We start from the raw sequence: 56948 nt of genomic DNA, 5'->3' as shown, positions 1-56948 counted from the left end.
CGCACGCCGCCCGCCGCCAGGCGCTCGTGGGCGTCCCGCGCCGCCGCGAGGGGGAGAGTGGCCGCGACCCGTGGGGTCAGGGTGCCGGCCTCGGCGAGGGCGGCCAGCGCCGCCAGGGCCCGGCCGTCGGCGCGGATCCAGATCTGGTGGACCCGGGTGCCCCGCAGCGGGACCGGGGCCCCGCCCGCGACGAGCGCCGCGAAGGCTCCGCCGGAGCGCACGCCGTCGAGGGCTGTCGCTCCCAGGACCGCGGCGTCCACCGCCCCGGCCACGCCCCCGGGTACCAGCGCGCGGACCGCCTCCCCGAGGCGGTCGGCCGTGTCCGGCACGAAGCGCTCCGCCCCCAGGCCGCGGACGAGCGCCTCGTCGTTCTCCCGGGCGGACGCCACGACCCGCAGCCCGCGCGCGACGGCGAGCTGCACGGTGTGGCCGCCCACCGCTCCCGCCGCTCCGGTGACCAGCAGCGTCTCGCCCCGGGAGAGCCCGAGCGCGTCGAGGGCCTGGAGGGCGGTGAGACCGCTCAGCGGCAGCGTGGCGGCCGCGGCGGCGGAGACGCCCGCGGGGGCCGGGGCGAGGGCGCGGGCGTCGAGCACGACCTGCTCGGCCTGGGTGCCGAGCGGCACGTCCAGGCGGTCGTGCAGGCCGATGACCCGGTCGCCGGGGCGCGGCTCGGCGACCCCGGGTCCCGTCTCCTCGACCACGCCCGCCACGTCCCAGCCGAGGCCGGTCCGTGCCCGTGCGGGCATCAGCCCGGCGGCCGCGAGCGCACCGGAGCGTGTGGCCAGGTCCACGGGGTTGACCGTTGCCGCCTCGACGCGGACCCGGACCTGTCCGGGGCCCGGGGGCGTGGGGGCGGGTACGTCGGCGATCCGCAGGACCTCCGGTCCGCCGAAGGAGTCGATGACGAGGGCGCGCACGGCGGCCGCCTTTCCATGGAAGGACTGTTGCCGCGAACCTAGGGAGAGCTACTCTCCGTGGGGAAGTACGTACCCGGGAGTGCGTACCGCACGGGGAGGGGCGCCCATGGCCACGCGTACCGCCGCGCAGCAGCGTGAGGAGGCGCGTCGCGCCTATGACGCCTACCTCGCCGAGTGCCCCGCCCGGCAGCTGCTCGACCGGATCGCCGACAAGTGGGTCACCCTGGTCCTGAGCGCCCTCGCCGACGGCCCGCGGCGCTACAGCGACCTGGGCCGCACGATCGCCGGCGTCAGCCAGAAGATGCTCACGCAGACACTGCGGGCGCTGGAGCGGGACGGCCTCGTGGCCCGGTCGGTGACGCCGTCCGTGCCCGTGCGGGTGGACTACGAGCTGACCGCGCTCGGGGTGAGCCTGCTGCCGGTGGTCCGGGCCGTGAAGGACTGGGCGGACGGGCACATCGAGGAGGTCCTCGCCTCGCGGGAGGCCTACGACGGGGCGCCGCGGGACGGGCGGGTGCGCTGAGCCGGGACGAGCGGGTGCGGTGGGCCGGGACGAGCTCGCGCGGTGCGCCGGGACGAGCGGGCGCGGTGGGCCGGGCAGGGCGGAGGCGTTTTGACCCGTCCGGGGTGGCGCGGGTACTGTTGCGGTTTGTTATGCGTATTGGCTTCGTCGTTCTCACGCGAAGGGCCCTTACGCAGGTTCCCTGGAGCAGTTACCAGTGGCTCGCATACGGGCGGTGTTCCCGGCAGTGCAGGCCCCAGCTGCATGATCGCTTCAGGTGTGTCTGGACTCCATCCACTGAAGAAGCGAAGGCTACGAAGTGCGTACGTACAGCCCCAAGCCCGGCGATGTGACTCGCCAGTGGCACATCATCGACGCGCAGGACGTTGTCCTGGGCCGTCTGGCGACGACGGCTGCGAACCTCCTCCGGGGTAAGCACAAGCCCGTCTACGCGCCCCACATGGACATGGGCGACTTTGTCATCATCATCAACGCCGACAAGGTCCACCTCTCCGGCAACAAGAAGACCCAGAAGCTGGCGTACCGCCACTCCGGCTTCCCGGGTGGTCTGCGCTCCGTCCGCTACGACGAGCTGCTGGACAAGAACCCCGAGAAGGCCGTCGAGAAGGCCATCAAGGGCATGATCCCCAAGAACACCCTGGGCCGTCAGATGCTCTCGAAGCTGAAGGTCTACGCGGGCGAGAACCACCCGCACGCTGCCCAGCAGCCGGTCCCGTTCGAGATCACCCAGGTCGCGCAGTAGTTCCGGCCACACCCCTAAGAACGAAAGAAATCTGAGGAGAATCGTGGCCGAGACCACTGTTGAGAACCCCATCGAGGGCGAGGAGACCTACGCCGAGGTCACCACCTTCGAGTCCGAGGTCCCCGTCGAGGGTGAGTACACCTCGGAGTCCCTGGCGTCGCGCTTCGGTGACCCGCAGCCGGCCGCCGGCCTGGGTCGTCGCAAGAACGCCATCGCCCGCGTCCGGATCGTCCCGGGCACCGGCAAGTGGAAGATCAACGGGCGTACGCTCGAGGACTACTTCCCGAACAAGGTCCACCAGCAGGAAGTCAACGAGCCCTTCAAGGTGCTCGAGCTCGACAACCGCTACGACGTCATCGCCCGCATCTCGGGTGGCGGCGTCTCCGGTCAGGCCGGCGCCCTGCGCCTCGGTGTGGCCCGCGCCCTGAACGAGGCGGACGTGGAGAACAACCGCGGTCCGCTGAAGAAGGCCGGCTTCCTCTCCCGCGACGACCGTGCGGTCGAGCGCAAGAAGGCCGGTCTCAAGAAGGCCCGTAAGGCCCCGCAGTACAGCAAGCGTTAATCGCCTGCTCGGTCTGCTTTGCACGTACGCCCCGGCGGCACTGCCCGTGCTGCCGGGGCGTACGTCTTTTCCTCCCCCTGGGCCCTTTCGGGCAGCTTTGACGCGAAAACGGGCATCACGCGTTCAGGGGATCGCATTTTTCGGAGCAGTTTCGGAGGACAGCTGTGGGACGACTCTTCGGCACGGACGGTGTGCGCGGTGTGGCGAACGCGGATCTGACGGCGGAGCTCGCGCTCGGCCTGTCGGTCGCGGCGGCGCACGTGCTCGCCGAGGCGGGGACCTTCGAGGGCCATCGGCCGACCGCGGTGGTCGGGCGTGACCCCCGTGCGTCGGGAGAGTTCCTGGAGGCTGCCGTCGTGGCGGGCCTCGCGAGCGCGGGCGTCGACGTCCTGCGCGTCGGTGTCCTGCCCACCCCCGCTGTGGCGTACCTCACCGGAGCGCTCGGCGCCGACCTCGGCGTGATGCTCTCCGCCAGCCACAACGCGATGCCCGACAACGGCATCAAGTTCTTCGCCCGCGGCGGGCACAAGCTCGCCGACGAGCTGGAGGACCGGATCGAGTCCGTCTACGAGGAGCACCGCACCGGCGCCCCGTGGGAGCGGCCGACCGGCGCCGGCGTCGGCCGGGTCCGTGACTACGACGAGGGCTTCGACAGGTACGTCGCCCACCTCATCGCCGTCCTGCCGAACCGCCTCGACGGGCTCAAGGTCGTCCTCGACGAGGCGCACGGCGCGGCCGCGCGCGTGTCGCCCGAGGCGTTCGCCCGGGCCGGTGCCGAGGTCGTCACCATCGGCGCGGAGCCCGACGGCCTCAACATCAACGACGGCTGCGGCTCCACCCACCTCGGCCTGCTCAAGGAAGCCGTCGTCGAGCACGGCGCCCACTTCGGCATCGCCCACGACGGTGACGCGGACCGCTGCCTGGCCGTCGACGCGGCGGGCAACGAGATCGACGGCGACCAGATCCTCGCCGTGCTCGCGCTCGCCATGCGCGAGGCCGGGACGCTGCGCGGCGACACCGTCGTCGCGACCGTGATGTCCAACCTCGGCTTCAAGCTGGCCATGGAGCGCGAGGGCCTCCAGCTGGTGCAGACGGCGGTCGGCGACCGTTACGTCCTGGAGTCGATGAAGGAGCACGGCTACGCACTGGGCGGCGAGCAGTCCGGGCACGTCATCGTCCTCGACCACGCCACCACCGGCGACGGCACCCTCACCGGTCTGATGCTGGCGGCGCGGGTCGCGGCCACCGGCAAGTCCCTCGCGGAGCTGGCCGGTGTCATGGAGCGGCTGCCGCAGGTCCTCATCAACGTGCCCGACGTGGACAAGTCCCGGGTGAAGACCTCCGGCGAACTGGCCGCCGCCGTCGGCGACGCCGAGCGGGAGCTGGGCACCACCGGTCGTGTACTGCTTCGCCCCTCGGGCACCGAGCCGCTCGTACGCGTGATGGTCGAGGCCGCCGACATCGAGCAGGCGCGGTCCGTCGCAGGCCGGCTGGCCGATGCCGTGAAGTCGGCGCTCGGCTAGGCCGTCTGACGGTCACTTGCCTCGTGGCGCACCCGGCGGCCGGGTCATCCGGCCCCGCTGGGTGCGCCACAGCAGTTTCCAGCCGATGAGCGTGAGCACCCCGGCGACGATGATGCCGGTGAGGTTCAGCAGCAACTGCTCGGCGGAGCCCCACATCTGGGCCAGATCGCCGTAGCTGAGGGCGACTGCGGCGTTCGCGGCGGCCGGGACGGTCGTCACCGAGATCGCCACGCCGACCAGCACCCCGGCCTTGGACGAGGTCAGCGAGACCACTCCGGCCACGCCCGCCAGCAGCGCGACGACGAACGAGAACGGGTCGGGCTGGAAGATGAAGCCGGTGTTCGGGCGCGCCGCGTCGAGCATGCCCTCGTCGAACTGACCGAGGCCGTCCATCACCAGGCTGAACACGGTCGTCGCGACGATCGCCGCGGCGAAGCCGACCACCAGGGCGACCGTCGAGCGCCAGACGGCCCTCGGCGCGCGCCTCACCAGGCCCGTACTGATCCCGGCGAGCGGGCCGAACTCCGGACCGACCGCCATGGCCCCCACGATCAGGATCGCGTTGTCCAGGACCACGCCGCAGGCCGCGATCATCGTCGCCACGATCATCAGGGCCGCGTAGGTGATGGTGAGGGTGGACTCCTCCTGCGAGGTGTCCGTCAGCTGCTCCCAGATCACCGCGTCCGCCGCCTCGCCCGGCGCCTCCTCCTCCGCCTTGTCGGCCCGGTCGGAGAGCGACAGGTCGATGTTGCCGACGGCGATCGACCCCACCTTGTCGATGCCCAGCTCCCGCAGGCCGTGCAGGAGTTCATCGCCGGCCTCGCGGGCCACGTCGCAGAGCACGATGTCGCCCGAGGGATCGCGAGCCACGTCCTCGAGCACCGCGACATGGGTGGTGCCCACGGTCGTGTCGATCAGTTCGAGGACCGCTGCCGTGCGGGCGGACGGGGTGATGATCCGAAGGTGCAGCATGGTCAGAGCTTACGGAGGCTCAGACGCTGCACCTTGTGATCCGGTCCCTTGCGTACGACGAGAGTGGCCCGGCCGCGCGTCGGCGCCACGTTCTCCAGCAGGTTCACCTTGTTGATGGTCCGCCACATCGTGCGGGCGTACTCCATGGCCTCGTCCTCGGAGACCTGGGTGTACTTCTGGAAGTACGAGAAGGGGTTCTGGAACGCGGTCTCCCGGAGCCGGCGGAAGCGGTTGAGGTACCAGCGTTCGATGTCCTCGGGCCGGGCGTCCACGTAGACCGAGAAGTCGAAGTAGTCGGCGAGACCGACCCGTGTCCGGCCGTCCTTGCCGGGCAGCGCCGGCTGGAGGACGTTGAGCCCCTCGACGATCAGGATGTCGGGGCGGCGGACCACGAGCCGCTCGCCGGGCACGATGTCGTAGATGAGGTGGGAGTAGACGGGGGCGGTGACCTCCGCCTTCCCCGCCTTGATGTCGGCGACGAAGCGGGTCAGGGCGCGGCGGTCGTACGACTCGGGGAACCCCTTGCGGGACATCAGCCCGCGCTCCTTCAGCTCCTCCATCGGATAGAGGAAGCCGTCGGTGGTGACCAGCTCCACGCGCGGGTGCTCGGGCCAGCGGGCGAGCAGCGCCTGGAGGAGCCGGGCGACGGTGGACTTGCCGACGGCCACGGAGCCGGCGACCCCTATGACGAACGGGGTGCCGCGCTGCTCGGCACGCTCGCCGAGGAACGTGTTGAGCGCGCCGCGCAGCCCGCTGGTGGCCTGGACGTACAGATTGAGCAGCCGGGAGAGCGGCAGATAGATGTCCCGGACCTCGTCGAGGTCGATGACGTCGCCGAGCCCCCGCAGCCGCTCGACCTCGTCGGCGGAGAGCGGCAGCGGCGTCTTGTCGCGCAGCGCGCTCCACTCGTCCCTGGTCAGGTCGACGTAGGGCGTGGCCTCGGGCCGGCGCTGGCTTCGTGGCGGCGAAGTGATCACGGGTCCCATTGTCGTGGGTGACGGGCGGATGTGGGCCGTGGGCTCGGTCACGCGGAAAACCTGTTGTCCGACCCCCGCTCTACCGTGATCATGCTGGTTGCCGCGTGGGGTGGACCCGCGCGGGGGGACGCCGTCTCATGGGGCGGCACGAGGGAACAGAAGGTCGCATCCAGATGCGTACGTCCGTGAGAACCGCCGCCGCTGTCGCTTCCGCCGCCTCGCTGGTGCTGGTGCTTGCCGCCTGTGCCGGGGACAAGAGCGAGGACAAGGGGAAGGACGCGCCCAAGGGGTCCGCGTCCGCTTCCGCCGCGCCCGACGCGAAGGCGCTGTCGGCGGCCGAGCTGGAGAAGCTGATCGTCGAGCAGGCCGACCTCAAGGGCTACCAGGTCCAGAAGGCCGAGCCCGCGGACGTCGTGAAGCCCGGGGACGTCAGCGCGGACAAGCCCGCCTGCACGCCGCTCGCCGAGGCGATGTCCTTCGTCGCGACCGGCAAGCCGGGCGCCAGCGTGCAGCGCAAGGCCATCGAGATGCCGAAGACGGAAGGGGCGACGGCCTCGCCCGAGGAGGCCCTGGGCATCCTCAGCGCCCCGGTGACGTCCGTGACGCTCGGCTCGTACGACGGCGGCGGCGCCCAGGAGGCGCTGGCCTCGCTGAAGGCGGCGGGCACGGAGTGCGCGGGCGGCTTCACGCTCATCGGCGGCGGCGAGAAGACGAAGATCACCAAGGTCGCCCCGGACACCGTGACCGCCGGCGAGGAGGCGCTCGCCTTCACCGTCACCACGGACGTGGAGGGGGAGGAGTGGACGAGCAAGCTGGTGGCCTTCCGTAAGGGCAACACGCTGGCGTCGTTCTCGGTCATCAGCCTCGGCGGCAAGGTCAAGGAGCAGCCGAAGACCCTCATCGACGCGCAGGCGGCCAAGCTCGGCTGACTCCGGGTCTCCGGGCGGGTTCGGTCGTAGGCTGCCGACATGTGCGGAATCGTGGGTTACGTCGGCGGGCAGTCGGCGCTTGATGTGGTGATCGCGGGCCTCAGGCGGCTCGAGTACCGGGGCTACGACTCGGCCGGTGTCGCGGTGCTCTCCGACGGGGGACTGGCCGCGGCGAAGAAGGCGGGCAAGCTCGTCAATCTGGACAAGGAGCTGGTGGACCGGCCGCTGCCGAGCGGGTCCACCGGCATCGGACACACCCGCTGGGCCACCCACGGCGGGCCGACCGATGCCAACGCGCACCCGCATCTGGACAACGCGGGCCGTGTGGCCGTCGTCCACAACGGGATCATCGAGAACTTCGCCGCCCTGCGCGCGGAGCTGGAGGAGCGCGGCCACGCACTCGCGTCCGAGACGGACACCGAGGTCGTGGCGCATCTCCTCGCCGAGGAGTTCTCCTCCTGCGGCGACCTGGCGGAGGCGATGCGGCTCGTGTGCCGGCGGCTCGACGGGGCGTTCACCCTGGTCGCCGTGCACGCGGACGAGCCCGACGTGGTCGTCGGGGCGCGCCGCAACTCGCCCCTGGTGGTGGGGGTCGGCGAGGGGGAGTACTTCCTCGCCTCCGACGTCGCGGCGTTCATCGCGCACACCCGCGCCGCGATCGAGCTCGGCCAGGACCAGGTCGTGAAGCTGTCCCGCGAGGGCGTCGAGGTCACCGACTTCGCCGGCGCCCCCGCCGACGTCCGGTCGTACCACGTGGACTGGGACGCCTCGGCTGCCGAGAAGGGCGGCTACGACTACTTCATGCTCAAGGAGATCGCCGAGCAGCCGAAGGCCGTCGCGGACACCCTGCTCGGCCGGATCGACGGCGACGGCCGGCTCCGGCTCGACGAGGTGCGCATCCCCGACGCGGTCCTGCGCGAGGCCGACAAGATCGTGATCATCGCGTGCGGCACCGCCTTCCACGCGGGCATGATCGCGAAGTACGCCATCGAGCACTGGACCAGGATCCCCTGCGAGGTGGAGCTCGCCAGCGAGTTCCGCTACCGCGATCCGATCCTCGGCCAGCGCACGCTCGTCATCGCGATCTCGCAGTCGGGCGAGACGATGGACACGCTCATGGCGCTGCGTCACGCGCGTGAGCAGGGTGCCAAGGTGCTGGCGGTGTGCAACACGAACGGGTCGACCATCCCGCGCGAGTCCGACGCCGTTCTCTACACGCACGCCGGTCCCGAAGTCGCCGTCGCGTCCACCAAGGCCTTCCTGACGCAGTTGGTGGCCTGCTACCTGCTCGCGCTCTACCTCGGGCAGGTGCGCGGCACGAAGTGGGGCGACGAGATCCACGCCGTCGTGCGCGAGCTCGCCCGGATCGCCGACGAGGTGGAGCGCGTCCTGGAGACCATGGAGCCGGTACGGGCCCTGGCCCGCTCCCTCGCCCACAAGGACACCGTCCTCTTCCTCGGCCGGCACGTCGGCTACCCGGTCGCCCTGGAGGGCGCGCTGAAGCTGAAGGAGCTGGCGTACATGCACGCCGAGGGCTTCGCCGCCGGTGAGCTGAAGCACGGCCCGATCGCGCTCATCGAGGAGGACCTGCCGGTGGTGGTGGTCGTGCCGTCGCCCCGCGGGCGCTCCGTCCTGCACGACAAGATCGTCTCCAACATCCAGGAGATCCGGGCGCGCGGGGCACGGACGATCGTGATCGCGGAGGAGGGCGACGAGACCGTCGTCCCGTACGCCGACCATCTGATCAGCATCCCGGCAACGCCTACGCTGCTACAGCCGCTGGTCTCCACCGTGCCGCTGCAGGTCTTCGCCTGCGAACTGGCGACGGCACGGGGCAACGAGGTGGACCAGCCGCGGAACCTGGCGAAATCTGTGACCGTGGAGTGAGCGAATGATCATCGGGGTGGGGATCGACGTGGCGGAGATCGACCGCTTCGCCGTGTCGATCGAACGGACGCCGGGGCTGCTGCAGCGCCTCTTCGTCGACGGCGAGCTGCTGCTGCCGAGCGGCGAGCGCCGGGGCCCCGCGTCCCTGGCCGTCCGCTTCGCCGCCAAGGAGGCGCTGGCCAAGGCCCTGGGCGCGCCCGCGGGGCTGCACTGGACGGACGCGGAGGTCTATCTGGAGGCCAGCGGTCAGCCCCGGCTGCGGGTGCGCGGCACGGTGGCGGCGCGGGCGGCGGAACTGGGCGTCCGGCACTGGCACGTCTCGCTGAGCCATGACGCGGGGGTGGCGTCGGCGGTGGTGATCGCGGAGGGGTAGGGCCGTTCGTGGACGAGCCCCGGGGGCCGGCCGATGCCGGCCGGACCCCGGGGCTCCGCGCGCGGCCCGGGGCCGGCGGGAGGTGTCGCGCGCGTGTCGGTGGGGCACCCACGCGATGCGTGGTGCGATTGATTAGGTGAGCCTAACCTAAGTTAATCGCCGAGGGGGCGTCAACCCCTGCTTCCGGGCGGGCGCTTGGGAGGTGCGGCAGACTGCGGACCATGCGTACCGCTTACCGCGTGGAGACCGTACGGGCCGCCGAGGCCGAGCTGATGGCGACGCTGCCCGAGGGGGCGCTGATGCAACGGGCGGCGGCGGGGCTCGCCGCCGCGTGCTTCTCGCTGCTCGGCCGGGGCCATGTGTACGGGGCGAGGGTCGTCCTGCTCGTCGGCAGCGGGGACAACGGGGGTGACGCCCTGTACGCGGGCGTGCGGCTCGCCCGGCGCGGGGCGGGAGTGACGGCCGTCCTGCTCGGCTCGCGGGCCCACGAGGGCGGCCTCGCCGCCCTGCTCGCGGCCGGGGGACGGGTGGCGGAGGACCCGTTCGAGGCGCTCGCCGTGGCCGACCTCGTCCTCGACGGGATCACCGGGATCGGCGGGCAGGGCGGCCTGCGGCCGGCCGCGGTCCCGGTCGCCCGGGCGGCGCGCGGCTCGGACGCGGCCGTGGTCGCCGTCGACCTGCCGAGCGGGGTGGACGCGGACTCCGGGCAGGTCGCGGGGGAGGCGCTGCGGGCGGACGCGACGGTGACGTTCGGGGCGTACAAGCCGGGGCTCCTGATCGACCCGGCGCGTGCGTACGCGGGCGCGCTGCGGCTCGTGGACATCGGCCTCGCGGACCGTCTGCCGTCCGTGCCGGACGTGGAGGCGCTGCAACACGAGGACGTGGCCGGGCTGTTGCCGGTGCCGGGTGCGGAGAGCGACAAGTACCGGCGGGGTGTGGTGGGCGTCGTCGCGGGCTCCGCCCGCTACCCGGGCGCCGCGGTGCTCGCCGTGACCGGCGCGCTGCGGGGCGGTGCGGGCGCGGTGCGCTACGTGGGGCCGGCCGGTGACGCGGTGATCGCCCGCCACCCGGAGACGCTGGTGCACGAGGGGTCGCCGGGGAAGGCGGGGCGGGTGCAGGCGTGGGTCGTCGGGCCGGGCCTCGGCGACGGGCCGGGAGTCGCGGACGCCCTGGCCTCGGACGTGCCGGTCCTGGTCGACGCGGACGGACTGCGCGAGCTGGACGAGGAGGCGGTACGGGCGCGCACGGCGCCGACCCTGCTCACCCCGCACGCGGGGGAGGCGGCGGCGCTGCTCGGCGCCTCGCGGGAGTCGGTGGAGGCGGAACGGCTCGGGGCGGTACGGGAGCTGGCGGCCCGCTTCGGCGCGACGGTGCTGCTGAAGGGCTCGACGACGCTGGTGGCGGAGGGTTCCGGTCCGGTACGCGTGAACCCGACCGGTACGTCGTGGCTGGCGACGGCGGGCAGCGGGGACGTGCTGTCCGGGCTCGCCGGGTCGCTGCTCGCGGCCGGCCTGCGCGCCCGGGACGCCGCTTCGGTGGCCGCGTACCTCCACGGCCTGGCGGCCCGCCGCGCCTCGGGCGGCGCCCCGATCGCGGCGGGCGACGTGGCCGAAGCCCTGCCGGCCGCGTGGCGGGACGTGGTGTCGTAGGCCGGTCAGGCCGGTGGGCCGGTGGGCTTGTAGTGGGCCGTGAGCCCGTGAGCCCGTCGGTCGGTCGGCCGGTCGGCTTGTAGTGGGCCGTGGGCCCGTCAGCCCGTCAGCCGGTCGGCAGGTCGGCAGGTCGGCCCGTCAGCCGGTCGGCCGGTCGGCTTGTAGTGGGCCGTGGGCCCGTCAGCCCGTCAGCCCGTCAGCCCGCCAGCCGGTCGGCAGGTCGGCCGGTCAGTAGGTCGATCGGTCGGCAGGTCAGCCGGTCGGCAGGTCGGCCGGTCAGTAGGTCGATCGGTCGGCAGGTCGATCGGTGGGCTGGTCGGCCGGTCAGCCGGTCAGCCGGTCGGCAGGTCGGCAGGTGGGGCAGTCGGGCCTCCCCGCCGGGGGTCGCCGCGGCCCGCGTCGCCCCCGTACGGGCCCCGCCGGGGCTCCGGGCGTACGGCCCGACGCGTGAGGGTGATCGGGCCGACAGCCCGGGAAAGCGGTGCGGGGGCCGACACCTGAGAGACTGGGCGCGATGACTGAGACACCGCCGCCCCGCAGAGCCCGCGCCGAGATCGACCTCGGTGCGCTGCGTGCGAACGTCCGCACGCTGCGTGCCCGTGTCGCGCCCCACGCCCAGGTCATGGCCGTGGTCAAGGCCGACGCGTACGGACACGGCGCCGTCCGCTGTGCCCGCGCCGCGCTCGACGCCGGTGCCGCCTGGCTCGGTACCGCCACCCCGCACGAGGCGCTCGCGCTGCGCGCCGCCGGGATCACGGACGTCCCGGTCCTGTGCTGGCTCTGGACCCCCGGCGACCCCTGGGCCGAGGGCATCGAGGCCGGTCTCGACATGACCGTCAGCGGGCTGTGGGCCCTGCGCGAGGTCGTCGAGGCGGCGCGGGAGACCGGGCGGCGGGCCCGTATCCAGCTCAAGGCCGACACCGGCCTGGGGCGCAACGGCTGCCAGCCCGCCGACTGGCCCGAACTCGTCGGCGAGGCGCTCAAGGCGGAGAAGGACGGGCGCGTCACGGTCACCGGACTCTGGTCGCACTTCGCGTGCGCCGACGAGCCGGGCCACCCCTCCATCGCCTCCCAGCTCGACGTCTTCCGCACGATGCTCGACTACGCCGAGAAGGCCGGAGTCCGGCCCGAGGTCCGGCACATCGCCAACTCCCCGGCCACCCTCACCCTCCCCGAGACCCACTTCGACCTGGTCCGGCCCGGCATCGCCATGTACGGCGTCTCGCCCAGTCCCGAACTCGGCGCCCCCGCCGACTTCGGGCTGCGGCCCGTGATGACGTTCAAGGCGAGCGTCGCGCTCGTGAAGCAGGTCCCGGCCGGCCACGGCGTCAGCTACGGACACCACTACGTCACCGAGCGCGAGACCCGGCTCGGGCTCGTGCCGGTCGGGTACGCCGACGGCGTCCCCCGGCACGCCTCCGGCCGCGGTCCCGTCCTGGTCGGCGACCGGGTGCGCCGGGTCGCCGGGAGGGTCGCCATGGACCAGTTCGTCGTGGACCTCGACGGCGACACCGTCGAGCCCGGCACCGAGGCCGTGCTCTTCGGCCCCGGCGACCGGGGCGAGCCGACGGCCCAGGACTGGGCCGAGGCCGCCGACACCATCGCGTACGAGATCGTCACCCGCATCGGCGCGCGCGTCCCGCGCGTCTATGTCAACGGCTGAGCGAACGGGCAAGTACCGACCGAACAGGGAGCGGCAGTGAGCGAGTCCAGCACCGACAACTGGCGGCGTGCCGGTCTCGCCGGCGCCGCGATAGGCGTCCTCGCCGCCGGCGCGGCGGCCGGGGTCGCCGTGGAGCGGCTCACCGTCGGGCGCGGCATGCGGCAGAAGGCGCGGCTCGCCCTCGACACCTCCGCGCCCTACGGCGCCCTGCGCGGCACTCCCGGCAAGGCGGTCGCCGACGACGGCACCGAGCTCTACTACGAGACCGATGCCGTCGAGTCGGACGCGCCGGCGCCGCGCCGCCGCAGACTCTTCGGCCGCAAGGCGCCCGCGCCCGTCACCGTGGTCTTCAGCCACGGCTACTGCCTCGGCCAGGACTCCTGGCACTTCCAGCGGGACGCGCTGCGCGGACTCGTCCGTACCGTCTACTGGGACCAGCGCAGCCACGGCCGCTCGGGCCGGGGCGTCTCCCAGTCCGGGCCGGACGGGGTGCCGGTCTCCATCGACCAGCTCGGCCGCGACCTCAAGGCCGTCATCGACGCCGCCGCGCCCGAGGGGCCGCTGGTCCTGGTCGGGCACTCCATGGGCGGCATGACGATCATGGCCCTTGCCGACCGCCACCCCGACCTCGTCCGCGAACGGGTCGTCGGCGTCGCCTTCGTCGGTACGTCGGCGGGGAGGCTGGGCGAGGTGAACTACGGTCTGCCCACGGCCGGGGTCAACGCGGTGCGGCGGGTCCTGCCGGGCGTCCTGAAGGCGCTCGGCGCGCAGGCCGAACTCGTCGAACGGGGCCGCAGGGCCACGGCCGACCTGTTCGCCGGGCTGATCAAGAAGTACTCCTTCTCGTCCAGGGACGTGGACCCGGCCGTCGCCCGATTCGCCGAGCGGATGATCGAGTCCACCCCGATCGACGTGGTGGCGGAGTTCTACCCGGCCTTCGCCGAGCACGACAAGGCGGCGGCGCTCACGGCCTTCCTCGACGTGCCCGTGCTCGCGCTCGCCGGCGACCGCGACCTGGTCACCCCCAGCTCGCACACGGAGGCGATCGCCGATCTGCTGCCCGACGCCGAGCTGGTCATCGTGCCCGACGCCGGGCACCTGGTGATGCTGGAGCACCCCGAAGCGGTGACGGACCGGCTCGCGGACCTGCTGGCGAAGGTCGGAGCGGTGCCGGCGACCGCGGCCAGGGCGGGCGCCGGCAGCAGTTAGGTTGGGCCGTATGGAAGAACCGCACTCCGCTGCCACCCTCGACATCGACTCCCCGGAGGAGATGCAGGAGATCGGCCGTCGTCTGGCGAAGCTGCTGCGCCCGGGCGACCTCGTGATGCTCACCGGCGAGCTCGGCGCCGGCAAGACGACGCTGACCCGCGGCCTGGGCGAGGGCCTCGGCGTGCGCGGCGCCGTCACCTCCCCGACCTTCGTCATCGCCCGCGTCCATCCGTCGCTGGTCGGCGGTCCGGCCCTGGTCCACGTCGACGCGTACCGCCTCGGCGGCGGACTCGACGAGATGGAGGACCTCGACCTGGACGTCTCGCTGCCCGAGTCGGTGGTCGTCGTGGAGTGGGGCGACGGCAAGGTCGAGGACCTCACGGACGACCGGCTCCACATCCTGATCCACCGCGTGGTGGGTGACACGGACGACGACCGGCGCACGGTCGCGCTGCACGGGATCGGCGCGCGCTGGGCGGACGAGAACCTCGCGCTGAGCTGAACGTACGTAGGTTCCGACAAGGTGTCGGGAAGATGTTGCGGCGAGCGCACGAGCCGTGGTGACATGGATGCACGAGCTGGTTAGGTGTACCTAACCTACGGGAGGCATGCATGGCGACGCCAGAGCGCGAGCGCGCGGAGGCGCGGATCTCGATGAGTGAGCTGCTGGCGTCCTGTGCCGCGGCGAACGTGGTGTCGACCCCGCCGAGAGAGTCCGACAGCCCGGAGAACGTCCGCCCGGAGAACGTCCGTCCGGACACCGTCGAGCGGGACGTCGAGCGCGAGGCGGCGTAGCCCGTACGGGTGAAGGCGCGGTGCTGCGGGGCGGGTACGCCACGGCGCGTGGGCCGCGCGCGCCAGGCGCGCGTGCACGGGAGCGCCGCGGAGGAGCCGAACCGCCGGCCGCCTGGCGTGGCGGCTCCGACTGCGTCCGGTCGTCGCGTCCTACGCGACGACCACGACCTTCGCGCCGATCGACGCGAACGTCCACATCGCGTTGCCGTCCGCGCGCTTCATGCGGATGCCGCCCGTCTTCCGCGTCGCGTCGGGCGTCGGGAGCGAACCGTCGACCGCGGCGCTGAAGCCGACCGACACGTCCTGCACGCTCGCGAACCGCACCACGTGCTCGATCTGCACGCCGTCCGAGCCGGTCACCGCACCCGAGCGCGAGGTCACCTTGTACGACCCGGGCGCCGGGTGGACCGTGCTCGGCATGACCGAGAAGGTCTGCGTGGCCTGGCCCTTCGCGTCCACCAGCCACACCCGCCGCTCGCCCAGCGCGTAGACGACACGCGTCCCGGTGCCCGAGTTCGCCGGCACGGCGAGCGGGTCCTTGACGGGCTTCGGCGGGCCACCGGTCGCGGCGGAGGAAGGGGCCGCGGTGGTCCTCGGCCTGGCCGAGACGTCCGCGGGCGCGTTCGCCGACGCCTGGTAGGCGAGGAAGGCGACCGCGGCGACCGCCGCCGCCGTGAGCCCGGCCACGAATCCCGAGCTGCTCCGTGCCACCCTGCCGCCCACCTTTCTTTCGTACGTACGTATCGGTCGTGACGGTAGCAGTCGCGGGCGACCGGGACGGGGCGCCGTGCGGGCCTGCCGGGAGCCGTAGGCTGTTTGCGTGCTCTTGCTCGCCATGGATACCGCCACGCCCGCCGTCACCGTCGCCCTCCACGACGGCGAATCCGTCGTCGCCGAGTTGCGGCAGGTCGACGCCCGCCGCCACGGGGAGCTGCTGCTGCCCGCCGTCGACCGGGTCCTGAACGAGGCCGGGCTGAAGCTCGACGCGGTCACCGGCCTCGTGGTCGGCGTCGGACCGGGGCCGTACACCGGTCTGCGCGTCGGTCTCGTCACCGCCTCGACCTTCGCCTCCGTCCTCGGCGTGCCCGTGCACGGGCTCTGCACCCTGGACGGGCTCGCGTACGCCTCCGGGATCGAGGAGCCGTTCGTCGTCGCGACGGACGCGCGCCGCAAGGAGGTCTACTGGGCGCGGTACGAGAACTCCCGTACGCGCGTCACCGACGCGGCCGTCGACCGGCCCGCCGAGATCGCCGAGCAGGTCGCCGGGCTGCCGGTCGTCGGCGCGGGGGCACGGCTGTACCCCGAGGCCTTCCCGGACGCCCGCGACCCCGAGCACCAGTCGGCGGGCGCGCTGGCCGCGCTGGCGGCGGAGCGGCTCGCGGCGGGCGCCGACTTCCTCGATCCGCTGCCGATGTACCTGCGGCGTCCCGACGCCCAGGTGCCGAAGAACTACAAGGTGGTCACGCCCAAGTGACCGCCGGACAGCCCGCCGCCGGACAGCCCGCCGCCGAGCCCGTGGGGTCCGGACAGCCCGCCGGACCGTCCGTGTCCGGCGCCGCGGCGCTGCGCGAGATGCGCTGGTGGGACCTCGAGCCCGTGCTCGTGCTCGAACACGAGCTGTTCCCCGAGGACGCCTGGTCCGAGGGGATGTTCTGGTCCGAGCTGGCCCACGCCCGTGGCCCGCGTGCCACCCGCCGCTATGTCGTGGCGGAGGCCGGGGGGCGGATCGTCGGGTACGCGGGGCTGGCGGCCGCCGGCGGCCTCGGCGACGTCCAGACGATCGCCGTCGCCCGCGAGCAGTGGGGCACCGGACTCGGCGCGCGGCTGCTCACCGACCTGCTCCACCACGCCACCGCGTTCGAGTGCGAAGAGGTGCTCCTGGAGGTGCGGGTGGACAACACCCGGGCCCAGAAGCTGTACGAGCGCTTCGGCTTCGAGCCGATCGGCTTCCGGCGCGGCTACTACCAGCCGGGCAACGTCGACGCGCTGGTGATGCGACTGACCGTTCAAGCAACTGAGACCGAAACTGGAACTGATTCCGATGGCTGCTGACGAACCGCTCGTACTCGGTATCGAGACCTCCTGCGACGAGACCGGGGTCGGCATCGTCCGGGGCACGACGCTGCTCGCCGACGCCGTCGCCTCCAGCGTCGACACCCACGCCCGCTTCGGCGGCGTCGTGCCCGAGATCGCCTCCCGCGCCCACCTGGAGGCGATGGTCCCGACCATCGAGCGCGCCCTGAAGGACGCCGGGGTCTCGGCCCGCGACCTCGACGGCATCGCCGTGACGGCGGGCCCGGGTCTCGCGGGAGCGCTGCTGGTCGGCGTCTCGGCGGCCAAGGCGTACGCGTACGCGCTGGGGAAGCCGCTGTACGGCGTGAACCACCTGGCCTCGCACATCTGCGTCGACCAGCTGGAGCACGGCCCGCTGCCCGAGCCGACGATGGCGCTCCTCGTCTCCGGCGGCCACTCCTCGCTGCTGCTCGCCCCCGACATCACCGCCGACGTCCGGCCGATGGGCGCGACCATCGACGACGCGGCCGGCGAGGCCTTCGACAAGATCGCGCGCGTCCTGGACCTCGGCTTCCCCGGCGGCCCGGTCATCGACCGGCTCGCGCGGGAGGGCGACCCGAACGCGATCGCCTTCCCGCGCGGACTGACCGGCTCGAAGGACCCCGTGTACGACTTCTCCTTCTCCGGTCTCAAGACGGCGGTCGCCCGCTGGATCGAGGCCAGGCGCGCGGCGGGCGAGGAGGTGCCGGTACGGGACGTGGCCGCGTCCTTCCAGGAGGCCGTCGTCGACGTGCTCACCCGCAAGGCCGTACGTGCCTGCAAGGACGAGGGCGTCGACCACCTGATGATCGGCGGCGGCGTCGCGGCCAACTCGCGGCTGCGGGCGCTGGCCCAGGAGCGGTGCGAGCGGGCCGGTATCCGGCTGCGGGTGCCGCGCCCCGGGCTGTGCACGGACAACGGCGCGATGGTGGCGGCCCTGGGCGCCGAGATGGTGGCCCGGAACCGGCCGGCCTCCGACCTGGAGCTGTCGGCGGACTCCTCGCTGCCGGTGACGGACCCGCACGTGCCGGGCGCGGACGGCCATGGTCACGGCCACGCTCACGGACACACCCACGACCACGACCACGTGCACGAGATGAGCAAGGAGAATTTGTACCCGTGATCCTCACGCTCATGTGGGAGGCCCGGGCCGTCCAGGGCCGGGGCGCCGAACTCCTGGAGTGGGCGCGGTCGCGGGAGCTTCCGCACGAGCCGCTCCGGCGCGAGACCTTCCGGGCCCCGCAGGACCGGGTGCTCGTGCTGACCTGGTGGGACGCCCCGGCGCCGGACGCCGAGCTGCCCGAACTCCCGGAGCCCGCGGCGGACCTCATCACCAGGCCGGTGCACCGCTGGCGCTTCGAGTCCGTCGACTGAGGCAACCTCCCGGCCGCGTTCGCCATCATCCACGGCGTGAGACTCGGCGTGGACAAGAAGATCGTGACCTGGGCGGCGCTGACCGCCGCCGCGCTCCTCGTGACGGGCTGCGGCGGTCCGGCGGGGGCGGAGACCCCCGGCACCGCACCGTCCGCGCCGGCGACGGCCTCCGCCCGGACCGGGGCTCCGGCTCCCGACCGGGCCGCCGAGACCTCGGCGGCGTACCGCAAGTGGGGGCTGAAGCCCTTCGCCGCCCCGCCCGCGCCGCCCCGGGTGAAGCCGGTCAAGCGGAGCCCGGGCGGTCCCGTCCCCGTCATCAGCGAGATACCGACGAAGGACAAGATCGTCTTCATCACGATCGACGACGGGGCCGAGAAGGACCCGGAGTTCGTGAAGATGATGGAGGAGCTCGAGGTCCCGGTGACGATGTTCCTCACCGACTCCGCGATACGCGCCGACTACGCGTACTTCGCCCGCCTGGGCGACCTCGGCAACGGCGTCGCCAACCACACCCTGACCCACCCGAACCTGCCCACCCTCGGCCGGGCCGCCCAGAGCCGGGAGATATGCGGCCAGCAGACGAAGCTGGCGAAGGAGTACGGCGCGAAGCCGCGGCTCTTCCGCCCGCCGTACGGCAACTGGAACGAGGACACCCGCGCGGCCGCGGGCTCGTGCGGTGTCGACGCGATCGTGCTGTGGCGCGAGGCGATGCAGATCAAGAACATGCAGTACCAGCGCGCGGACGGGAAACTGCACCCGGGCGACATCATCCTGGCCCACTTCCGGGGCCCGGCCGAGCTCAAGGGCACGTCGATGACGCGTATGACGGCCAACATGCTCCGCCACATCCAGGAGCAGGGCTTCACGGTCGCCCGCCTGGAGGACTACGTCTAGAAAGTCTTCTCCTCCTCGTGTCGATGCGGGGCGGGCCCGTTCGACGTATGAGTGAGAGGCGGGGATCGGCCCCGCCCGCCACGCAAGGAGAACGACCATGCCCCGCTATCTGACGATGGTCCGCATCGAAGAGGGCGCCTTCGAGATGGAGGACGCCGACCCGGGCTTCGACGAGCGCATGGGCGCGCTCTTCGAGGAGATCACCAAGGCCGGGGTGATGCTGGAGACCGCCGGGCTCAGGCCGACCAAGGAGGGCAAGCGCGTCGTGTGGGAGGGCGGGAAGATCTCCTACACCGACGGACCGTTCACCGAGACCAAGGAGGTCGTCGGCGGCTACTCGATCAGCCAGTGCCGGGACCTGGCCGAGGCCGTCGAATGGTCGAAGCGCTTCCTGGAGGTCCACCCGCCGCAGTGGAAGGTGACGTGCGAGGTGCGCGAGATCGAGGAGATGTGACGCGGCCGGGGCGGGTGGTGCCATGGTTGACCCATGACCGCACCCGCCCCCGGCGCCGTCGAGACCGTCTTCCGGATGGAGTCGCCGCGGATCATCGCCGCCGTCGCGCGGATCGTCCGTGACGTCGGCATCGCCGAGGAGATCGCCCAGGACGCCTTCGTGGCCGCACTCGAGCAGTGGCCGCGGACGGGCGTCCCCGACCGGCCCGCGGCCTGGCTGACGGCCGCGGCCAAGAACCGCGCCGTCGACCTCGTACGGCGCCGGGAGACGTACGCGCGCAAGCTGGCCGAGGTCGGGCGGGAGCTGACCGAGGAGTCCCACGACCCCGAGCCGTCCGGGCCCGGCGACATCGACGACGACCTGCTGCGGCTGATCTTCACCGCCTGCCACCCGGTGCTCTCCGCCGAGGCGCGGACCGCGCTGACCCTGCGGCTGGTCGGCGGGCTGCGCACCGACGAGATCGCACGCGCCTTCCTCGTACCGGAGGCGACGGTCGCGCAGCGGATCGTCCGGGCGAAGCGGACGCTGGCGACGGCGGGTGTGGAGTTCGAAGTGCCGTACGGGCAGGAGCGGGCGGCCCGGCTGGGCTCCGTCCTGGACGTCATCTACCTCGTCTTCAACGAGGGGTACGCGGCCACCGCCGGCGACGACCTCCTGCGGCCGGCGCTGTGCGAGGACGCGCTGCGGCTGGCCAGGGTGCTCGCGGGGCTGATGCCGAAGGAGGGCGAAGTCCACGGCCTGGCGGCCCTGCTGGAGATCCAGGCCTCGCGGACCGCGGCCAGGACCGGTCCGGACGGGCGGCCGGTCCTCCTCGCCGACCAGAACCGGAGCCGCTGGGACCGGCGGCTGATCCTGCGCGGCTTCGAGGCGCTCGGGCGGGCGGGCGAGTGCGGGGCGTACGGTCCGTACGCCCTCCAGGCCACGATCGCCGCCTGCCACGCGAAGGCGCCGGCCTACGAGGAGACCGACTGGCGGACGATCGCCGCGCTGTACGAACGCCTCGCTGCCGTCGCGCCCTCGCCGGTCGTCGAGTTGAACCGCGCCGTCGCCGTCTCGATGGCCGAGAGCCCGGAGGCCGGTCTCGCCCTCGTCGACGAGCTGGCGGAGGAACGCGCCCTGGCGGGGTACCACTTGCTGCCGAGCGTCCGCGGTGACCTGCTGGAACGGCTCGGGCGGCCGGACGAGGCGCGCGCGGAGTTCGAGCGGGCGGCCTCGCTGACCCGTAACGAACGGGAGCGGGAGCTGCTGCGGGAACGGGCGGCGAGGGCGGCGCGGCCGGAGCGGACGGCACCGACGGAGCCCGGTGACCGGGCGGAACGGGCGGACGGGCGGGGCGCGTCGGAGGCTCGGTAGTCTCGGCGCATGTCCCCACGCGCACCCCTGCCTCCGCCTCCGCCGCCCGCCGAGATACGGAGCTGGCCCGACCGTGCGGCCCGACTGGCCGACCGGGCGCGGGCGATGGCCGAGCTCAACCGCCAACTGCTGGGCGGGGCACGGCTGTCGGTCTTTCTGCTGTGGGTGGCGGCCCTCCAGCTCGGCTGGGGGATCTGCGGCGCCGGGTTCATCATGCTGGACGAGTCCCTCGACCCGTTCTCGGGCCTGTTCGCCTGCTTCTTCGTGGCCCTCGGGCTCGGCGCCGTGGTTCCCGCCGTCTTCTTCCTCGCCCGGGGTGTCCGCCGCGACCGCCGGGCGCGGGAACGGCTGGTCCAGTGGGCCGCCCTGGACGGCGACCGGGCGGCCGACGCGCGGCTGCGGGAGCCCGTCCTGAGCGTGGTCTGGCTGCTGCTCTCCGTCGCGCTGTGCGCCCTCGGCCTCTGGATCTCGCTGGCCGTGCCCGCGGAGGCGACCGGGCCGGGAAGGGGCGGCCACGGCGCGCTCGTGTACTTCGTGGGTGCGGGGCTCGGCCTCTGGATCAGCGGCCTGACCGGTGTCGTGAAGGCGGTCGGGCACTACCGGCTGGCGGTCCGGCTCGCGGCGTAGCGCGCTACGCCGCCGGGTGGCCGATCAGCATCGTCGGGGCTCCCGCGACCCGGGTCAGGACCACGGTGGCGGCGTTCGGGCCCTTCGGCTTGACCCGGCGGCGGATCTCCTCGGGCTCGACCGCCGAGCCGCGCTTCTTCACCGTCAGCGTGCCGACCTCCCGCTCCCTCAGCAGCGCCTTGAGCTTCTTGAGGTTGAAGGGCAGTTCGTCGGTGATCTCGTACGCCGTGGCGTACGGGGTGGGGGTGAGGGCGTCCGCCGTGATGTACGCGATCGTCTCGTCGATCAGGCCCCCGCCCAGCTCCTCGGCCACCTCGGCGACCAGGTGCGCGCGGATGACCGCGCCGTCCGGCTCGTAGAGGTAGCGGCCGACCGGGCGGACCGCCGGATCGGGCAGGCCGCGGCCGGTCAGGCTCGCGCCGGAGGGCAGGAGGGTGGCGCGCCGGGTGCCCGGGGAGGTACCGAACCACAGCACGGCCTCCTTCACGTCCCCGCCGTCCGAGATCCACTCGGCCTCGGCCTCCTCCGGGACCGCCTCGTGCGGGATGCCGGGGGCGATCTTCAACGCCGCGTGCGGGGCCGTACGGGCGGCCTCGACGGCCCAGGAGAGCGGCGGCGAGTACGCCTCGGGGTCGAAGATCCTGCCCCGTCCGCCGCGCCGGGCGGGGTCCACGAAGACGGCGTCGTAGGGGCTCGTGTCGATCTCGGTCACGTCCGCGCACCGCACCTCGATCAGGTCGGCGAGCCCGAGCGCGTCGGCGTTGGCGCGGGCGACCTCGGCCGTCAGCGGGTCGCGGTCCACGGCGAGGACCGCGATCCCGGCGCGGGCGAAGGCGAGGGCGTCCCCGCCGATCCCGCCGCACAGATCGGCCACGCCGCGCACCCCGAGGCCGCGGAGCCGCTCGGCGCGGTACGCCCCGACCGTCGCCCGCGTCGACTGCTCGACGCCGTTGGGGGTGAAGTACATCCGGTACGCGTCCTCGGCGCCGAACTTCGCCACCGCGCGCTGACGCAGCCGGGCCTGCCCGAGCGCCGCGGAGACCAGCTCGGCGGGGTGCTCACGGCGCAGCCGGGAGGCGACGGCCAGTTCCCGGGCCGGGTCGTAGTCGCGCAGGGCGGTGAGCAGCGTCTGGCCCTCGGGGGAGAGCAGGGCGGTGAAGGCGGCGAGGTCGGTCACCCGTCCCATTGTGGGCCAGCCGGGGGACGGTGGGCGCCGGGGCGGCGGTGTCGGCGGCCCCGGGGGTCTCGGCGCTGACAGGATGCGGCGCCATGCAGCTAGTACGACAAAAAGAACAGATGCGAATGAAGCGGGCGCTGCGCCTGCGCCGGTCGGTGGGTGCGGCGCTGGTCGTCGCCGCGCTCGGATCCGCCTGTGCGGGCCCCTCGGGAGGGGAAGCGGGAGGGGAAGGGGGCGCCGAGAGCGGACGCAAGGCGCCCGCGCCTCCCGCCGCCGGCCAGCAGCAGGGCCAGGGTGCGGCCGCCGCACTCGACTCGTACGTCGAGAAGGTCCGCGAGCGGCGCGCCGCCCGGGTGCTCGCCGCCAAGAAGTGGGGCCTCGAACGCCCGCCCCTGGAGGCCCCGGCCCCGCCCGCGGTGAAGCCGAAGATCACCACCCGCAAGGGCTTCGAGACCGACGGCGAGGGACTGCCGCCCGTCTTCACCACCGTGCCGACCAAGCAGAAGGTCGTCTTCCTGACGATCGACGACGGCGCGGAGAAGGACCCCGAGCTGCTGCGGATGATGAGCGAGCTGCAGATCCCCTACAGCGCCTTCCTCAGCGACTACGTCGTCAAGGACGACTACGGGTACTTCCGGAAGATGCGGGACTCCGGTGTCTCCCTGCACAACCACACCCTCAACCACCGCTACCTGCCCGGACTTTCGTACACGGCGCAGAAGCGGGAGATCTGCGGGATGCAGGACGTCATCGAGAAGCAGTTCGGCAAGCGGCCCCCGCTCTTCCGCCCGCCGTACGGCAACTACAACGAGGACACGCTGCGCGCGGCGAAGACGTGCGGGGTGAAGGCGGTCCCGCTCTGGGCCTCCGAGGCCTTCCCGGACCGGATGGAGTGGCGCGAGTGGGACCGGGACCTGCACCCCGGTGACATCGTGCTCACGCACTTCAGGGGCAAGGAGGACTGGAAGGGCTCGATGGCCGACATGGTCCGCCGTGTGATGAAGACGATCACGGCCAAGGGGTACGCGGTCGCGAAGCTCGAGGACTACGTGTGAGACGCGCGCGCCGGCTGGCGGCGGGTCTGGTGCTGGCCGGCGCGCTCACCGGGATGACGGGGTGCGCCTCGTCCGTGGACCCGATCGAGCGCCTGGGCCGGAAGGCGGCCGTACGGGTCGGGGAGGCGAGAGCGGGGGACGGAGCGGTCTCGAGGACGGCGGTCCGCGTGCTGCACCGGCTCGCCCGGCTCGACGACGGAGGCCGTCCGGCCGGCCGAGGAGGGCTCCGGCCTTGAGGGGCTCCGGCCTTGAGGGGCTCCGGCCTTGAGGGGCTCGGCGCCGCCCTGTCGCACCTGTGTGCGGAACCAACCGGGCCGTCGCGCCGTTTCCCGTACCGGGACCGAAGCGCCACGCGACGCTGAATTGGCACTCCGCTTGACCGAGTGCTAATCCCGGTCATAGTCTCGGCTCTGGCACTCCCCACTGGAGAGTGCCAACACAGCGACGGGCAGGTCCGGCACCCGCGACGACGGATCCACCTGGTCGCCACCCCAGACAGTTAGCCCCGTGAGATCTCCGAAGGGGGAGGTCGGATCGTGACGACCACCAGCTCCAAGGTTGCCATCAAGCCGCTCGAGGACCGCATTGTGGTCCAGCCGCTCGACGCCGAGCAGACCACCGCCTCTGGCCTGGTCATCCCGGACACCGCGAAGGAGAAGCCCCAGGAGGGTGCTGTCCTCGCCGTCGGTCCGGGCCGCTTCGAGAACGGCGAGCGCCTGCCGCTCGACGTCAAGGTCGGCGATGTCGTGCTGTACAGCAAGTACGGCGGCACCGAGGTGAAGTACAACGGCGAGGAGTTCCTCGTCCTCTCGGCTCGCGACGTGCTCGCGATCATCGAGAAGTAATTCACCGAAGTACCTGAAGCACATGCTTTGAGCTGCGCCCCTGACCCCGCACCGGGCGTCCGGGGCGCAGTTCGGTTTCACCAGTTTTTCGACATCCGAGAGGGCTGAATCGCTCCCATGGCGAAGATCCTGAAGTTCGACGAGGACGCCCGTCGCGCCCTTGAGCGCGGCGTCAACAAGCTTGCCGACACGGTGAAGGTGACGATCGGCCCGAAGGGTCGCAACGTCGTCATCGACAAGAAGTTCGGTGCCCCCACCATCACCAACGACGGTGTCACGATCGCCCGCGAGGTCGAGATCGAGGACCCGTACGAGAACCTCGGCGCCCAGCTCGTGAAGGAGGTGGCGACCAAGACCAACGACATCGCGGGTGACGGCACCACCACCGCCACCGTGCTCGCCCAGGCGCTGGTCCGCGAGGGCCTGAAGAACGTCGCCGCCGGTGCCTCCCCGGCCGCCCTGAAGAAGGGCATCGACGCCGCGGTCAAGGCCGTCTCCGACGAGCTGCTCGCGACCGCCCGTCCGATCGAGGACAAGTCCGACATCGCCGCCGTGGCCGCGCTCTCCGCGCAGGACCAGCAGGTCGGCGAGCTCATCGCCGAGGCGATGGACAAGGTCGGCAAGGACGGTGTCATCACCGTCGAGGAGTCCAACACCTTCGGTCTGGAGCTCGACTTCACCGAGGGCATGGCCTTCGACAAGGGTTACCTGTCCCCGTACATGGTGACCGACCAGGAGCGTATGGAGGCCGTCCTCGACGACCCGTACATCCTGATCCACCAGGGCAAGATCTCCTCGATCCAGGACCTCCTGCCGCTCCTCGAGAAGGTCATCCAGGCCGGCTCCTCCAAGCCGCTGCTGATCATCGCCGAGGACGTCGAGGGCGAGGCCCTGTCGACCCTGGTCGTCAACAAGATCCGTGGCACCTTCAACGCCGTGGCCGTCAAGGCCCCGGGCTTCGGCGACCGCCGCAAGGCGATGCTCGGCGACATGGCCACCCTCACCGGTGCCACCGTCATCGCCGAGGAGGTCGGCCTCAAGCTCGACCAGGCCGGTCTGGACGTGCTGGGCACCGCCCGCCGCGTGACCATCACCAAGGACGACACCACCATCGTCGACGGTGGCGGCAACTCCGAGGACGTCGCGGGCCGCGTCAACCAGATCAAGGCCGAGATCGAGTCCACCGACTCCGACTGGGACCGCGAGAAGCTCCAGGAGCGCCTCGCGAAGCTGGCCGGCGGCGTGTGCGTGATCAAGGTCGGCGCCGCCACCGAGGTGGAGCTGAAGGAGAAGAAGCACCGTCTGGAGGACGCCATCTCCGCGACCCGCGCCGCGGTCGAGGAGGGCATCGTCTCCGGTGGTGGCTCCGCTCTGGTCCACGCCGTCAAGGTCCTCGAGGGCAACCTCGACAAGACCGGCGACGAGGCCACGGGTGTCGCGGTCGTCCGCCGCGCCGCCGTCGAGCCGCTGCGCTGGATCGCCGAGAACGCCGGCCTCGAGGGCTACGTCATCACCTCGAAGGTGGCGGAGCTGGAGAAGGGCAACGGCTTCAACGCCGCGACCGGCGAGTACGGCGACCTGGTCAAGGCCGGCGTCATCGACCCGGTGAAGGTGACGCGCTCCGCGCTGGAGAACGCCGCCTCGATCGCCTCCCTCCTCCTCACCACCGAGACCCTCGTGGTGGAGAAGAAGGAAGAGGAGCCGGCGGACGCGGGCCACGGCCACGGTCACGGCCACTCGCACTGACGCACGCGCAACCCGTCACCGAGGTCCGGTGCCACCCTTCGCGGGGGCGCCGGGCCTCGGTGCTTTCCGGGGCCGGCGTGCTCTCCGGGCCTGGCGTGCTCTCCGGGGCCGGCGTGCTTGCCGGGCCTGGCGCCCGGCCGCCCGGGGATCCTGCCGCGGGGCCCTACGCCTCCGAGGCGTTCACGGCGCCCAGCTGCTCCATGAGGCCGAGCAGGTCGTACTGCCACCAACCCTCCGCGATCTTGCCGTCCTTCCTGAACTGGTGGATCGTCGTGCCGGTCATCGAGACCTTCGTGCGGGGCGTGGTGGGCATGAGCCCCATGAAGTCGCCCTTGTGCGTCGCCACCCAGGTCCACCGCGTGCACACCCGGTCGCCCTCGGCGATCTGGTCGTTGATGGTGAAGTCGAAGTCGAACCCGCCCCGCCACATCTCCACCTGACGCCGGATCGCGTCCATGCCGATGGTGTCCTGCTCGTTGGTCGGATCGTGGTCGTGATAGCCCTCCGTGAGGACCTCGTCGAGCGGCGGAAGCTCGCCGTCGGCGGCGAGGAGCTCGAAGAACCGCTGGGCGTTGCCCTTGTACAGCTGGATGTCCCGCACGATGTCCAGGTCGGTGAAGGTCGGCATCTCGTCACAGAGCGCGACCATCTCCCGGAAGATGCGGTCCGTCTCGGGGAGTTGGGAGTTGGTCATCGCCACCTCGTAGGAGGGGAACTCCACGATCTCCACGAGATGCTCCGAATCGGAGCGGTCCTTGCCGATGACGCTGTGACTGGCTGTCCGCTTGCCCTGGGTCTGCTCGACCCACTTGTCCATGAGCCGGTTCAGATCTTCGAACCGGCTGGTCTTGCAATCGATGATCTGTACGAAAGTCATGACACCTCCCGGACCGGGTGGGACCCTTCCAGTCTAGGTCCGCGGCCGTTCGGGCCCCCGCGCCGGATTGATCGAAAAAAGTTCGAATCGATCACTCGAATCGATCATGCGGGGTGGACGCCTCCGGGGGCCCCGCAGGACGACCGCACCCGCAGCCGCGGCAGCAGGCTCAGATGCCTCCGGGCCGACTCCTGACCGCCGGTCTCCGTCAGCCGTTCCACCAGCAGTTCCGTGGCGTGCCTGCCCACCTGGCGCTTGGGCGGGGCGACCGCCGTGAGCGGGGTGTCGGCGAGCGCCGCGACCTCGTCGTCGTACGCGATGAGGGCCAGGTCCTCCGGCACCTTCACGCCCAGCTCCGCCAGCCGCCGGACGATCTCGATCGCGTCCACGTCGTTGTGGACCACCGCCGCGCGGGCCCGGCCCGAGGTCACCGCCACGTGCAGCGCCCGCACCGCGGCCTCGAACCCCGCGGGATCCTGGTCGGCGGGTACGGAGTCGATCACCGGTCCGGGCGCCGTCAGGTCCAGGGCGACCAGCGCCTCCGCGTATCCGGCGCGCACCGCGAGGGCGGTCGGGCTGTCGCCCCGGGCGACCAGCAGCGGGGTGCCGCGGCCGAGGCCGAGCAGATGGCGCAGGGCGAGCAGGACGCCGTGGCCGTGGTCGGAGACCACCCGGTCCAGGGCGTCCAGCGGGCTGCCGGGATCGGCCCGCCGCTCCAGGAGCACGGCGGGTACGGGGAGTTCGGCGAGCCAGTCCCCGTACGCCGTCCGGTCCTCGGGGACCCGCCAGCCGGGCGCGACGAGCACGCCCTGGGCGCCGGCCGCGAGCAGGCCCTCGGTGCGCGCCCGGTCCTCCTCGGGCCGGTAGTCCGAGATCCGGAGGATCAGCCGGGCGCCGGTGTTCGCCGCCGCCTCGTGGGCTCCCCGGATGACCTCCGCGAAGTAGTACGTGGCCGAGGGCGCGAGCAGCCCCAGGACCAGGCCCTCGCCCGGGCGCCGGGCACCGGGGGTGCCGCCCGCCGGGCCCGGGGCCGCGTGCCGCTCCGGCCAGGAGACCTGTCCGTGCGCCCGGTCGAGGAGTCCCTTGGCGGCCAGGGCCTCGACGTCGCGGCGGGCGGTCACGGGGGAGACGCCGAGCCGGGCCGCGAGTTCGGCGACACGGGCCGTGCCGCCGTCACGGACCAGGGCCAGGAGTCGGTCGTGTCGTTCGGCGGCACTCTCGCGCACGGTGCATCCCCTCGCGTCCGGTCGGTCCGACCGCTCGTCGGTCCCGGGTCGGAGCCTACGCCAGAATGATCGAATAGAGGGAGTTTCGATCATTCGCTCTGATCCCATTGACGTTCGATCGGAGCCCGGCTCATGATTCCCGCGACGACGACCGACGACCGACGGCGACCGACGACGACGTCCGCCTCAGGGAGCATCATGCCCACGCCGCCCGAGAACCGTGAGCTCAGTCCGTTCACCGGCTGGACCCGCGCCCACTGGGAGGACGTCGCCGACCGCCTCCTGCTGGCCCTGCGGCCGTACGCCTCGCCCCGCAACGGCCTCGTCGGCCTTCCGGGCCCCCGGCCCAGCCTGTCCGGCGTCCGCTCCGACGGCCTCGAAGGCCATGCCCGTACGTTCCTGCTCGCCGCCCTCCGCGTGGCCGGCGCCCGCGGCGCGGACCCGCACGGCCACCTGGCCCGCTACGCCGAGGGCCTCGCCGCCGGCACGGAGGCGCCGGGCGGCTGGGGGCCCGAATCCTGGCCGCTCCTCACCGACGTGCGCCAGGCTCTCGTCGAATCCGCCTCCGTCGCCCTTGCCCTGCGGCTGACCCGCCCCTGGCTCTGGGACACCCTCGACGACCGCACCCGGCAGCAGGTCGCCGACTGGCTGCTGCCCGCCCTCGAACCGTCCCCGGTCGACAACAACTGGTGGCTCTTCGGTCTCACCGTCGCCGGTTTCCTCCAGGACGCCGGCATCGAGACGGACCGCGCGGCCGCCACGATCGACCGCGCCTCCGCCACCGTGCACCGCTCCCTCGACCGCATCGAGCGGTGGTACCTGGGAGACGGCTGGTACAGCGACGGCGACAATCGCGCCTTCGACCACTACAACGCCTGGGCCCTGCACTTCTACCCCGTCCTGCACGCCCACCTCTCCGGCGACCGGGACCTCCTCGACCGCTACGGCCCCCGCCTGCGCGCCCATCTGGACGACTACGTCCACCTCTTCGACGCGAACGGTGCCCCCGTCCCGTACGGACGCTCCCTGACCTACCGCTTCGCCGCGGCCGCGGCTCCCTGGCTCGGCGCCCTCACCGGGCACACACCGCTCACCCCGGGCGCCACCCGACGCCTCGCCTCCGGCTCGCTGCGGTACTTCCTCGACCGGGGCGCATGCGACGAACGCGGACTGCTCACGCTCGGCTGGCACGGCCCGTACGCGCCGGCCGTCCAGAGCTACTCGGGACCCGCCTCGCCCTACTGGGCGTCCAAGGGCTTCCTCGGTCTCCTGCTGCCCGCCGGCCACCCGGCCTGGACCGACCCGGAAGAACCCCTGCCCTCCGAGCGTGCCGACACCGTGCGCCCCGTCGCTCCGGCCGGGCTGCTCATCCACACCACCGCCGCCGACGGGGTCGTACGCCTCCACAACCACGGCAGCAACCACGTCCTCAGCGACCCGGCCGGCGAGGACGACTCCGGCTACGCCCGCTACGCGTACTCCTCCCGTACCGGCCCGACCGCTCCGCCCGACCACGCCGACAACCACTTCGCCCTGGTCGTCGAGGGCCGGATCACCCGGCGCGGCCCGGCGACCCCGGCCGGCACCGGCCCCGGCTGGGCAGCCTCGCTCCACGCCCCGCTCCCCGGGATCCGGGTCACCTCCGCGACCCTGGCCCACGGCCGCGCCGAGGTCCGCGCCCATCTCGTGCTCGGCGCCCCCGACGGAACGCCCGTCCGCCAGACCGGCTGGGCCACCACCCCCGGCGGACCCACGGCCCAACTGCACGCCGTCCACGGCTACCCGGGCGTCGCCGGGACCGTCGAACTCGCCACCGGCGCCACGCTCCAGGGCGGCCCGCACACCCGCACCGCCGCCCTGCACGGCACCACGGGCGGAGCCGGATCCCTCTTCGTCGCGCTCGCCTCCCTCACCGCCGAACCGGACCCGGACCCCGTCACGACCCTCGCCGCCGTCCGGGTCACCGGCCGCACGATCCAGGTGACCTGGCGGGACGGCACCGTGACGGCGATCGAACTGGACGCGAGCGAGGTGCGCGGAGCCTGAGGGCCGGAGGCGGGCGGGACCATGTGGGTGCCCGGCCCGCTACTTGGGGCCGTAGCTGCGTCCGGCCCTGGAGGAGACCCCGCCGAGCAGACCACGCGGCGTCAGCTTCACCACGCCCATCAGCGCCTTGTAGCGGGGATCGGGGATGGAGAGCGTCTTCCCGCGCGACAGATCGTGCAGCGCCGTGGCCACCAGCTTGTCCGCGTCGAGCCACATCCAGCCCGGGATGTTCTCCGTCCCCATCCCGGCCCGCTCGTGGAACTCCGTCCGTACGAAGCCCGGGCAGAGCGCCATGAGCCGTACGCCGCTGTCCGCCAGGTCGCGTGCCGCGCCCTGCGTGAACTGGACGACCCACGCCTTCGACGCCCCGTACGTCCCCCGCGGGACGAAGGCCGCCACCGAGGCCACGTTGACGACCCCGCCCCGGCCGCGGGCGCGCATGGACTCCGCCGCCGCCGACGTCAGCCGGAGCACCGCCTCGCAGTGGACGGTCAGCATCTTCAACTCGTCGGCCATGGAGACTTCCAGGAACCGGCCCTTGTTGCCGAAGCCCGCGTTGTTCACCAGCAGGTCCACCGGCTGCTTCGGATCGGAGAGCCGGGCCTCCACGGCCGCGATCCCCTTCTCCTCGGCCAGGTCCGCCGCCAGGACCTCGGCCTCGATGCCGTGCCGGTCGTGCAGTTCGGTCGCCTGCTCCCGCAGCCGCTTCACATCGCGGGCCACCAGCACGACGTCGTGTCCGTCCGCCGCCAGCCTCCGCGCGAAGGCGGCCCCGATACCCGCCGTCGCGCCTGTAATCAGTGCAGTCGTCATGGGCGGCACGTTAGTGCCCCGCGCCGGAACCCCCGCGATCAGGAGCCGGTGCCGTACTTCTCCGTGTGGGTACGGGCCAGTTCGAGCAGTTCGCCGTCCATCCACGCGGCGGCGGCCAGGGTGCGCGGCAGCAGCGAGCGCTCGGTCGTCACGGCCCGGTGCAGCAGCGAGACCGTGATGTCGTGGCCGGGCCGGCGGACGACCTCGACCGGGTCGCCGACCGTGAACGCGCCCGGCTCGATCACGCGCAGCAGGGCGCCGGGGCCCGCCGTCGACCCCATGAAGCGCCGCACCCACCCCTTCTCCCCGACGAAGCCCGCGAAGGTACGGCAGGGGATGCGGCCACCCGTCACCTCGAGGACCACCTCGGGGCCGACCCGCCAGCGCTCGCCGATCAGGGCCCCGTTCACGTCGAGCCCGAGCGTGGTGAGGTTCTCCCCGAAGGAGCCGTTGGCCAGCGGCCGGCCCAACTCGCGCTCCCAGGCGTCCATGTCCTCGCGGGCGAAGGCGGACACGGCGCGGTCGTTCCCGCCGTGGAAGCGGAGGTCGCACACGCTGTCCCCGGCGAGCCCGCTCGCCCCGACACCGCGCGGGCCCGGCGCCTCGACCCGTACCGGACCCTCCACCGGACGCTTGTCGATGCCGGTCGTCCCGGACGGGGCGTCCGTGTACCCCACGGCCATCGCCCGCCCGACATTCACGCTCAGAACCTTCATAACGGCACCATAAGTCCTTTCAAACCCAAAGTCGCCGAGAGGTATTCGCCTCCAAGCCCAAGCATCGCTTATGATCGAACCATGATCGAGGCCCGTCATCTCCGCGTCCTGCGCGCCGTCGCCGCGACCGGTTCCTTCTCCGCCGCCGCGCGCGAACTCGGCTGCACCCAGCCCGCGGTGAGCCAGCAGATGAAGGCGCTGGAGGGCTCCGCCGGTACGACCCTGCTCATCAGGACCGGTCGCGAGATGCGGCTCACGCAGGCGGGCGAGGCCCTGGTCCGGCACGCCTCGGGCATCCTCGCGGGGCTCACCGCCGCCGAGGAGGAGGTGGCCGCGATCGCCGGGCTGCGCGCCGGCCGCGTCCGGCTGGTCTCCTTCCCCAGCGGCAGCTCGACGCTGGTCCCGACCGCCCTCGCCGCCCTGCGCGCGGCGCACCCCGGCACGCGGGTCTCGCTCGTGGAGGCCGAGCCGCCGCGCTCGGTGGAGATGCTGCGCGAGGGCGACTGCGACGTGGCCCTGGCCTTCCGTTACGGAGCGGGTCCGGCCGAGTGGGACGACCTGATCGTCCGGCCGCTGCTCGCGGACCGCCTGGTGGGCCTCGTGCCCGAGGGGCACCGCCTCGCCGACGCCGACGCGGTCGGCATCGCCGAGCTGGCCGAGGAGTCCTGGATCGCGGGCTGCCCGCGCTGCCGGCGCCAGCTCGTGGAGGTCTGCGAGGAGGCCGGGTTCACCCCGCGCATCGACTTCGCGACCGACGACTACCCGGCCGTGGTCGGGCTCGTCGGCGCCGGCCTGGGCGTCGCGGTCCTGCCCCAGCTCGCCATCGAGTCCGTACGTCCCAAGGGTGCGCGGACCGTGGCCGTGGAGCCGGCCGTGGAGCGCGAGATCGTCGCCCTCACGCTGCCCGACCTCGCCAAGGTCCCGGCGGTCGCGGCGACCCTCGACGAACTGACCCGGGCGGCCGGACGCTGACGGCTCGCACGCCTGTGCCCCCGGGGCACGCGGCGCGGCCCCGTGGGGCCGGGACGGGCGCGGCCCTTCAGGATCAGCAGAAACGTTCCTTCATGCCTTCGGGTGATCAGAAGTTCAGGCGCGCCCCACGCCTGCCGAACCCGACGCCGTGGCCGAAGCCGTGATCAGGCGGTTGCGGGCGCGTCCCATGAGCTCTTCGCGTTCGTCCTCGGTGAGGCCGCCCCATACGCCGTAGGGCTCGCGTACGGCGAGTGCGTGTGCCGCGCACTCCGCGCGTACCGGGCACCGCATGCAGACCTCTTTCGCCGAGTTCTCGCGCGCACTCCGTGCCGCGCCACGCTCTCCCTCGGGGTGGAAGAACAGGGAACTGTCGACTCCGCGGCAGGCCGCGAGCAGCTGCCAGTCCCAAAGATCGGCGTTGGGTCCCGGAAGGCGGGAGAAATCTGCCATTGCGCTTGTCCCCTTGAAACCGTGTCGAACGGATTGGTGGGCGGGTGGATGGCTGATGTGCCGGGGGCCCTTCGCCCCCCGTGCTTCTCGCGTACCCGCTCCTGCGGGTTCGAGCCCGACAGTACAACTACTGTCTAAGTAGATGTAAATATGACTCATTGCGAATCTAGCCACAGACACCACAAAAAGGGAAGAAAACCCGCTAAATGGGGCATAGCTTCCAGTGAAGGACGGATGACCTGCGGCGCTCTCCTCCGCGCACGCTCCCTCACGTAGAGTGCCGAAGGCGGCCGTCCGACCCGTAACTCTTTCGAGTGACCATCGTTGAGAGTGCGGAGGCGGTTGAAGGAACAAGCGCTCGGGCAGGTGTCCGAAGCGTCAACCGCACAGGTGACGATACGTACCAGCCCTGGAGGCTCTAGGTGACGCGCATCAGCTGCGGAGGGCGGCCATGACATCCGTCCTCGTCTGCGACGACTCCCCGCTTGCCCGAGAGGCTCTTCGCCGTGCGGTCGCGACCGTGCCCGGCGTGGAGCGCGTGACCACCGCGGCCAACGGCGAGGAAGTCCTCCGCCGCTGGGGCGCGGACCGCTCGGACCTGATTCTGATGGACGTACGCATGCCCGGTCTGGGCGGCGTGGAGACCGTCCGCCGACTGCTGTCCGCCGACCCCGGCGCCCGCATCATCATGCTCACCGTCGCGGAGGACCTGGACGGTGTCGCGCTCGCGGTCGCCGCGGGCGCCCGTGGCTATCTGCACAAGGACGCCTCGCGCGCCGAGCTGCGGGCCACGGTCACCCAGGCCCTCGCCGACCCGACCTGGCGGCTCGCCCCGCGCCGGCTGCGGTCGGCCGAGATGGGCGCGGCGCCGACGCTCACCGCACGTGAGATCCAGGTGCTCGAAGGCATGAGCCACGGCCGGTCCAACGCGGAGATCGGACGCGAGCTCTTCCTCTCCGAGGACACCGTGAAGACGCACGCCCGGCGGCTGTTCAAGAAGCTGGGCGCATCGGACCGGGCGCACGCCGTCGCCCTCGGCTTCCGGTGGGGCCTGGTCCGCTAGGGCCTCTCGTGTGGATCTTGCCGGGCTCCGGCCTGATCCACACGGAAGACCCTGGCGACGACCGGCCGTTTCCCCGTCCGCCGGGTGCGGACGGGGCGGTAGCCCGGGGCCCCGCCACGGAGGCCGACGGGCCTCCGTCGCGGCGGCTTGTGTCACTTCCGCGCGGGATGCCGCATCCTTGAGATGTGGAGTTCCTCGGGGACGAGTCGATCGAGCGGAAGGGGAGGGCGCAGGAGATGACTTCCGGCGCACCTGCTCATAACGCTTCGGTGCACAACAACGGACGCGGTGCCGCGGACGCCGAGGCGTCAAGGCACCATGGAGCGATGCGCGACGACGAGACCATGGGATCCCCCATGCCCGTAGGGCCAGGGGAGATCGGTGCGCTCGTCCATCGCGCCGTCGAGGGTGACGAGCAGGCCACGCACGACCTTCTGGCGCGCGTGCATCCGCTGGCGCTGCGCTACTGCCGTACGCGCCTGAACCGGCTGCCCGGCGATGCCCGCCACTTCGTCGAGGACCTCGCGCAGGAGGTCTGCGTCGCCGTCCTGATGGCGCTGCCGCGCTACAAGGACACGGGCAGGCCCTTCGAGGCCTTCGTCTTCGCCATCGCCGGACACAAGGTCGCCGATCTGCAGCGGGCCGCGATGCGGCACCCGGGATCGACGGCCGTTCCCTCCGACGAGATGCCCGAACGGCCCGACGACTCCCTGGGCCCGGAGGAGCGAGCGCTGCTCAGCGACGATGCCGAATGGGCCAAGAAGCTGCTCGCCAATCTTCCGGAGAACCAGCGCGAGCTGCTGGTCCTGCGGGTGGCGGTCGGTCTCACGGCCGAGGAGACGGGCCAGATGCTCGGGATGTCCCCGGGGGCGGTACGGGTGGCGCAGCACCGCGCGCTCAGCCGCCTGCGGGCACTGGCCGAGCAGTAAGGGTCGGCGGGGGCCGGTGGCCCTCACGTATACGTACGAACGTCCAAAGCTGCTCTCTGATCTTGATCGTGGAATGAGACACCGTCGAGGCCCGTTAGCATGGACATCCGCACCGATCAAGGCCATTGGGGAAGGTGTCATGACTGTCAACGTCGACGGAGTGCCCGGTAAATTCGCGACACTCGGGCTGACCTACGACGACGTACTGCTGCTGCCGGGAGCATCCGAGGTGCTTCCCAACGCGGTCGACACCTCGTCCCGCATCTCGCGCAACGTCCGGGTCAACATCCCGCTGCTCTCCGCGGCGATGGACAAGGTGACCGAGTCGCGCATGGCGATCGCGATGGCCCGTCTGGGCGGCGTCGGCGTGCTGCACCGGAACCTGTCCGTCGAGGACCAGGTCAACCAGGTCGACCTCGTCAAGCGCTCCGAGTCCGGCATGGTCACGGACCCGATCACCGTGCACCCGGAGGCGACGCTCGCCGAGGCGGACGCCCTGTGCGCCAAGTTCCGCATCAGCGGTGTCCCGGTCACCAACCCGGACGGCAAGCTGCTCGGCATCGTGACCAACCGCGACATGGCCTTCGAGAGCGACCGCAGCCGCCAGGTCCGCGAGGTCATGACCCCGATGCCGCTGGTCACCGGCAAGGTCGGCATCTCCGGCGTCGACGCCATGGAGCTGCTGCGCCGCCACAAGATCGAGAAGCTGCCGCTGGTCGACGACGAGGGCGTGCTCAAGGGCCTCATCACCGTCAAGGACTTCGTCAAGGCGGAGAAGTACCCCAACGCCGCCAAGGACGCCGAGGGCCGCCTGCTCGTCGGTGCCGCCGTGGGCGCCAGCCCCGAGGCGCTGGAGCGCGCCCAGGCCCTCGCCGGCGCCGGTGTGGACTTCCTGGTCGTCGACACCTCGCACGGCCACAACAGCAACGCCCTGAGCTGGATGGCGAAGATCAAGTCGAGCGTGAACGTCGACGTGATCGGCGGCAACGTCGCCACGCGTGACGGCGCGCAGGCGCTGATCGACGCCGGTGTCGACGGCATCAAGGTCGGCGTCGGCCCGGGCTCCATCTGCACCACCCGCGTGGTCGCCGGCATCGGCGTCCCGCAGGTCACCGCCATCTACGAGGCCTCGCTCGCGGCCCGGCCCGCCGGTGTCCCGCTGATCGGCGACGGCGGTCTGCAGTACTCCGGCGACATCGGCAAGGCGCTGGCCGCCGGTGCCGACACGGTGATGCTCGGCAGCCTCCTCGCGGGCTGTGAGGAGTCGCCCGGCGAGCTGCTCTTCATCAACGGCAAGCAGTTCAAGTCGTACCGCGGCATGGGCTCGCTCGGCGCCATGCAGTCCCGCGGCCAGGGCCGGTCGTACTCGAAGGACCGCTACTTCCAGGCCGAGGTCGCCTCCGACGACAAGCTCGTGCCCGAGGGCGTCGAGGGCCAGGTCCCGTACCGCGGCCCGCTCTCCAACGTCCTGCACCAGCTCGTCGGCGGCCTCCGCCAGACCATGGGCTATGTGGGCGCGGCCACCGTCGCCGAGATGGAGTCCAAGGGCCGGTTCGTCCGGATCACCTCCGCGGGCCTCAAGGAGAGCCACCCGCACGACATCCAGATGACCGTCGAGGCGCCGAACTACAGCAGGAAGTAACACAGCGCGACGCGTGGGGCGGTTCCGGCATGTGGCCGGAGCCGCCCCACGCGCGTGTGTCGGGGATACTGGTAGGCGCAGACGTAGAGGGAAAGGCCACACATCGTGACTGAGATCGAGATCGGGCGCGGCAAGCGCGGCCGCAGGGCGTACGCGTTCGACGACATCGCCGTCGTTCCGAGCCGGCGCACCCGGGACCCGAAGGAGGTCTCGATCGCCTGGCAGATCGACGCCTACCGCTTCGAGCTCCCCTTCCTGGCCGCCCCCATGGACTCGGTCGTCTCGCCGCAGACCGCCATCCGGATCGGCGAGCTGGGCGGCCTGGGCGTGCTGAACCTCGAGGGCCTGTGGACCCGGTACGAGGACCCGCAGCCGCTGCTCGACGAGATCGCGGAGATGGACGAGTCCACCGCGACCCGCCGTCTGCAGGAGATCTACGCGGCTCCGATCAAGGAGGAGCTGATCGGGCAGCGCATCAAGGAGGTGCGCGACTCCGGCGTGGTCACCGCCGCCGCGCTCTCCCCGCAGCGCACCGCGCAGTTCTCCAAGGCCGTCGTCGACGCCGGCGTGGACATCTTCGTCATCCGCGGCACGACGGTCTCCGCCGAGCACGTCTCGGGCGCGGCCGAGCCGCTGAACCTCAAGCAGTTCATCTACGAGCTCGACGTCCCGGTCATCGTCGGCGGCTGCGCCACGTACACCGCGGCCCTGCACCTGATGCGCACCGGCGCGGCGGGCGTCCTGGTGGGCTTCGGCGGCGGCGCCGCCCACACCACGCGCAACGTGCTCGGCATCCAGGTCCCGATGGCGACCGCGGTCGCCGACGTGGCCGCGGCCCGTCGTGACTACATGGACGAGTCCGGCGGCCGGTACGTCCACGTGATCGCGGACGGCGGTGTGGGCTGGTCGGGCGACCTGCCGAAGGCGATCGCCTGCGGTGCCGACTCGGTCATGATCGGCTCCCCGCTGGCCCGCGCCACGGACGCGCCGGGCAAGGGGCACCACTGGGGCATGGAGGCCGTCCACGAGGACGTGCCGCGCGGCAAGCTGGTCGACCTGGGCATCGTCGGCACGACCGAGGAGATCCTCACCGGTCCGTCGCACACCCCGGACGGCTCGATGAACTTCTTCGGCGCGCTGCGCCGGGCGATGGCGACGACGGGCTACAGCGAGCTCAAGGAGTTCCAGCGCGTCGAGGTCACGGTCGCCGACTCGCAGCACAAGCGCTGACGCCGGTCCGTTCCGTACGCGAAAAGGGGCCCCGCACCACTCGGTGCGGGGCCCCTTTCGCGTACGGGGCGTTACTGGGAGGCCTTCTTCGAGCCCGCGAACGCGGCGAACGCGGCCAGCGCGAAGAACAGGAACGTCATGAAGTCCTTGCTCTGGCTCCAGACCTCGGTCACGAGGTCGAACTGCTCGACGAACATGTCCGTCGCGGAGACGTTCAGCTCCTTGCCGAGGATGATCGCGATCGCCAGGAGCTGGCCGGCGTAGACGGCCCCGAGGGACAGCACGGCGCCGGCCACCGGCAGGGCGGGGTTACGGCCGCCGACCTTGCCGGCGGCGAAGCCGACGAGGAAGCCGACACCCACGGCGGCATAGCCGATCTCCCGGTCGACGGCCCCGGCGAGGCCGCCGTAGAGACCCGCGCCGACGAGAGCCGCGACCAGGGCGGCGACGAGGCCGAGGGCCACGTTGTCGCGTGCGGGCGCCGGCGGCGGGGCGGCCGGGTACGGGGTGGGCGCGGCGCCTTCGGCGAAGGGGTTGCCGGGCGGCGGAACGGGCTGAGACATGGTGCTGATCCCCCCAGGGACACGGGCGCACGGATGTGCGATCAAGAGCCCGGAGAGTAACAGCCCGCTCCGACACCGCGCCCGCGGGTTTCAGAGGCGGTGGGCGGCGCCCGCCGGGGTGGCGCCGCGGGTGTCGAGGAGGAGTTGCGCCTTGACCGCCAGGCCCTGGAGGTCGTAGGTGCGGTGGTGCTGCAGAAGGACCGTCAGGTCGGCGTGGGCAGCGGCCTCGTAGAGGGAGTCGGCGCGGGGGACCGGGACGTCGCGGACGCGCCAGTCGGGGACGTGCGGGTCGTGGTAGCTGACGACGGCTCCCAGGTCCATCAGGCGGCGCGCGATCTCGTCGGCGGGGGAGCCCTCCCGGTCGGCGAGATCGGGTTTGTACGTGATGCCGAGCAGAAGGACCCGGGCTCCGCGGGCCGACTTGCCGTGCTCGTTGAGCAGGGTCGCGGAGCGCTGGATGACGTACTGCGGCATGCGCTCGTTGACCTGGGTGGCCAGTTCGACCATCCGGAGCGGGCGGTGGGTGCCCAGGCGCTCGACGGGGGCGCCGTGGCCGCCGACACCGGGGCCGGGGCGGAAGGCCTGGAAGCCGAAGGGCTTGGTCTCGGCGCAGCGGATGACGTCCCACAGGTCGACGCCGAGTTCGTGGCAGAGCACCGCCATCTCGTTGACGAGCGCGATGTTGACGTGCCGGAAGTTGGTCTCCAGGAGCTTGACCGTCTCGGCCTCGCGCGGGCCTCGCGCGCGGACGACCTTGTCGGTGAGCCGGCCGTAGAAGGCGGCGGCGGACTCCGTGCAGGCCGGAGTGAGGCCGCCGATGACCTTGGGCGTGCCGGCGAAGCCGTGCGCGCGGTTTCCGGGATCCAGCCGGCCGGGTGAGTACGCGAGGTGGAAGTCGCGGCCCGCGCGCAGCCCGGAGCCCTCCTCCAGGACGTCCCTCAGCACACCTTCGGTGGTGCCGGGGTGGACGGGGGATTCGAGCAGGACGGTCGTGTGGGGCCGCAGCCTCGCGGCGAGGGCGCGCGCGGCGTCGACGACGGCCGTGACGTCGAGGGTCCGGTCGGGGCCGAGCGCGGTCGGGGCGCAGATGACGGCCGTACGGACCCGGCCGAGTTCGGCCGGGTTGGTGGTCGGCCGGAAGCCCCCCGAGAGCATCCGGCGGATCTCCGACGCGGTGAGCGAGCCGTCGACGGGCGGACGCCCGGCGGCGAGTTCGGCGACGGGCCGGGCGTCGGTGTCGTAGCCGATGGTGTCGACGCCGGCGGCGATCGCGGCCTGGGCGAGGGGGAGTCCGAGGTGGCCGAGGCCGATGACGGCGAGATCAGCGGGCATGAGGGTGGGCCGTCCTTCCCAATAGCCGGAGGGGACGAGACGCGCAAGCCCGGTGGACAGAACGGGGCGAGCGCAATGTCAGACTAGGCGTAAATATGACCGATATGCCGCATTGCGTGGTCAAAGGTCGCCGAGTGTTATCCACAGGCGGTGGCTGAAGTCCGAGGGCCGGGACAGAATCAAGTCTGTGAGCCCGATCACGCAGGGGGACGACGGGAGGCAGCGGTGAGGACAGCGACACTGGGACCGGCCGAGCGCGCCGAGGCGCTGGCCGGCATGGCCGAGCGTGAACTGGACGTACTGGTCATCGGCGCCGGCGTGGTCGGCGCCGGGACGGCGCTCGACGCGGTCACGAGAGGACTCTCGACCGGCCTCGTGGAGGCCCGCGACTGGGCATCCGGTACCTCCAGCCGCTCCAGCAAGCTGATCCACGGGGGCCTGCGCTATCTGGAGATGCTGGACTTCGCGCTGGTGCGGGAGGCGCTGAAGGAGCGCGGCCTGCTCCTGGAGCGGCTGGCGCCCCATCTGGTGAAGCCCGTCCCCTTCCTCTATCCCCTGCAGCACAAGGGCTGGGAGCGGTTCTACGCGGGCTCGGGCGTCGCGCTGTACGACGCGATGTCCCTCTCCTCGGGCCACGGCCGTGGACTGCCGGTCCACCGCCACCTCTCCCGGCGCAACGCCCTGCGGGTGGCCCCCTGTCTGAAGAAGGACGCCCTGGTCGGCGCCCTGCAGTACTACGACGCCCAGATGGACGACGCCCGCTTCGTCACCACACTGGTCCGTACGGCCGCGAGTTACGGAGCGAAGGCCGCGAGCCGGGCCCGGGTGATCGGATTCCTCCGTGAGGGTGAACGGGTCGTGGGCGCCCGGGTCCAGGACGTCGAGACGGGCGGGGAGTACTCGATCCGCGCGAAGCAGCTCGTCAACGCGACCGGTGTGTGGACGGACGACACCCAGGCGCTCATCGGGGAGCGCGGCCAGTTCCACGTGCGGGCGTCGAAGGGCATCCACCTGGTCGTGCCCAAGGACCGGATCCACTCGAGCAGCGGACTGATCCTGCGCACCGAGAAGTCCGTGCTGTTCGTGATCCCGTGGGGACGGCACTGGATCGTCGGCACCACGGACACCGACTGGGACCTGGACAAGGCGCACCCGGCTGCGTCCAGCGCCGACATCGACTACCTCCTGGAGCATGTGAACAGCGTCCTGGCGACGCCGCTCACCAGGGACGACGTCGAGGGCGTGTACGCGGGCCTGCGGCCGCTGCTGGCGGGCGAGTCGGACGCCACGAGCAAGCTCTCGCGCGAACACACCGTCGCCCACCCGGCGCCCGGCCTCGTCGTGGTGGCCGGCGGGAAGTACACCACCTACCGGGTGATGGCCAAGGACGCCGTGGACGAAGCCGTGCACGGGCTCGACCAGCGGGTCGCCGCCTGTGTCACCGAGGACGTCCCGCTCCTGGGCGCCGAGGGCTACAGGGCCCTGTGGAACGCCCGGGCGAGGACCGCGGCCCGGACGGGACTCCATGTCGTTCGGGTGGAGCATCTGCTCAACCGGTACGGCTCGATGACCGAGGAGCTCCTGGAGCTCATCGCCGCCGACCCCGGCCTCGCCGAACCCCTCGCGGGCGCGGAGGACTATCTGCGTGCCGAGATCGTCTACGCGGCCTCGCACGAGGGCGCCCGGCACCTGGACGACGTCCTGACCCGGCGCACCCGGATCTCCATCGAGACCTTCGACCGGGGGACGCGCAGCGCCCGGGAGTGCGCCGAACTGATGGCGCCCGTGCTGGGCTGGGACGCCCACCAGATCGAGAAGGAGGTGGAGCACTACGAGAAGCGGGTCGAGGCGGAGCGCGAGTCGCAGCGGCAGCCCGACGACCTGACGGCGGACGCGGCACGGCTCGGCGCGCCCGACATCGTGCCGATCTGACCCGCCCGACCGGGTTCGCCGCGCACCGGGGGCGAACTCGGCGTCGGGGAGGGGACGTTGGGAGGCGTCTGCGGCATCCTGTTCGTACGGGTACGGAACCCGAGGGGGATGCTTCGGCGTCGGGTGCCATGACGGCAGCGCTTTCCCGCGGAGCCCTCTTCTCGGAGTGCGGACCCCGGGGCGGGATCGGTCCCGGGGTGAGAGACAATGGGCTCTCTTCCAGGGCGGGTTACCGCACGCGAGGGAAGCGGCAGACGCGGGCGAAGATCAGGATCGCAGAGGGGACGCATGTCGGAGGCGGAGCAGTCGCGGGACACGGCGCGGGACCCTCGGCGGGACGCCGGCGCGGGTGCCGGAACCGACGGCGACCGGGGTGTGGTTCCCGCGGCACGTGAGGCGGAGCCGGACGTGAAGTCCGGCGCGGAACGGGCCGGGACGGCCGGTCCGTCCGGGGCGGGCACGTCCGGGGCGGGCACGTCCGGTGGGGCGGAGAAGGCCGGGTCGGAGAAGGCCGGGGCGTCCGCGGCGGAGACGCCTTCCGGGGCCGACAAGGCGCCGGGGGCGGCGACGCCGGCGGCCTCCGAGCCGTCGGACGCGGCGCCGTCCGACGCCCGGCCGTCCGGAGGCGCGCGTGGCGGTGCCGGGCGGGTCGAGGCCGAGCCGGCCGACGCCGTGCCCGGGGCGAGGCCGAAGGCCGAGGCTCCCAAGCTCAGGAAGCCCGCCGCCGGCGGGCGTTCCGGGGCGCCGGAGCGTGCCGGAGCGACGGCCGAGGGCCGGCTGCTCGCCGGGCGGTACCGGCTCGACGGCGTCCTCGGACGCGGCGGCATGGGCACCGTGTGGCGCGCGGTCGACGAGACCCTCGGTCGCACCGTCGCCGTCAAGGAGCTGCGCTTCCCCAACAGCATCGACGAGGACGAGAAGCGACGCCTCATCACCCGGACCCTGCGCGAGGCGAAGGCCATCGCGCGGATCCGTAACAACGGCGCCGTGACCGTCTACGACGTCGTCGACGAGGACGACCGGCCGTGGATCGTCATGGAGCTCATCGAGGGCAAGTCCCTCGCCGACGCCGTCCGTGAGGACGGCACGCTCACCCCGCACCGCGCCGCCGAGGTCGGTCTCGCGATCCTCGACGTGCTGCGATCGGCGCACCGGCAGGGCATCCTGCACCGCGACGTGAAGCCGTCCAACGTGCTGATCGCCGAGGACGGCCGCGTCGTCCTCACCGACTTCGGCATCGCGCAGGTCGAGGGTGACCCCTCGATTACCTCCACCGGCATGCTCGTCGGAGCGCCCTCGTACATCTCGCCCGAGCGGGCCCGTGGCCACAAGCCCGGCCCGGCCGCCGACATGTGGTCGCTGGGCGGACTGCTGTACGCGAGCGTCGAGGGCAGCCCGCCGTACGACAAGGGTTCCGCGATCGCGACGCTCACCGCCGTGATGACCGAGCCCGTCGACCCGCCGAAGAACGCGGGGCCGCTCCTGGAGAAGGTCATCTACGGCCTGCTCGTCAAGGACCCGGACCAGCGCCTCGACGACGCCGGAGCGCGCCTGCTGCTCAGGGCCGTGCTCGACGCGCCCGCGCCCGTACCGGTCGTGGAGCCCGAGCCGTCGCCCGAGGCGACCCGGGTCGTGCCGCTGCCCCCGGTTCCGCCGGAGCCGTCGGAGCGTCCGGCGTCCGCGCCGAAGGAGAAGACCGCGGAGGCGGCCGAACGGATGCGCGGCGCGCTGAAGTCGGTTCGGAACGCGGCCGCCTCGGTCCGGTCCGAGTCCAGGCCCCGGCCCGAGCCGCTGCAGGGCGGGAACAGGCCGGCGCAGCCGCGTGCCTCGCTCACCGACGTCGTACCGCGCCGCACGCTGATCATCATCGCGGGGATCGTGGTCCTCGCCCTGCTCGGCACGATCCTCGCCATCTCCCTCGGTGGCGGTGAGGACGACAAGGGCGGCAACGCGGGCAAGGGCTCCGGCACGGCGGCCTCGGCCGGGGCCTCGGCCGGCGACAGCGGCACCCAGGGCAAGGGCGAGAAGCCGAACGACTCCGGTCAGCAGGGCGGCGAGCAGCCGACCGGCTCGGGTTCGGACTCCGGCTCGGGCTCGGGTTCGGGTTCGGGCGGGCAGAGCGGCAAGCCCTCGGGGACGCCGAGCGCCGGCGCTCCCGGGGCGCAGCTCCCCGCCGGGTACGTCATGGTGACCAACAAGCAGTTCCACTTCGTCATGGCGATGCCGTCGACGTTCAAGCTCAACGGCATAGCGGGCCGGAGCTCGGGCGGGATCTTCAACGCCGGCGGCGGATACCCGCGCGTCCAGGTCGACTACAACGGCAGCCCGAAGGACGACGCGGCCTCGGCGTGGGCCGCGGCCGTGGCCGGTGTCTCGGCGAGCAGCAACGGCTACCGCCACATCGGCATCAAGTCCGTCTCGTACAAGGGGTACCCGACGGTCGCCGACTGGGAGTTCGAGCGCAACGAGAAGGGCATGCGCGTCCGGATACTGAACCGGGGCTTCAAGGTGGACGCCACGCACGGCTACTCGATCATGGTCAGCTGCAAGGCGGACGAGTGGAACGCCTCCGCGTGCAAGACGCTGCGGGACACCGCGTTCGCCACGTTCAGCCCCAAGGACTGACCGGCGCCACGTATCGTGAGAGGACGTGGACCGTACGCAGCCGAAAAGCATCGTCAACTGTACGGGCCAGGACCGGAATTGACGGTTTCGCGCATTCCGTGCGATTCGTGAGCTGAACGGGATCCGTGCGACCCGGGGGACAGCGCGCTCGGTGGGGAGGCGTCGTGGACGACTACGCGGGAAGGGTGCTCGCCGACCGCTATCGCCTGCCCGTGCCGCCGCAGGACGCGTACGAACTCGTCGAGACCCGTGCCTTCGACACCTACAGCGGCCAGGAGGTCCTGGTCCACCAGGTGCCCCTGCCCGAGGTGATCGACGCCGAGGTCGTCGACGAGGACGGCACCGGATTCACCCCGCACCGCCCCGACTCCGGCCGGGCGACCCGGCGGCCCGCCGACCCCGCGGTGCGGCGCGCCGTCGAGGCGGCGCAGGCCGCCGCCCAGATCCCGGACCACCCCCTGCTCGACCAGGTCTTCGACGTGTTCGCGGAGGCCGGTTCGCTCTGGATAGTGAGCGAACTGATCGCGGCGAGGCCGCTGGCGGCGCTCCTCGCCGAGCGCCCGCTGAGCCCGTACCGCGCCGCGGAGATCGGCTCCGACGTCCTCACCGCCCTGCGGGCCCTGCACGCGCACGGCTGGACCCACCGGAACATCACCCCGCGCACCGTGCTCGTCTGCGACGACGGACGGGTGCTCCTGACCGGGCTCGCGGCGGGCGCGGCGGAGGAGGCCCTGTGCGGCTACGCCCCGGTGCCGCTCGCCGAGGACGACGAGCCGGGCCACGACGGCGGTGGCCACAACGGCGGCGGCCACGACGGCGGTGGCCACACCGGCGGCGATCCGGAGGGCCGCGCGGAGGAGTACGCCGGGGGGTACGAGCGCGGGTACGCGCAGCAGTACCCGCAGGAGTACGGGGACGAGGACGGACCGGGCGGAGCCCGTACCGGTACGGACGAGGACGAGGGGGCGCCCGAGGCGGGCGGACCGGTGGCACGGCCCGAACTCCCCGCGGGCGGCACCCCGCCTGCCACGGACGTCCGGGCGGCCCGCGCGGGCGCCATCGCCGCGTACCGGGCGGGGGCCCGCGCCGCGGCGCACATCGGCGAGACCGGAGCCGCCGTACCCGTACAGCGCCCGGCGCCCGAGCCCGCCCCAGGGGCGGACGCGCGGGCCGCCCACGACCCGGAGCCGCCCGCCGCCCTCCCGGCGCCCCCCGTGCCCGTCCCCGCGCAGGGACTCGGACCGGAGCCGCACTGGTGGTCCCAGACCGGCGACGACGAGGACGAGGACGACACGGACGACGAGTACCCGGCCCCGTACCGCAGGGGGTACGGAGACGAAGGCGGCGGACCGCCCCGCGCGTTGCTCGCCGGTACCTGGAGCGACGGCCCGCACGCCTCGCGCGACTCCTCCGGACCCGTCCCCGCGGGCGGCGGCAGCGCGCTGCCCGCCCTCCCCGCCGGCTACACCCCGGCGCCCGTCCCCGAGCGCGCCCCCGTACCCGCACCCGCCTCCGGCGGCTGGGACGGCCCGGCCGAAGCGGGCGCTTCCACGGCCGTCCACCGCGGCCCGGCGACCCGGCTCGCCGCGGAACGGGCCCGCCAGGCACGGATCGCCGTCGTCGGCGCGGTCACCGAGCGCTGGGCGCCCGAGCAGGCGGGACCGGTCCACGAGAACTGGCGCCTGGCTCCGCCCATCGGCCCCGCCACCGACCTCTGGGCGCTCGGCGCGCTCCTCTACCGGGCCGTCCAGGGCCACGCCCCGTACCCCGAGGACAGCGCCGCCGAACTCGTCCAGCTGGTCTGCGCTGAGCCCCCGGCCTTCGCCGAGGAGTGCGGGCCGCTGCGCCCGGTCGTCGAGTCCCTGCTGCGCCAGGACCCCACGGAGCGGCCCGACTTCGAGGAGCTGCGCGGCTGGCTGCGCTCGCTCGTACGGTCCGCCCCCGAGCCCGAGGCGGGGGTGGGGATCGTCCCGCTGCCGTCCGTGGACGCGACACGGCTGCCCGTCGTCCGGCGCCGCGGCGAGCTGGTGCGCAGGCGCCGTGGAGGAGCGGCGGGGGGCCGTCACCGGCACCGCAAGGGCAGGCGCCACGAGGAACTGCCCGCCCCCGACACGTCCCAGGCGGCGGTACGCCATGAGCCCGTGCGGCGGGACCGGTCCGGGCCGCGCCATGAGCCCGGGCAGCGGCAGCCGCGCCAGGAGTTCGCCCAGGAGCACTTCCACGAGGAGCTGCCCCAGCGTGCCCCCCGTGAGCCGCGCCCGCCCCGTGCGCCGCGCGGCGCGGGCGGAGCGGGCCGTTCCCCCCGCTCCCTCGGCCTGACGCTCCTGCTCCTGGTCCTGCTTCTGCTCGTCGGGGCCGTCGCGTACGCCGTGCTGTTCCTGCCCGAGGACGGCGCGGACGGCGGCAGCCCCGCCGCCCACACCGGTACGCCCACCACCGCGCCACGGTCCCCGCGGCCCGCCGAGCCGAGCGCCGGACAGAGCAGCAGGCCCGGCACCACGCCCGGCACCGCGAAGACGACCCCGCCGGCCGCCACCCCGAGCACCCCCGCCCTCGCCGCCGGGTACACCGTCGCCAAGGACCCGGAGGGCTTCGAGGTCGGTGTCGCCAAGGGCTGGCGCCGCAGTCCGATCAACGACGCCGGGCAAGTCCGCTACACCGGAGGCGATTTCACCCTGATCGTCGTGCCCGGCCGGGACACCGTGCAGGCCAACGGCTCGGACCCGATGGCGTACCAGCGCACCAAGGAGCGCGAGCTGCAGCCGTGGCGGGACTCCAGCTGGTCCGGCGCCACCGGGCTGCGCCGGATCGACGTGGGGCAGCAGTCCATGGCGGTCGGCCAGTTCACCTGGCAGGACAGCACGGGCCGTGACGTCTTCGTCCGCAACCTCGCCCTGATCGAGGACGGCCGCTACCACGTCGTCCAGGTCATCGGTCCGGAGAGCGAACGGGACAAGGTGTCCGAGATCTACGACCAGGCGGTGAAGGTCTACCGCGCCACACGCTGACCGGGCCCGGCCGACCGCGGGAAACGGGGGCCTTTCGGTCACGTGTACAGGCACCCGTCGGTCACGGTGAGGTTCCTTTGCCAGCCCCGAGGTTCCGTCTTCCGTGCCCCCCTCCGTAACCTGGCATCCGAAGGAACAGGCGGGGGACAGTGGAACATTCTCAGGGTGCGGAAACGGGCGCGGGTCTTCTGCTCGCCGGACGGTACCGGCTGGGCGAGGCGATCGGCCGCGGCGGCATGGGCAAGGTCTGGCGGGCGCACGACGAAGTACTGCACCGGGTGGTGGCGGTCAAGGAGTTGACGGCCGGTCGGTTCGTGGCCGAGGCCGACCGCCTCGTCCTGCACGCCCGTACGCAGAAGGAGGCCCGCGCCGCCGCCCGGATCACCCATCCGGGCGTGGTCACCGTGCACGACGTCCTGGAGCACGACGACCGCCCGTGGATCGTCATGCAGTACGTCGACGGGCCCTCGCTCGCGGACGCCGCGAAGGAGGCCGGCACGATCGAGGCCGGCGAGGCGGCCAGGATCGGACTCCACGTCCTCGGGGCCCTGCGCGCCGCGCACGCGGCCGGAGTGCTGCACCGGGACGTCAAGCCCGGCAACGTCCTGCTGGCCCGCGACGGACGGGTCCTGCTCACCGACTTCGGCATCGCGGCCATCGAGGGCGACTCGACGATCACCCGGACCGGTGAACTCGTCGGTTCCATCGACTACCTGGCGCCGGAGCGGGTGCGCGGCGGCGACCCCGGCCCGGCCTCCGACCTCTGGTCGCTGGGCGCGACGCTGTACACGGCGGTGGAGGGGACCTCGCCGTTCCGGCGGACCTCGCCGATCAGCACCATGCAGGCGGTGGTGACGGAGGAGCCGCCGCATCCGGCGAAGGCGGGCGCGCTCGCCCCCGTGATCGTCGCGCTGCTCCGCAAGGACCCGGCGGAGCGGCCGCGCGCCGACGAGGCGGGGCGGATGCTGCTCGATGCCATGGAAGGCCGTACGCCCCAGGCGGCGCAGGCTTACGTTCCGACGCGGCGGGTGGGGCAGGAGGAGCTGGCCTCGGCGACCGCCCCGCTCCACGCCCAGGAATCCCCGACGCCGACGGCCACCCCCCTCCCGACGTCCGTCGCCCCGGCCGTCGCCACCCCCGCGTCCGCCTCCGGCGCCACGCCGGGATCCACCTCCACCTCCACCGCCGCACCCGCGGCCGGACTTCCCGCGCCCAAGGGCCGCGGCCGGTGGCGTCAGGCGGTCCTGACGGCCGTTCTCGCAGCCCTCGTGGCCGGTGGAGCCGTCTTCGCCGCCATGAACTACTCCGGCGGGGACGGCGGCAAGGGCGGGGGCGGCAAGGGCGGGGACGCCGGCCGCAGCACGCAGCCCGAGGTGACGAAGGCCGCCCAGGGAGCCCTGCCGGCCGGCTGGCACCGCGTCGAGGACCCCAAGGGATTCAGTCTGGCGGTGCCCGACGGCTGGAAGCGCCGCCTGAACGGCGACAACGTCGACTACACGCCGGACAACGGCCGCCACCGGATCCGGATCAGCATCGACCGCACGCCCGACTTCGAGAACCCGTACATGCACGCGCTGGACCTGGAGAAGACGGTGAAGAGCCGGGCCGAGTACGCCCGCGTCCAGCTGAACCAGAACACCTACCGCGACCAGGTCCGGTCCGCGCTGTGGGAGTTCACCTGGCAGGAGAAGGCGAACTTCCCGGGTCCGAGGCACGCGATCGACCAGATGTACTTCGGGGACGACGGCACGGAGTACGCCCTGTACATGGCCTCTCCGGAGTCGAGCTGGGAGACCACCCGCGAGCAGTTCGACATCGTTGTGCAGCACTGGCGGGCACCGGGCGAGCACACGGGCTGAGAACCCGGGAAACGGCGCTCCCAGCCGACCGTAAGCCGCTGATCAGGGCTTATGTGCCAGTGATCGCTGGCGTGATTGTGCGCACCCGGTGAAAACGCGTTACCGACGGGTACCCAAAGGCCGGAATGCGGCCTACTCTCGCCCTCATGACGGACTCGCAGGCACTCGCCACACTGGCCACCACCGCCCCCGGCACGAACCCCCTCGCGCCCTCGCCGGCCGGTGCCCGCACCGCCGCCGACGTGGTCACCCCCGAGGTGGTCGCCCAGCTCACCCGCGGAGTCGTGGGTTCCGGCCGGACCGCGAACCACACCCCCTTCACCGGGGAGAAGCTGGCCGAGCTGCCCGAGTCCACCCCCGAGGACGTCGCGGAGGCCTTCGGCCGCGCCCGCGCGGCCCAGACCGCCTGGGCCGCCACCCCGGTCAAGGCCCGTGCGGCCGTCCTGCTCCGCTTCCACGACCTGGTCCTGGAGCGGCAGGCCGAGGTCCTCGACCTCATCCAGCTGGAGACCGGCAAGGCCCGTCTGCACGCCCACGAGGAGGTCCTCGCCGTCGCGGTCGCCGCCCGCCACTACGGCCGCAAGGCCCCCTCCTACCTCCGCCCCAAGCACCACACCGGCGTCGTCCCGACCCTCACCAAGGTCACCGAGCTGCGCCAGCCGCGCGGTGTCGTCGGCCAGATCGCGCCCTGGAACTACCCCCTGGAGCTGTCGGTCGGCGACGCGCTGCCCGCCTTCGTCGCCGGCAACGCCGTCGTGATGAAGCCGGACACCGAGACCGCGCTCACCGCGCTCTGGGCCCGTGACCTCCTCGTCGAGGCCGGTCTGCCCGCCGAGGTCTTCCAGGTCGTCATCGGCGAGGGCCCGGTCGTCGGACCCGAGGTCGTCAAGCACGCCGACTACGTCTCCTTCACCGGCTCCACCCGCACCGGCCGTGAGGTCGCCCAGGGTGCCGCGGCCCGGCTCGTCGGCGTGACCCTGGAGCTCGGCGGCAAGAACGCCATGCTGGTCCTCAAGGACGCCGACATCGAGAAGGCCGCCGCCGGCGCCGTCCGCGCCTGCTTCTCCTCGGCCGGCCAGCTCTGCATCTCCATCGAGCGGCTGTACGTCCACGAGTCGGTCGCCGACGACTTCGTCGCCCGCTTCGCCGCCCGTACGAAGGCGATGCGCCTCGGCAACTCCCTCTCCTACGGCGCCGACATGGGCTCGCTCGTCGGCGAGCGGCAGCTGGAGACGGTCACGAAGCACGTGGAGGAGGCCGTCGCCAAGGGCGCCAAGCTGGTCGCGGGCGGTGTCGCCCGCCCCGACATCGGCCCGCTCTTCTACGAGCCGACCATCCTCGACGGCGTCGAGGCCCCGATGGCCGTCTGCACCGAGGAGACCTTCGGACCGGTCGTCTCGATCTACCGCTTCACGGACGAGGACGAGGTCGTCGAGCTGGCCAACGCCACCCCGTACGGACTCAACTCCTCGGTCTGGACGAAGGACTCCCGGCGGGGCCACGCCGTCGCCGCCCGGCTGCGCACCGGCACCGTCAACATCAACGAGGGGTACGCGCCGGCGTACGGCAGCGTCCAGGCGCCGATGGGCGGGATGAAGGACTCCGGGCTCGGCCGGCGCCACGGCTCGGAGGGCATCCTCAAGTTCACCGAGGCCCAGACCGTGGCCCAGCAGCGGCTGATCCCGCTCGCGCCCTCCTTCGGGATGGACGACGAGAAGTACGCCGCGTTCATGAGCCTGTCCCTGAAGGCGATGAAGGCCCTGCGCCTGCGCTGACACCCGCCCGACCGTTCCGCCCCCTTTCGCACGAGGAGAGCCATGACCGCGGTACCCCCTGCCCAGAATCAGGACGAGGACGACCCGGACTCGGCGTACGACTACGACGTCATCGTCGTCGGCTCCGGGTTCGGCGGCTCGGTCACGGCCCTGCGCCTCACCGAGAAGGGCTACCGGGTCGGCGTCCTGGAAGCGGGCCGCCGCTTCGCCCGCACCGACCTGCCCAGGAACTCCTGGGACCTGAAGAACTTCCTCTGGGCCCCGGCCCTCGGCCTCTACGGCATCCAGCGCATCCACCTGCTGGGCAACGTCATGGTGCTCGCCGGCGCGGGGGTGGGCGGCGGTTCGCTCAACTACGCCAACACCCTCTACGTACCGCCCACGCCGTTCTTCCAGGACCCGCAGTGGAAGGACATCACCGACTGGCAGGAGGAGCTGGCGCCGTACTACGACCAGGCCAGGCGGATGCTGGGAGTACGGCTCAACCCGACCATGACCCCCTCGGACGTCCACCTGAAGGCGACCGCGCAGGCCATGGGCATCGGGGACACCTTCCACATGGCGCCGGTCGGGGTCTTCTTCGGCGACGGGAAGGACGCCGTCGGCGAGGAAGGGGCCTCCGCGTCGCGGGCCAAGCCGGGCGCGGAGGTCGCCGACCCGTACTTCGGCGGCGTCGGGCCGTCGCGCACGGCGTGCACCGAGTGCGGCGAGTGCATGACGGGCTGCCGTCACGGCGCCAAGAACACCCTCAACGAGAACTACCTCTACCTCGCCGAGAAGGCCGGGGCCGTCGTCCACCCCATGACCTCGGTCGTCGCCCTCACCGAGGACTCGCGGGGCGGGTACGCCGTCAAGACGCTGCCGACGGACGACAAGAAGAAGGGCAAGGGCCGGACCTTCACGGCGCCGAGGGTCGTCGTCGCGGCCGGCACGTACGGGACCCAGACCCTGCTGCACCGGATGAAGGACACCGGGCTGCTGCCCCGCATCTCGGCCCGGCTCGGCGAGCTGACCCGCACCAACTCGGAGGCGCTGGTCGGCTCGCAGACCACCGACCGGCGCTACCGCAGGAAGCACGGCGCGGAGAAGGTCGACTTCACGCGCGGGGTCGCGATCACCTCCTCGATCCACCCGGACGAGAACACCCACATCGAGCCGGTCCGCTACGGCAAGGGCTCCAACGCCATGGGCGGTATGACCGTCCTCCAGGTGCCCTACGGCGCCCACCGGGTGCGGAACTGGCTCCTGGAGATGGTCAAGCACCCCACCCTCGCCCTCCGCGCCCTCTCCAACCGCCGCTGGTCGGAGCGGACGATCATCGGCCTCGTCATGCAGTCCCTGGACAACTCGCTGACGACGTACCGCAAGCCGGGCGGCGTCGGAAAGGGCCTGCTCACGGCCCGCCAGGGGCACGGCGCGCCCAACCCCAACCAGATCCCCGAGGCGACCCGGGCCGCGTCCCTGCTCGCCGAGGAGATCAACGGCTTCGCCGGCTCCAACATCGGCGAGCTGATGGGCACCCCGCTCACCGCGCACTTCCTGGGCGGCTGCCCGATCGGCGCGGACGCCGAGTCCGGTGTCATCGATCCGTACCACCGGCTCTTCGGGCACCCGGGCATCTCGGTCGTCGACGGCGCCGCGGTCTCCGCCAATCTCGGCGTCAACCCCTCGCTGACGATCACGGCGCAGGCGGAGCGGGCGATGTCCCTCTGGCCGAACAAGGGCGAGGAGGATGCGCGCCCGGGCCAGGGCGAGGCGTACGTGCGGGTCGCGGCCGTCGCCCCGAAGTCCCCGGCGGTCCCGGCGGACGCCTTCGGCGCGCTGAAGCTGCCGTTCCTGGGGATGCCGGCGGTCCCGCCGAAGAAGGCGTAGCCGGGTCGGACCGCGTTCCGGATATGGAAGAGGCGCTGCACCCCCCTCCGAGTGCAGCGCCTCTCCAGCTTTCTGGGTGGTGCTGCATACATGACCTGTGGCCTGTGGGATTGGTTGTAGCCGATCGGCGCATTCTTCGTGTGACGCGCGTCACTCTTCACGGAGGGTGCCGTTCCCGGGCAGCGCAAGGGCCCCGTGGCGCGATTCCGGTCGCGGCACGGGGCCCTTGGTGATCGGCACCGGTGTCGGGGCGGCGGCGGTGCCGGGGGAGCGGCGCCCGGGGGGTCGCGCCGCGAGGGGTGGTGTGGGGTGGAGGGGACGGGGAGGGGTGGGGTGTTCGTGCTGGACGGATGCCGACCGCATCCGTCTGGGCCGGTTGCGGTCGGCCCCGGGCGTCCCCGGGGCCGACCGCCCTTTCTGGGTGACCGGGCTGCTGTCCCCTGCCGTCCGGTCACGCGCGCTGGGGCGAGGTCCCACGACGTACTTGCGGTACGTCACACGCCCCAGCGAAGCCACGCGTGGTTTTTTCGGGCCCGCCCCTGGCTGGCACGGACACCGGGACCAACGAAGGGGTCCGGGAGGCGGTCACGCGCCGTACGGGTGAGAGCGGGCCCGAACTCAGGTCCGTCACCCCGCCCGCGGGAGGCACCTCGCGGGAGGCGCCCCGCGGCACCCCGCGGGAGGCACTCCGCCGGAGAGGGCTGCGGGAGCCCCGCCGGAGAGAGTCAGATGCGGCCCCGGCAGAGCTCCAGCATCGTCATCGCCAGGGCCGTGCCCGGCTTGCCCAGCGCGTCCCTGTAGTGGCCGAGGACCTCCATCTCGCGTGCCAGGTTCACCCGGCGGCCGCCCGAGCCGATCCGAGCCTCCTGGATCACGGCCGAGACGGCCATCCGTTCCTGGATCAGGCCGATGATCCGGTCGTCGAGCGCGTCGATCCGCTCGCGCGCGTCGCCGATGAGCGAGGCGGCCTCGTCGGTGCGGGCGCCGGTCTTCTCGGTCTTGGTCACAGCGGTCTTCGTCACAGCGGTCTGCGTCACGGCGGTCATGGGTGGGGCTCCTCGGTGGTGTCGGGTGCGGCGCCCCGGAGCGGCAGGGCCCGGAAACGACAGAGCGCCCCGGGCCTTGTCGGCCCGGGGCGCCTGGGAAGTCGCTTGTCAGTTGCTCAAGCAGCACGACCATGGCAGCCGGACGGGCCGGTGCCATAGGTAAAGACGAAGGTCGTGAGCTTGCGCATGCGGACAGTATGGACCCCTCCGCCGGGACCGGGACAACCCGGGTTCGGATGGTGAGACGAAAAGCGAGCCCGGCGCGCCGGTAGAATCGACAAATAGCCCCCCTCGGGGGAACCCCTCCCTACCGCCGGAAGGCCGCCGTAGTGTCATCAGCGACTCCCGCTGCCGCGCCCGACGTCACCAACCCGGACGTAGTCCTCGTTGTCGACTTCGGCGCCCAGTACGCCCAGCTCATCGCCCGACGCGTCCGTGAGGCGCGGGTCTACAGCGAGATCGTCCCGTCCACCATGCCGGTGGCCGAGATGCTGGCCAAGAAGCCGAAGGCGATCATCCTCTCCGGCGGCCCGTCCTCCGTCTACGCGGAGGGTGCCCCGCGCCTCGACCGCGCGCTCTTCGAGGCCGGTGTCCCGGTCTTCGGCATGTGTTACGGCTTCCAGCTGATGGCGACCACCCTCGGTGGCACCGTCGACAACACGGGCGCCCGCGAGTACGGCCGTACCCCGCTGCACGTCTCCAAGGCCGGATCGACCCTCTTCGAGGGCACCCCGACCGAGCAGTCCGTGTGGATGTCGCACGGCGACGCCTGTTCCGCCGCCCCCGAGGGCTTCAGCGTCACCGCCTCCACCGACGTGGTGCCGGTCGCCGCCTTCGAGAACGACGAGAAGAAGCTCTACGGCGTCCAGTACCACCCCGAGGTGCTGCACTCCACGCACGGCCAGCAGATCCTGGAGCACTTCCTCTACCGGGGCGCCGGCATCGAGCCGACCTGGACCACCGGCAACGTCATCGACGAGCAGGTCGCGGCCATCCGCGAGCAGGTCGGCACCAAGCGCGCCATCTGCGGTCTCTCCGGCGGCGTCGACTCCGCCGTGGCCGCCGCGCTCGTGCAGAAGGCCATCGGCTCGCAGCTCACCTGCGTCTACGTCGACCACGGCCTGATGCGCAAGGACGAGACCGAGCAGGTCGAGAAGGACTTCGTCGCCGCGACCGGCGTCCAGCTGAAGGTCGTCGACGCGCAGGAGCGGTTCCTCGCCGCGCTCGCCGGGGTCTCCGACCCCGAGGAGAAGCGGAAGATCATCGGGCGCGAGTTCATCCGCGTCTTCGAGCAGGCGCAGGCCGAGATCGTCGCCGAGTCGGCGGGCGCCGGCGAGGACGTCGCGTTCCTCGTCCAGGGCACGCTCTACCCGGACATCGTCGAGTCCGGCGGCGGCACCGGCACCGCGAACATCAAGTCCCACCACAACGTGGGCGGTCTCCCCGAGGACCTGGAGTTCGAGCTCGTCGAGCCGCTGCGCCAGCTGTTCAAGGACGAGGTCCGCATGGTCGGCCAGGAGCTGGGCCTGCCGGAGGAGATCGTCCAGCGGCAGCCGTTCCCCGGCCCCGGCCTCGGCATCCGTATCGTCGGCGAGGTCACCAAGGAGCGCCTGGACCTGCTGCGCGAGGCCGACGCCATCGCCCGTGAGGAGCTGACGGCCGCCGGTCTCGACCGCGAGATCTGGCAGTGCCCGGTCGTGCTGCTCGCCGATGTGCGCTCCGTGGGTGTGCAGGGCGACGGCCGGACGTACGGTCACCCGATCGTCCTGCGCCCGGTCTCCTCCGAGGACGCCATGACGGCGGACTGGACCCGCATGCCGTACGACGTCCTGGCGCGGATCTCGACCCGGATCACCAACGAGGTCGCCGATGTGAACCGTGTGGTGCTCGACGTGACGAGCAAGCCGCCGGGCACCATCGAGTGGGAGTAACACCTCCCGTCACTCCCGTACGGGAGTGAACCCGCGTACGTCCGAAACCGCCGCCCCCGTCACCGGGGGCGGCGGTTTCGCCGTGTCCGGCGTCTTCGTCGTGTGATCTCTCTGGTCAGTTGTACGGCCCGGCGTTACCTTCCCGCGCATGAGCGAGACACCGGCACCCGTACCCGTCGACCAGCTCCATGTCGCGATGCCGCCCGTCCACGGGACCGTCGACGAGGAGCGGGCGTACCGCAAGCGGAGACTCGCGGGCGCGCTCAGACTCTTCGGACGGTTCGGGTACGAGGAGGGCGTCTCCGGTCATGTGACCGCCCGGGACCCCGAACACGCCGACTGCTTCTGGGTGAACCCCTTCGGCGTGCCCTTCGCCGAGCTGACCGCGGGCGACCTCGTCCTGGTCAACGGGGACGGGCAGGTGGTGCGGGGCGCCGCACCCGTGAACCAGGCCGCCTTCGCCGTCCACGCCCAGGTGCACCGCGCCCGGCCGGACGTCGTCGCCGTCGCGCACAGCCACTCCACCTACGGACGGGCGCTGGCCGCGCTCGGTGACCTGATCGAGCCGATCACCCAGGAGGCCTGCGGCTTCTACCAGGACCACGCGCTCTACGACGCGTACACCGGGGTCGCCGTCGACCCCGAGGAGGGGCGCCGGATCGCCACCGCGCTCGGGCCGTACAAGGCGATCGTGCTCCGCAACCACGGGCTGCTGACCGTCGGGACCTCGGTCGACGCGGCCG

52 protein-coding genes (2 of these 52 running past the window's edge) are annotated in these 56948 nt (G+C 72.4%); 38 read left to right on the top strand and 14 right to left on the bottom strand.

Annotated elements, in window-relative coordinates; all coding sequences use genetic code 11:
* Window positions 1-917, bottom strand: partial view of an NADP-dependent oxidoreductase gene (locus tag ACFVGW_RS26020; protein WP_385853668.1) — the 5' portion only. 34 nt of this gene lie to the left of the window's left edge; only the first 917 of its 951 coding nucleotides appear in the window; the start codon lies at window positions 915-917; its stop codon lies beyond the left edge, outside the window.
* A 106-nt stretch (window positions 918-1023) separates the two neighbouring features.
* Here ACFVGW_RS26020 and ACFVGW_RS26015 point away from each other — a divergent pair, with 106 nt between their 5' ends.
* The 4 genes from ACFVGW_RS26015 (at window position 1024) to glmM (ending at window position 4267) form a co-directional block, all read left to right on the top strand.
* Window positions 1024-1440 (top strand): winged helix-turn-helix transcriptional regulator, encoded by a 417-nt coding sequence (locus ACFVGW_RS26015; RefSeq protein WP_385853667.1) that lies wholly within the window; start codon window positions 1024-1026, stop codon window positions 1438-1440.
* Between the two features lie 298 nt (window positions 1441-1738).
* The gene (gene rplM, locus ACFVGW_RS26010; protein ID WP_015035600.1) at window positions 1739-2182 is read left to right on the top strand and encodes a 50S ribosomal protein L13; all 444 of its coding nucleotides are present in this window, start codon (window positions 1739-1741) and stop codon (window positions 2180-2182) included.
* A gap of 43 nt (window positions 2183-2225) precedes the next feature.
* Window positions 2226-2744 carry a 30S ribosomal protein S9 gene (rpsI, locus tag ACFVGW_RS26005; RefSeq protein WP_352188402.1) on the top strand — a complete coding sequence of 173 codons (519 nt, stop codon included), beginning with the start codon at window positions 2226-2228 and terminating at the stop codon, window positions 2742-2744.
* Window positions 2745-2908: 164 nt separating this feature from the next.
* Window positions 2909-4267, top strand: coding sequence for a phosphoglucosamine mutase (glmM, locus tag ACFVGW_RS26000; protein ID WP_385853666.1), 1359 nt, complete (start codon window positions 2909-2911; stop codon window positions 4265-4267).
* A 12-nt stretch (window positions 4268-4279) separates the two neighbouring features.
* Here glmM and ACFVGW_RS25995 read toward each other — a convergent pair whose 3' ends face one another.
* A complete protein-coding gene (locus ACFVGW_RS25995; protein ID WP_385853665.1) occupies window positions 4280-5239 on the bottom strand; it encodes a DUF389 domain-containing protein in 960 nt (319 codons plus the stop codon).
* 2 nt (window positions 5240-5241) lie between these two features.
* The gene (gene coaA, locus ACFVGW_RS25990; protein ID WP_383223129.1) at window positions 5242-6216 is read right to left on the bottom strand and encodes a type I pantothenate kinase; all 975 of its coding nucleotides are present in this window, start codon (window positions 6214-6216) and stop codon (window positions 5242-5244) included.
* A gap of 173 nt (window positions 6217-6389) precedes the next feature.
* On the opposite strand from coaA, the gene ACFVGW_RS25985 reads away from it, so the two are divergent.
* The 4 genes from ACFVGW_RS25985 (at window position 6390) to ACFVGW_RS25970 (ending at window position 11054) form a co-directional block, all read left to right on the top strand.
* Window positions 6390-7145 carry a hypothetical protein gene (locus ACFVGW_RS25985; protein WP_385853664.1) on the top strand — a complete coding sequence of 252 codons (756 nt, stop codon included), beginning with the start codon at window positions 6390-6392 and terminating at the stop codon, window positions 7143-7145.
* A gap of 39 nt (window positions 7146-7184) precedes the next feature.
* On the top strand, window positions 7185-9032 hold the full coding sequence (gene glmS, locus ACFVGW_RS25980) for a glutamine--fructose-6-phosphate transaminase (isomerizing) (protein ID WP_385853663.1): 1848 nt from the start codon (window positions 7185-7187) through the stop codon (window positions 9030-9032).
* Window positions 9033-9036: 4 nt separating this feature from the next.
* A complete protein-coding gene (locus ACFVGW_RS25975; RefSeq protein ID WP_352188408.1) occupies window positions 9037-9405 on the top strand; it encodes a holo-ACP synthase in 369 nt (122 codons plus the stop codon).
* A gap of 221 nt (window positions 9406-9626) precedes the next feature.
* Window positions 9627-11054, top strand: coding sequence for an NAD(P)H-hydrate dehydratase (locus ACFVGW_RS25970; RefSeq protein WP_385853662.1), 1428 nt, complete (start codon window positions 9627-9629; stop codon window positions 11052-11054).
* Window positions 11055-11242: 188 nt separating this feature from the next.
* Here ACFVGW_RS25970 and ACFVGW_RS25965 read toward each other — a convergent pair whose 3' ends face one another.
* On the bottom strand, window positions 11243-11353 hold the full coding sequence (locus ACFVGW_RS25965; RefSeq protein WP_385853711.1) for a PT domain-containing protein: 111 nt from the start codon (window positions 11351-11353) through the stop codon (window positions 11243-11245).
* A 215-nt stretch (window positions 11354-11568) separates the two neighbouring features.
* On the opposite strand from ACFVGW_RS25965, the gene alr reads away from it, so the two are divergent.
* The 4 genes from alr (at window position 11569) to ACFVGW_RS25945 (ending at window position 14721) form a co-directional block, all read left to right on the top strand.
* Window positions 11569-12717 (top strand): alanine racemase, encoded by a 1149-nt coding sequence (gene alr, locus ACFVGW_RS25960; RefSeq protein WP_385853661.1) that lies wholly within the window; start codon window positions 11569-11571, stop codon window positions 12715-12717.
* 36 nt (window positions 12718-12753) lie between these two features.
* Window positions 12754-13926 carry an alpha/beta fold hydrolase gene (locus tag ACFVGW_RS25955; RefSeq protein ID WP_383223141.1) on the top strand — a complete coding sequence of 391 codons (1173 nt, stop codon included), beginning with the start codon at window positions 12754-12756 and terminating at the stop codon, window positions 13924-13926.
* Between the two features lie 10 nt (window positions 13927-13936).
* A complete protein-coding gene (gene tsaE / locus ACFVGW_RS25950) occupies window positions 13937-14428 on the top strand; it encodes a tRNA (adenosine(37)-N6)-threonylcarbamoyltransferase complex ATPase subunit type 1 TsaE (protein ID WP_352188412.1) in 492 nt (163 codons plus the stop codon).
* 110 nt (window positions 14429-14538) lie between these two features.
* Window positions 14539-14721, top strand: coding sequence for a hypothetical protein (locus tag ACFVGW_RS25945; RefSeq protein ID WP_385853660.1), 183 nt, complete (start codon window positions 14539-14541; stop codon window positions 14719-14721).
* Window positions 14722-14871: 150 nt separating this feature from the next.
* Here ACFVGW_RS25945 and ACFVGW_RS25940 read toward each other — a convergent pair whose 3' ends face one another.
* Window positions 14872-15432 carry a hypothetical protein gene (locus tag ACFVGW_RS25940; RefSeq protein ID WP_385853659.1) on the bottom strand — a complete coding sequence of 187 codons (561 nt, stop codon included), beginning with the start codon at window positions 15430-15432 and terminating at the stop codon, window positions 14872-14874.
* Window positions 15433-15541: 109 nt separating this feature from the next.
* Between ACFVGW_RS25940 and tsaB the strand changes: the two genes are divergently transcribed.
* The 8 genes from tsaB to ACFVGW_RS25900 all read left to right on the top strand — a co-directional run bounded on the left by tsaB (window position 15542) and on the right by ACFVGW_RS25900 (window position 21475).
* Window positions 15542-16195, top strand: a complete 654-nt coding sequence (gene tsaB, locus ACFVGW_RS25935; RefSeq protein WP_385853658.1) for a tRNA (adenosine(37)-N6)-threonylcarbamoyltransferase complex dimerization subunit type 1 TsaB — start codon at window positions 15542-15544, stop codon at window positions 16193-16195.
* A 98-nt stretch (window positions 16196-16293) separates the two neighbouring features.
* Window positions 16294-16773, top strand: a complete 480-nt coding sequence (gene rimI, locus ACFVGW_RS25930) for a ribosomal protein S18-alanine N-acetyltransferase (RefSeq protein ID WP_383223378.1) — start codon at window positions 16294-16296, stop codon at window positions 16771-16773.
* Window positions 16763-17896, top strand: a complete 1134-nt coding sequence (gene tsaD, locus ACFVGW_RS25925) for a tRNA (adenosine(37)-N6)-threonylcarbamoyltransferase complex transferase subunit TsaD (protein WP_383223147.1) — start codon at window positions 16763-16765, stop codon at window positions 17894-17896. The genes rimI and tsaD overlap by 11 nt, the downstream gene beginning before the upstream one ends.
* A complete protein-coding gene (locus ACFVGW_RS25920; RefSeq protein ID WP_383223149.1) occupies window positions 17893-18147 on the top strand; it encodes a hypothetical protein in 255 nt (84 codons plus the stop codon). The genes tsaD and ACFVGW_RS25920 overlap by 4 nt, the downstream gene beginning before the upstream one ends.
* Window positions 18148-18183: 36 nt before the next feature.
* Window positions 18184-19041 (top strand): polysaccharide deacetylase family protein, encoded by an 858-nt coding sequence (locus ACFVGW_RS25915; protein WP_383572538.1) that lies wholly within the window; start codon window positions 18184-18186, stop codon window positions 19039-19041.
* Window positions 19042-19138: 97 nt separating this feature from the next.
* Window positions 19139-19495, top strand: a complete 357-nt coding sequence (locus ACFVGW_RS25910) for a YciI family protein (RefSeq protein WP_385853657.1) — start codon at window positions 19139-19141, stop codon at window positions 19493-19495.
* A 33-nt stretch (window positions 19496-19528) separates the two neighbouring features.
* On the top strand, window positions 19529-20848 hold the full coding sequence (locus ACFVGW_RS25905; RefSeq protein ID WP_385853656.1) for an RNA polymerase sigma factor: 1320 nt from the start codon (window positions 19529-19531) through the stop codon (window positions 20846-20848).
* A gap of 9 nt (window positions 20849-20857) precedes the next feature.
* Entirely contained in the window at window positions 20858-21475 is a 618-nt protein-coding gene (locus ACFVGW_RS25900; RefSeq protein ID WP_385853655.1) for a hypothetical protein, read from the top strand.
* 4 nt (window positions 21476-21479) lie between these two features.
* Here the strand turns inward: ACFVGW_RS25900 and ACFVGW_RS25895 are convergent, their stop codons facing one another.
* Complete coding sequence (locus ACFVGW_RS25895) at window positions 21480-22661, bottom strand: SAM-dependent methyltransferase (RefSeq protein WP_385853654.1); 1182 nt, start codon at window positions 22659-22661, stop codon at window positions 21480-21482.
* A gap of 116 nt (window positions 22662-22777) precedes the next feature.
* Between ACFVGW_RS25895 and ACFVGW_RS25890 the strand changes: the two genes are divergently transcribed.
* From ACFVGW_RS25890 to groL, 4 genes are all read left to right on the top strand, one after another.
* The gene (locus tag ACFVGW_RS25890; RefSeq protein ID WP_385853710.1) at window positions 22778-23707 is read left to right on the top strand and encodes a polysaccharide deacetylase family protein; all 930 of its coding nucleotides are present in this window, start codon (window positions 22778-22780) and stop codon (window positions 23705-23707) included.
* Window positions 23704-23943, top strand: coding sequence for a hypothetical protein (locus ACFVGW_RS25885; RefSeq protein ID WP_385853653.1), 240 nt, complete (start codon window positions 23704-23706; stop codon window positions 23941-23943). The genes ACFVGW_RS25890 and ACFVGW_RS25885 overlap by 4 nt, the downstream gene beginning before the upstream one ends.
* A gap of 300 nt (window positions 23944-24243) precedes the next feature.
* Complete coding sequence (groES, locus tag ACFVGW_RS25880) at window positions 24244-24552, top strand: co-chaperone GroES (RefSeq protein ID WP_057584642.1); 309 nt, start codon at window positions 24244-24246, stop codon at window positions 24550-24552.
* A 117-nt stretch (window positions 24553-24669) separates the two neighbouring features.
* On the top strand, window positions 24670-26298 hold the full coding sequence (groL, locus tag ACFVGW_RS25875; protein ID WP_362362052.1) for a chaperonin GroEL: 1629 nt from the start codon (window positions 24670-24672) through the stop codon (window positions 26296-26298).
* Between the two features lie 163 nt (window positions 26299-26461).
* On the opposite strand, the gene ACFVGW_RS25870 is transcribed toward groL, so the two are convergent.
* Together ACFVGW_RS25870 and ACFVGW_RS25865 are read right to left on the bottom strand one after the other, a co-directional pair.
* A complete protein-coding gene (locus tag ACFVGW_RS25870) occupies window positions 26462-27175 on the bottom strand; it encodes an ester cyclase (RefSeq protein ID WP_385853652.1) in 714 nt (237 codons plus the stop codon).
* Between the two features lie 104 nt (window positions 27176-27279).
* Window positions 27280-28401: a substrate-binding domain-containing protein gene (locus ACFVGW_RS25865; RefSeq protein WP_385853651.1), complete on the bottom strand. Its 1122-nt coding sequence runs from the start codon at window positions 28399-28401 to the stop codon at window positions 27280-27282.
* A 198-nt stretch (window positions 28402-28599) separates the two neighbouring features.
* Here ACFVGW_RS25865 and ACFVGW_RS25860 point away from each other — a divergent pair, with 198 nt between their 5' ends.
* Window positions 28600-30447: a DUF2264 domain-containing protein gene (locus ACFVGW_RS25860; protein WP_385853650.1), complete on the top strand. Its 1848-nt coding sequence runs from the start codon at window positions 28600-28602 to the stop codon at window positions 30445-30447.
* A gap of 39 nt (window positions 30448-30486) precedes the next feature.
* Here ACFVGW_RS25860 and ACFVGW_RS25855 read toward each other — a convergent pair whose 3' ends face one another.
* Window positions 30487-31260, bottom strand: a complete 774-nt coding sequence (locus ACFVGW_RS25855) for an SDR family oxidoreductase (protein ID WP_352188426.1) — start codon at window positions 31258-31260, stop codon at window positions 30487-30489.
* Between the two features lie 38 nt (window positions 31261-31298).
* Window positions 31299-31976 (bottom strand): MOSC domain-containing protein, encoded by a 678-nt coding sequence (locus tag ACFVGW_RS25850; protein ID WP_385853649.1) that lies wholly within the window; start codon window positions 31974-31976, stop codon window positions 31299-31301.
* Between the two features lie 81 nt (window positions 31977-32057).
* Between ACFVGW_RS25850 and ACFVGW_RS25845 the strand changes: the two genes are divergently transcribed.
* Complete coding sequence (locus ACFVGW_RS25845; protein WP_385853648.1) at window positions 32058-32948, top strand: LysR family transcriptional regulator; 891 nt, start codon at window positions 32058-32060, stop codon at window positions 32946-32948.
* A gap of 114 nt (window positions 32949-33062) precedes the next feature.
* On the opposite strand, the gene ACFVGW_RS25840 is transcribed toward ACFVGW_RS25845, so the two are convergent.
* The gene (locus tag ACFVGW_RS25840) at window positions 33063-33398 is read right to left on the bottom strand and encodes a WhiB family transcriptional regulator (protein WP_352188429.1); all 336 of its coding nucleotides are present in this window, start codon (window positions 33396-33398) and stop codon (window positions 33063-33065) included.
* Window positions 33399-33849: 451 nt separating this feature from the next.
* On the opposite strand from ACFVGW_RS25840, the gene ACFVGW_RS25835 reads away from it, so the two are divergent.
* The 4 genes from ACFVGW_RS25835 (at window position 33850) to ACFVGW_RS25820 (ending at window position 38262) form a co-directional block, all read left to right on the top strand.
* Complete coding sequence (locus ACFVGW_RS25835; RefSeq protein WP_003948568.1) at window positions 33850-34461, top strand: response regulator transcription factor; 612 nt, start codon at window positions 33850-33852, stop codon at window positions 34459-34461.
* A 326-nt stretch (window positions 34462-34787) separates the two neighbouring features.
* Entirely contained in the window at window positions 34788-35390 is a 603-nt protein-coding gene (locus ACFVGW_RS25830; RefSeq protein WP_352188430.1) for a sigma-70 family RNA polymerase sigma factor, read from the top strand.
* Window positions 35391-35529: 139 nt separating this feature from the next.
* The gene (gene guaB / locus ACFVGW_RS25825; RefSeq protein ID WP_260229349.1) at window positions 35530-37032 is read left to right on the top strand and encodes an IMP dehydrogenase; all 1503 of its coding nucleotides are present in this window, start codon (window positions 35530-35532) and stop codon (window positions 37030-37032) included.
* Window positions 37033-37137: 105 nt separating this feature from the next.
* Window positions 37138-38262, top strand: a complete 1125-nt coding sequence (locus tag ACFVGW_RS25820) for a GuaB3 family IMP dehydrogenase-related protein (protein ID WP_361596371.1) — start codon at window positions 37138-37140, stop codon at window positions 38260-38262.
* A 71-nt stretch (window positions 38263-38333) separates the two neighbouring features.
* Here ACFVGW_RS25820 and ACFVGW_RS25815 read toward each other — a convergent pair whose 3' ends face one another.
* Together ACFVGW_RS25815 and ACFVGW_RS25810 are read right to left on the bottom strand one after the other, a co-directional pair.
* On the bottom strand, window positions 38334-38825 hold the full coding sequence (locus ACFVGW_RS25815) for a hypothetical protein (protein WP_385853647.1): 492 nt from the start codon (window positions 38823-38825) through the stop codon (window positions 38334-38336).
* A 90-nt stretch (window positions 38826-38915) separates the two neighbouring features.
* On the bottom strand, window positions 38916-40157 hold the full coding sequence (locus ACFVGW_RS25810) for a nucleotide sugar dehydrogenase (protein WP_385853646.1): 1242 nt from the start codon (window positions 40155-40157) through the stop codon (window positions 38916-38918).
* Between the two features lie 225 nt (window positions 40158-40382).
* On the opposite strand from ACFVGW_RS25810, the gene ACFVGW_RS25805 reads away from it, so the two are divergent.
* The 6 genes from ACFVGW_RS25805 (at window position 40383) to ACFVGW_RS25780 (ending at window position 53228) form a co-directional block, all read left to right on the top strand.
* Window positions 40383-42089 (top strand): FAD-dependent oxidoreductase, encoded by a 1707-nt coding sequence (locus ACFVGW_RS25805; RefSeq protein ID WP_385853645.1) that lies wholly within the window; start codon window positions 40383-40385, stop codon window positions 42087-42089.
* A gap of 288 nt (window positions 42090-42377) precedes the next feature.
* Window positions 42378-44714, top strand: coding sequence for a protein kinase (locus ACFVGW_RS25800; RefSeq protein ID WP_385853644.1), 2337 nt, complete (start codon window positions 42378-42380; stop codon window positions 44712-44714).
* Between the two features lie 164 nt (window positions 44715-44878).
* Complete coding sequence (locus tag ACFVGW_RS25795; protein WP_385853643.1) at window positions 44879-47722, top strand: serine/threonine protein kinase; 2844 nt, start codon at window positions 44879-44881, stop codon at window positions 47720-47722.
* Window positions 47723-47871: 149 nt separating this feature from the next.
* A complete protein-coding gene (locus ACFVGW_RS25790; RefSeq protein WP_385853642.1) occupies window positions 47872-49581 on the top strand; it encodes a serine/threonine-protein kinase in 1710 nt (569 codons plus the stop codon).
* A gap of 146 nt (window positions 49582-49727) precedes the next feature.
* Window positions 49728-51356: a succinic semialdehyde dehydrogenase gene (locus ACFVGW_RS25785; protein ID WP_383223190.1), complete on the top strand. Its 1629-nt coding sequence runs from the start codon at window positions 49728-49730 to the stop codon at window positions 51354-51356.
* 42 nt (window positions 51357-51398) lie between these two features.
* The gene (locus ACFVGW_RS25780; protein ID WP_385853641.1) at window positions 51399-53228 is read left to right on the top strand and encodes a GMC oxidoreductase; all 1830 of its coding nucleotides are present in this window, start codon (window positions 51399-51401) and stop codon (window positions 53226-53228) included.
* A gap of 725 nt (window positions 53229-53953) precedes the next feature.
* Here the strand turns inward: ACFVGW_RS25780 and ACFVGW_RS25775 are convergent.
* A complete protein-coding gene (locus ACFVGW_RS25775) occupies window positions 53954-54274 on the bottom strand; it encodes a chorismate mutase (RefSeq protein ID WP_383223194.1) in 321 nt (106 codons plus the stop codon).
* Between the two features lie 329 nt (window positions 54275-54603).
* Here ACFVGW_RS25775 and guaA point away from each other — a divergent pair, with 329 nt between their 5' ends.
* Both guaA and ACFVGW_RS25765 read left to right on the top strand, forming a co-directional pair.
* Window positions 54604-56205, top strand: a complete 1602-nt coding sequence (guaA, locus tag ACFVGW_RS25770; RefSeq protein ID WP_352192194.1) for a glutamine-hydrolyzing GMP synthase — start codon at window positions 54604-54606, stop codon at window positions 56203-56205.
* Window positions 56206-56353: 148 nt separating this feature from the next.
* Window positions 56354-56948, top strand: partial view of a class II aldolase/adducin family protein gene (locus tag ACFVGW_RS25765; protein ID WP_385853640.1) — the 5' portion only. 194 nt of this gene lie beyond the right edge of the window; only the first 595 of its 789 coding nucleotides appear in the window; its start codon is at window positions 56354-56356; its stop codon lies beyond the right edge, outside the window.

Origin of the sequence: Streptomyces sp. NPDC127129, assembly GCF_042671585.1 — a bacterium.
In the GTDB taxonomy this organism is placed as follows: domain Bacteria; phylum Actinomycetota; class Actinomycetes; order Streptomycetales; family Streptomycetaceae; genus Streptomyces.
Note: the sequence above shows the minus strand (reverse complement) of the source record. Positions and strands in the feature narration are given on the sequence as shown.

Coding starts and splice junctions, on each gene's coding strand:
- ACFVGW_RS26015 (WP_385853667.1), top strand. CDS start 1,024: ATGGCCACGCGTACCGCCGCGCAGCAGCGTGAGGAGGCGCGTCGCGCC.
- ACFVGW_RS25995 (WP_385853665.1), bottom strand. CDS start 5,239: ATGCTGCACCTTCGGATCATCACCCCGTCCGCCCGCACGGCAGCGGTC.
- ACFVGW_RS25985 (WP_385853664.1), top strand. CDS start 6,390: ATGCGTACGTCCGTGAGAACCGCCGCCGCTGTCGCTTCCGCCGCCTCG.
- glmS (WP_385853663.1), top strand. CDS start 7,185: ATGTGCGGAATCGTGGGTTACGTCGGCGGGCAGTCGGCGCTTGATGTG.
- ACFVGW_RS25975 (WP_352188408.1), top strand. CDS start 9,037: ATGATCATCGGGGTGGGGATCGACGTGGCGGAGATCGACCGCTTCGCC.
- ACFVGW_RS25970 (WP_385853662.1), top strand. CDS start 9,627: ATGCGTACCGCTTACCGCGTGGAGACCGTACGGGCCGCCGAGGCCGAG.
- alr (WP_385853661.1), top strand. CDS start 11,569: ATGACTGAGACACCGCCGCCCCGCAGAGCCCGCGCCGAGATCGACCTC.
- tsaE (WP_352188412.1), top strand. CDS start 13,937: ATGGAAGAACCGCACTCCGCTGCCACCCTCGACATCGACTCCCCGGAG.
- ACFVGW_RS25945 (WP_385853660.1), top strand. CDS start 14,539: ATGGCGACGCCAGAGCGCGAGCGCGCGGAGGCGCGGATCTCGATGAGT.
- rimI (WP_383223378.1), top strand. CDS start 16,294: ATGCGCTGGTGGGACCTCGAGCCCGTGCTCGTGCTCGAACACGAGCTG.
- tsaD (WP_383223147.1), top strand. CDS start 16,763: ATGGCTGCTGACGAACCGCTCGTACTCGGTATCGAGACCTCCTGCGAC.
- ACFVGW_RS25910 (WP_385853657.1), top strand. CDS start 19,139: ATGCCCCGCTATCTGACGATGGTCCGCATCGAAGAGGGCGCCTTCGAG.
- ACFVGW_RS25905 (WP_385853656.1), top strand. CDS start 19,529: ATGACCGCACCCGCCCCCGGCGCCGTCGAGACCGTCTTCCGGATGGAG.
- ACFVGW_RS25900 (WP_385853655.1), top strand. CDS start 20,858: ATGTCCCCACGCGCACCCCTGCCTCCGCCTCCGCCGCCCGCCGAGATA.
- ACFVGW_RS25895 (WP_385853654.1), bottom strand. CDS start 22,661: ATGGGACGGGTGACCGACCTCGCCGCCTTCACCGCCCTGCTCTCCCCC.
- ACFVGW_RS25890 (WP_385853710.1), top strand. CDS start 22,778: ATGAAGCGGGCGCTGCGCCTGCGCCGGTCGGTGGGTGCGGCGCTGGTC.
- groL (WP_362362052.1), top strand. CDS start 24,670: ATGGCGAAGATCCTGAAGTTCGACGAGGACGCCCGTCGCGCCCTTGAG.
- ACFVGW_RS25870 (WP_385853652.1), bottom strand. CDS start 27,175: ATGACTTTCGTACAGATCATCGATTGCAAGACCAGCCGGTTCGAAGAT.
- ACFVGW_RS25860 (WP_385853650.1), top strand. CDS start 28,600: ATGCCCACGCCGCCCGAGAACCGTGAGCTCAGTCCGTTCACCGGCTGG.
- ACFVGW_RS25855 (WP_352188426.1), bottom strand. CDS start 31,260: ATGACGACTGCACTGATTACAGGCGCGACGGCGGGTATCGGGGCCGCC.
- ACFVGW_RS25850 (WP_385853649.1), bottom strand. CDS start 31,976: ATGAAGGTTCTGAGCGTGAATGTCGGGCGGGCGATGGCCGTGGGGTAC.
- ACFVGW_RS25845 (WP_385853648.1), top strand. CDS start 32,058: ATGATCGAGGCCCGTCATCTCCGCGTCCTGCGCGCCGTCGCCGCGACC.
- ACFVGW_RS25840 (WP_352188429.1), bottom strand. CDS start 33,398: ATGGCAGATTTCTCCCGCCTTCCGGGACCCAACGCCGATCTTTGGGAC.
- ACFVGW_RS25835 (WP_003948568.1), top strand. CDS start 33,850: ATGACATCCGTCCTCGTCTGCGACGACTCCCCGCTTGCCCGAGAGGCT.
- ACFVGW_RS25830 (WP_352188430.1), top strand. CDS start 34,788: ATGCGCGACGACGAGACCATGGGATCCCCCATGCCCGTAGGGCCAGGG.
- guaB (WP_260229349.1), top strand. CDS start 35,530: ATGACTGTCAACGTCGACGGAGTGCCCGGTAAATTCGCGACACTCGGG.
- ACFVGW_RS25815 (WP_385853647.1), bottom strand. CDS start 38,825: ATGTCTCAGCCCGTTCCGCCGCCCGGCAACCCCTTCGCCGAAGGCGCC.
- ACFVGW_RS25810 (WP_385853646.1), bottom strand. CDS start 40,157: ATGCCCGCTGATCTCGCCGTCATCGGCCTCGGCCACCTCGGACTCCCC.
- ACFVGW_RS25800 (WP_385853644.1), top strand. CDS start 42,378: ATGTCGGAGGCGGAGCAGTCGCGGGACACGGCGCGGGACCCTCGGCGG.
- ACFVGW_RS25785 (WP_383223190.1), top strand. CDS start 49,728: ATGACGGACTCGCAGGCACTCGCCACACTGGCCACCACCGCCCCCGGC.
- ACFVGW_RS25780 (WP_385853641.1), top strand. CDS start 51,399: ATGACCGCGGTACCCCCTGCCCAGAATCAGGACGAGGACGACCCGGAC.
- ACFVGW_RS25775 (WP_383223194.1), bottom strand. CDS start 54,274: ATGACCGCCGTGACGCAGACCGCTGTGACGAAGACCGCTGTGACCAAG.